The sequence below is a fragment of the Vibrio sp. 2-Bac 85 genome (assembly GCF_037546705.1).
Taxonomy (GTDB): Bacteria; Pseudomonadota; Gammaproteobacteria; order Enterobacterales; family Psychromonadaceae; genus Psychromonas.
Genome location: NZ_JALAAB010000012.1, coordinates 1 through 57,671, shown reverse-complemented (window position 1 = coordinate 57,671; position 57,671 = coordinate 1). Strand labels below are relative to the sequence as shown.

Sequence of the window (57,671 nt, the reverse complement as noted above, 5' to 3'; positions counted from 1 at the left end):
TCAATCATAATTTCAGCTGCTTTTTCTTCACCATAAGCAGATTGCAAACGTTTTACTAACCAACTTGGATGGCAATACAGTAAAGCAGGTTGTTGATCAGCCTGAGCAATTAAGCTCTCTTGCTCGCGTAAAAAACTACGTAAAACACCATTGATCATGCCCTTTAACGCAGGTTTTTTAAGGGCTTTTGCACCATTAACAGTTTCACCCACCGCCGCATGGCTAGGAATACGTGTGTATAGCAGTTGATAAATACCAACTAGGATTAAAAAATGTAGATCTCTTTGTTTACCCGTTAAAGGTTTTTTCATTAATGAACGACAGAAAAAATCTAAACGAGGCAATGTACGCAGTACGCCATAACAAAGCATTTGTACTAAGGCTTTATCTTTAGGGGAAAGCTCTTGCTGAATAGCAGGCAATGCTTGTGATAGTGATTGCCCCTTTTCTACAACTTGATTTAACACTTTAGCGGCAATCGCACGTACATTCATTATCATTAACCTTGTTCGAGTAAGTTGCTAGAAACTGTAAACAGTTCACGGCGAGAATTTAAAACATCTTGGACTGGCATTGCTTTTTTTCCTGCCAGTTGAATCACTTCAAGGTTGATCACACCTTGTCCTGTAGCAACTTGAATACCCTTTTTATCAACCTCTAGAATAGTGCCTGCTGTCGCTGTGCTAACGGCATCTACTAACGAGGCTTTATGTACTTTAATGACTTGTCCCGCCCATTCAAAATAGCTAATAGGCCAGGGGTTAAAGGCACGAATGCATCGGTCAATAAACTCGGCTTGATCATTCCAGTTAATTAAGGCTTCGGCTTTACTCAGTTTTTTAGCATAAGTTGCCGCATTTTCATCTTGTTTTTGTGCCGTTATTTGCCCTGTTTGTAATTGCTTGATTGTTTCAATTAATACCGCTGGAGCTTGTTTGGCAACTTTTGCATATAAAGACGCACTGGTTTCATCTGTATCAATCGGACAGCTTACTTTTTTAAGCATATCCCCAGTATCTAAGCCTTCATCCATTTGCATGATGGTAACGCCGGTTTCTTTGTCTCCGGCCCAAATAGCACGTTGGAAAGGTGCAGCACCACGCCATCTAGGTAACAAAGACCCGTGTACATTCAAGCACCCTAAACGCGGTGTAGTTAATACGCTATTTGGCAAAATCAGACCATAAGCGACCACAATCATTAAATCTGCATTTAATGCAGCAAGTTGCTCTACACTTTCGGCTTGTTTAAAGTTCTCTGGTTGATACACGGCGATATCATTTGCTAACGCCACCTCTTTTACTGCACTTGCTGTCAGTTTTTTGCCTCGCCCTGCTGGACGATCTGGCTGGCTATAAACGGCGACAACATTAAAGTCCGCAGTAATTAACGCTTGTAAATGATTAGCAGCAAAATCAGGCGTACCTGCAAAAATGATATTAAGTTTTTCCACGAAACAACCTTATAAATATGAAAATAATTATGAAAACTTTTTATTTTGACGCTGTAATTTTTCTAGCTTGGCTCTAATTCGCTTTTGTTTGAATGGTGAAAGATAATCAATAAATAATTTACCTTTTAAATGATCCAATTCATGTTGAATACAAACAGCAAATAAACCATCAGCCTTCACCACTTGTGTTTCACCCTCTAAATCTTGATACTGCAAAGTAACGAACTCTGCACGCTCAACATCAGCATTAGTATCTGGAACAGATAAACAACCTTCTTCCGATACTTCTACGCCAGAACTCTCTAGAATAGTAGGATTAATAAGAGCAATAGGTTGGTTGCGATCTTCAGACACATCAATAACAACGATGCGTTGGTGGATGTTGACCTGTGTTGCAGCTAAACCAACACCATTTTCGTCATACATAGTTTCTATCATATCCGCTGCAATTTTTTTAATTTCAGGGGTGATCTTGTCGACAGGTTGGGCTACAGTTCTTAGACGTTCATCTGGAAAATGTAATACTTCAAGTAAAGGCATGGTATTATCGCACTCATAGTTAATGTTCAAAATGTTAATTCTAGTCATTTCCCTTTGCAAAAAACAGTTTTATTAATCACAGGACAAGGATTGTTATGAAATTAAAACTCATTGCTTCACTGATATTCGGTGTCGCTCTGTCAATGACCGCTTTTGCAGACAAGATTAAACTCAAAGGAGATCACCCAGAAACCTACATCGTACAAAAAGGCGATACACTATGGGGCATCTCATCTCATTTTTTAAACAGCCCATGGTTATGGCCGCGTTTATGGGAAACAAATACACAAATAAACAACCCGCATTTAATTTATCCTGGTGATGTTTTAAATCTGATCTGGATAGATGGTGAACCGAGATTAACACGTAAGCAGTTAAAAAAATTATCGCCGACACCACGCTTACAAGAAAAAGCGCAAGCAATTCCAACGATCCCTTTACAAGCGATTTCAGCTTTTTTATCAAAAGACCATATTATTGACCCCGATTTATTACGCAATGCACCGCGTTTATTAGGTGATGCACTCGGCTCTCCACGTTTTTTTGAAGGTGATATTTTCTACGCTCAAGGACACTACGATAAAGATAAACTGTACGGTATCTATCGTTTAGGTGAAACCTATAAAGATGAAGCGGAAAATAGCTTAGGTACAAAATTAATCTTTATTGGTTATTCACAGGTATCAAAAAGTACCAATGTTGATACAACCGATCAGGTCACACCACATGACTTTATTAAAAGCTCCCGAGAAGCGCGACAAGGAGATTTAATTTTATCTATTCCTGAATTTGACTCTTTACCTGCTTACTTTATTCCTCAGCCAGTACCTAAAAGTAAAAAAGGGCATATTTTAGCTGCTTTAAATAATGCAACGGCTATTGGCAAGTGGGATGTAGTGGTAATTAATAAAGGTAAAATAGACAGTATTAAGATCGGCTCTATGTTTTCTATCTTACGCTCAGGACCTGCATTATTAATTAGAGATGCTAATATCATTTATAAAGAAGATGGGGACGCATTCGATAAACTAAAAGAATCAAGTTTAATCCTTCCCCCAGAACGAATAGGCGAACTAATGGTGTTCAAAGTCTACGATCAAGTGAGTATTGCTATTATTATGCGCGGCAAAGATGTGATGGGAGCTAAGTCTGAGATTGAAGGTTTACCATTTTAATAGGGCATCGATAACTCCGGAACACTACATAATATTTAAGCACTAACCAAAATCTCAACGTTTTAGGCTTACTCCTGTGACGAGTAAAAAGTAATGTTTGGCACTAATTAATTGGGAAACATATAAAATGCACTATCAGAATAGACCCAGAGAAAGCTTCAATAAGTTTGCATTTTTAATTTGCCCTAAAATGCCTAAGCACTTTCGCTTATGGACGTTAAGCAACCCTAAATGGTTGCTTTTGCTAACGATGCTCGTTGTAAACTTATTTAACGGTTCGATTATTTCTAGCGCTAATGCGTCAGACATGAAAAACTCATTACAAATCAAAGCAGCTGACGAGATTGAAGCAAAGCGAGAGTATCTAAAACACATTATTGGCCAACAGGAGAGGTTACTTACTTCATTGGTTGATACGCCTTTCATGAATGCGTATATAGCTAAAAACCAAGATTCAGACCGAGATAGCTTGAGTCAACTGTTCCTCACTGCAGCGGCTATCAATAGGCATTACATGCAGGTGCGCTTTATAGATGCTCAAGGTCAAGAAAAAATTCGAATTGAGCAATCCAATAATAATTTAGCACCAGTGATAATAAAAGAGGCAGCACTCCAGGATAAAAGTAGTCGTGAGTATTTCACCGCTACTCAAAAAACACCTGCAGGAGAACTTTGGCACTCACCCTTTGATTTGAATATAGAACAAGGGGCGATTGAGCAATTAATTAAACCTACCTACCGAATCGCTCATCCCGTTTATTTTGATGGTGCCTTTTCCGGCATGGTCATTATCAATTTAGATATGACTTATGTGCTCAATTATTTAACTGAATCTAATAATTTTTTGGTCTACCTTGTTGATTCTGATAACGAATTATTAATACATCCAGATCCTAAAAAATCTTGGAGCAAATATCTACCAGGCCGAAGTAAATACTTACAAACAACTGCATTAACATCAGAAAATATGACTCATTCTTTAGAGGATATATTTAAAAATGGTGAAGGAATACGCATTATATTGCGAGAAAAAAATGAGTAATGAATCAAGTACTAAAGATTAAGTTGAAGGGTTAGCATTTTAAAGGGCAGACTCTTTAATTAAGAGAGGTTGTTATTCAAAAAAATCTATTTGAACAAGATAGCGAACTTGATCCTCTATATTGCTGGATAGCACTTGATGCTGTTCCAGGCTTACAAAAGCGCAAAATTTTTACATTATTATCGCATTACTCTATTCAACAGTTATTTCAACTTAATGCAAAGCAACTAAGTCAACATAACCTTAACCCTGAACAAATAAATGCTTTTTTATCCCCTAATCAATTACATATACAGGCTTGTCTCGATTGGCAGGATAGTGCATCAGACCAAACGATTATCAGCTATGCAGACCCACGCTATCCAAGTTTATTAAAACAGATCAGCAGTCCACCTCTTTTATTGTTCACTCAGGGAAACTTAGCGTTGCTCAACTCGCCACAAATTGCCGTTGTTGGTAGTCGCAGTTGTACTCCCTATGGGCAAGAAAAGGCGATGTTATTAGCTCAACAACTTACTCAAGCAGGTTTAACCATCACTAGTGGGTTAGCAATAGGCATCGATGGTGTCGCTCATCAAGGTGCGTTAAAAGAAACCGGAGCGACTATTGCAGTATTAGGTACCGGCCTTAATAATATTTATCCGAAACGTCATTTATCATTAGCCCATAAAATTCGTGAAAAAGGGTTATTAATCTCTGAATTTTGGCCTGATACTCCAGCTTACCCAAGTAACTTCCCTAGACGTAACCGAATAATTTCAGGCTTAAGCTTAGGCACCTTAGTGATTGAAGCTTCAGTAAAAAGTGGATCCTTGATCACTGCGCGTTATGCCGCAGAGCACAACAGAGAAATTTTTGCGCTACCGGGTTCAATAGATAATCCACAGGCCTGCGGTTGTTTAAAACTGATCCAGCAAGGTGCCAAATTAGTCTTAACCAGTTCAGATATATTAGAAGAATTTCCGCTATTAAACGTTTCTCCACCACCCTCGGAAAAAGAAAATAAAACACCTAAAAATCAACATGTTTTACTCGACATGATCGATTACCATCTGACCAGTTTTGAGACTATTTTAGCCCGTAGTGGTTGGGATGTGGTGAGCTTACAAAATGAGTTAATAGAATTAGAGATAAATGGTATAATTAACGTCCAACCGCAAGGTTACATTAAGTTATAAGGTCCGTTATGTTCGAAATTATCATGTATCTCTTTGAAAGTTATATCCAAGTTGATCAAACTATGGAGCTTGATACGCAAGAGGTGACCGATGAATTGATGCAAGAAGGCTTTCAGAAGTCAGAAATTAACAAAGCGTTAGCTTGGTTAGACAACCTTGCTAATATGCATAACCAAGAACCCCAAAGCAGAACCATTGCTGAAAAAGCAACCTCTCATCGAATCTATAACAAAATAGAACAACGCCAAATTTCATTAGAGTCGCGTAATTACATTAGCTATTTAGAAGAAGCTAAAATACTAACAACACATACGCGAGAAATGGTCATTGATTGCATTATGTCATTAGAGAGTGGCGGTGAACTTATTTTAGAAGATGTAAAATGGCTGATCCTAATGGTTTTATTCAACGATCCCGTCAGCGATGATGCATTCTTACAATTAGAGTCAATGTTAATGGATTTCGAAGAAGGACTGATCCACTAAAATGGCCAATTTAGATACGCACCATAAAAAGATTTCAGAAGCTTGTCCTAAGTGTGCGTCACCATTACATATTAGAAATGGTAAACAAGGACCATTTTTAGGTTGCAGTGCTTATCCTACCTGTGATTATTTACGCCCATTACATGAAAAGAGCGACATCAAAAAGGTATTGACTGGAAGTAGTTGCCCTCTTTGCCAACATGAATTGGTGTTAAAACAAGGCCGTTTTGGATTATTTATAGGTTGCAGTGACTACCCTAACTGTGAACATACCGCGCAATTATCCGAACAAAATAAGACAACAGAAAACATTGAAAAAGAAAACTTAGTCCCCTGCCCAAGCTGTAAAAAAGGCCATTTAGTGGCCCGCCAATCTCGTTTTGGTAAAACGTTTTATGCCTGTGACAATTACCCTGATTGTAAATATGCAGTGAATGATAAACCCGTGAATGAGTTCTGCCCTGAATGTAAGTGGCCTATATTAGTTGAACGAAAAACGGCTACCGCTACACGTATAATCTGTCCTAAAAAAGGATGTGGTTATCGAAGTAAGCCTATATAATTATCGGCTGTTTGATATTAAAACAGCTTAAACTTTATAATTAGTGGGACTCTTAATGACTATCAACGAAGATGCGCTTTCTGAAGCACTATTAGCGTTAACAACACAGGGTGTTATTGCTTACCCTACTGAATCTGTTTTTGGCTTAGGTTGTGATCCTGATAGTGAAGTAGCGATTCAAAAAATTCTCGATTTAAAACAACGCCCCGCCCATAAAGGGTTAATTCTAATTGCCGCAAATATCGAGCAATTACAAAATTATGCAGACTTTTCATCATTAACTCCAGAGCAACTGAATAATATTAAAGCAACTTGGCCCGGACCTTTTACTTGGGTTGTACCGGTGCAAAGCTCATTATCAAAATTGGTCAGCGGCGACTTTGATAGTATTGCTGTACGAGTGACCAAGCACCCCGTGGTGCAAGCCTTATGCACCGCATTTGGCAAGCCAATCATTTCCACCAGCGCAAATTTATCGGGTGAACAAGCCTGCACCACCACGTTACAAGTTAAGCAAATGTTTGTTAATCACCCACTACTTGATCATGTGATTGATCAACCTGTAACTGGGTTAGAAAACCCTTCACAAATCCATGATGCATTAACCGGTAAACGCTTACGCTGATTGCTTAATATGCTATTAATCATAGCTTCAGTTGACACCTTTATGATTAAAATGAAGGTGTACAAAATTCCTACATTTTTAGCCTCATCTCAATTCCCTAATTGATAGACCTAACTTTGCATCTTGTAGGGTAACGGGTATATAATCGCGCGCATCATTGAACGATATTTAAATAATCCCCTATACAGGAGTATGCATGAAAGTTGGTATTATTATGGGCTCAAAATCTGACTGGCCGACCATGGAACACGCGGCAAATATGCTAGATTCTTTTGGTATTGAGTATGAAACACGTGTTGTTTCTGCACACCGTACTCCACAACTATTAGCTGATTACGCTTCTAGCGCTGCTGAACGTGGTATTAAGGTGATTATTGCTGGTGCTGGTGGTGCTGCGCACTTACCTGGCATGGCAGCCGCTTTTACCAGCTTACCTGTATTAGGTGTTCCAGTTCAATCTAAGGCACTTAAGGGCATCGACTCTTTATTATCAATTTGCCAAATGCCTAAAGGCGTTGCAGTAGGCACACTTGCTATCGGCGAAGCGGGTGCTGCGAATGCGGGTTTATTAGCAACGCAAATTTTAGCTTGTCAGCAACCAGAACTACTCGCGAAAGTTGACGCATTCCGTCAAAAACAAACAGATACTGTCTTAGCTAACCCAGATCCTGCGATTTAATATGAACATTCTAGTATTAGGTGCAGGACAGCTTGCACGTATGATGAGCTTAGAGGCTGCGCCCTTAGATTTGAACGTGCGTGCTTATGACGTGGGCTCAAAACAGGTTATTCACCCACTAACGTTGCAATCCTTTGAGCAAACACTTGAAGAAGCGATCGCTTTAGTCGATGTGATCACCTGTGAATTTGAGCATATTCCCGATGACGTGCTCACGCTTTGCTGCGCAAGTGGTAAGTTCTTTCCAGGTAAGGCCGCAATCAAAGCTGGTGGCGACCGCAGCATTGAAAAAGCCTTACTTGATAAAACTGGCGTTCCTTCTGCTCCTTATAAACTGATCACTGAAAAACAACATCTGGTTGATTCAGTTTCATTACTCGGTTTACCGTTAGTCATTAAAACCTGCCAAGCCGGTTATGACGGAAAAGGCCAATGGCGTTTAAAATCAGTCGACCAACTGGATTTAATTTGGTCTGAAATGGCTGAGTTTATTGCTGCTGGTACAGAAAGTTTTCCACATAGTATTATTGCAGAAAAGATGATCCCTTTTAATCGTGAAGTATCAGTGATTGGTGCGCGTGATAAAGCGGGAAATATTGCAATCTACCCTGTCACTGAAAATCAGCATACGGATGGTGTATTAACCTTATCCTTGGCTATTGAAATGGATCTTAGCATTCAACAACAAGCGATTGATGCATTTAATAAATTATCAACAGAAATGGATTATATTGGTGTATTAGCCATTGAATTCTTTGATGTAGATGGACAATTGATGGTCAATGAGATTGCTCCGCGTGTACATAACTCTGGTCACTGGACGCAACAAGGTACGGTTTGTAGTCAGTTTGAAAACCACATGCGCGCTGTTGCCGGTTTACCATTAGGTGATACTAAGCAGCAAAAAGTCAGTGCGATGATCAATGTATTAGGTCAAGCGAGTATAAGTAAGCAAGTGCTTACTATCAGTGATGTTAAGAGCCATTGGTATGGAAAAGCACAACGTGCAGGTCGTAAGATGGGACATATTAACGTCTCAGCAGAAAACAACGCTGCTTTAGCAGATAAATTGTTACAACTAGCTGATATTTTACCTGAACAAGATTATCCAGGTATAAAAAGTACTGCGCAACGTTTGTTAGAAAGTTAATACGCTCTAATGTTTGAGCAAAAAGCCGAGTTTACTCGGCTTTTTTGTACCTGCAGGTAAGGGTTATCAGTATAGTTATTATAAGGTTAACGCTACTATTTTTAATGGGTGGTTATCATCAAATGATGGAAAGTCTTGATGGCAATCTAACCATTCAACATGGCTTACTTCTCTGCCCTGTTTTTCAACACAACGCACTAAACTTTTAAACCATGCTTCTTTATCAACTTTCGCCACATTGTTACAACACACAATGGTGCCGCCCGGTTTAGTGGTTAGTACTGCCGGTTTAAATAAACTTTGGTAATCATTAACCAGATCAACGGTACCAAATGCACTTTTAGCAAAACGAGGTGGATCTAAAAAGACCAAATCAAACTGAGAAGCAGACATTTTAGGGTAACTAGGCAGTTTTTTATTATTTCGGCTCGCGACTTTAAGCCCTGCTAACTGGCGCAATGCCGGAAAAGCATCACTTTGAATAAACTGGCAAACTGACTCAACGCCATTTAACTGCGCATTTTTTTCGCCTGCCGCTAATGCAAAAGAGGAAAAATCAACATTAAGTACTCGTTTAGCGCCACCAACTGCAGCTGCAGTACCAATACCACAGGTATATGAAAATAGATTGAGTACCGTTTTTTTATGGCTGTTTGCTTTAACAAACTCACGCCCAACACGCATATCTAAAAATAATAGCGGGTCCTGTCCTTCATGGCGCAGCTTGCTAGTAAACAATATGCCATTTTCAGCGATCACTTGCTGAGAATGTGCATAAGCATCAATGTCTACATCAAGTTCATTGATAATACGAGAGTTTTTATTAGACCGATCGTTATACACAATAGGTAAATCAGCAACACTTAACAATACGTTACGGATCGATTGTAGCTCTTCCTCGTTAAGTGTTTGATGAAAAGTCTGAATTAACCACGCATCGCCATAACGATCAATATTAAGCCCGTTAATACCTTCAACTGTGCCATGAAAAACACGAAAACAATCTGTTTTTGGGAAGTCTGTTTTCGGTAAATCAGCAATCGATAAATTATTAATAAGGGTCTCGCGTTTTGCTAACGCAGTGGTTAATAAAGCAGTTATTGGCATAATCAAAAAACTCAGTAAGGGAAAGTAGCTATTTAGCAGAAAAATATGCCAGATAATGGACCACTATATTAACAAACTGCAAAGCTTAACAACACTAACTTACTAGAAAATAAGCATGCTTTAGTTACCAACCTTCAATGATTGAGAAACGCTTAATTTATTTAACCTCAACTCGGGGTAATGAAAACTAAATTTAATTAACAATCAACTAGTTATAATTTTTCACTGTACAGTGTTGATAATTTTTTATAGTTCAAGGCAAATCAGAACAGAAATACACAGAAGTAGTCGTGTTGTATCGCTTTGCTTATCCAGCACTGAGGTTATTTATAATAAAGCGTTGAAAAGTACCTCATAAAATACCCTGAATAACACATACATGATAAATTAACCCTTACTAAATTTATTGAAATCGGAGCTCACATGGATCAGTACGCTGTATTTGGCAATCCAATCAAACATAGTAAATCGCCTTTTATCCACACTTTATTTGCTAATCAAACACAGCAACAGATGTCTTACGGTATTGTTGAAGCACCGGTTGATGGATTCACTGCGGCAGTTCAAGCCTTTTTTAACAGTAATGCAAAAGGCTGCAATATTACTGCCCCTTTTAAAGAAGAAGCTTTTCAATTTGCACAATCATTAACGGATCGTGCACGTTTAGCCGGTGCAGTAAATACACTAAAGAAAACTGATGACGGTTTAATTATTGGTGATAACACTGACGGTGCAGGATTAGTTTTAGACTTAAAAAATAACCACGTAAACCTAACCGGCGCACGCATTTTATTATTAGGTGCTGGTGGCGCTGCACGTGGAGTATGTAGTTCACTTTTAGCAGAAAATCCTGCACAGTTAACGATTGCAAACCGTACTTTTGAAAAGGCTGAAACCTTGGTCTCTATTTTCAAAGCATTAGGAAATATTAATGCCTCTGAATTTAGTGATTTATCAGGTCAATTTGATCTCATTATCAACTCTACCTCAGCAGGTTTACACGGAAGTTTACCAAATATATCCACGGCATTGATCACCCCAGAAACAGCCATATATGACATGACTTATAATGCTCAAGTAACGGCATTTAATGCATGGGCAAAAGAGAACGGTGCTCGCTTAACGATTGATGGTTTAGGTATGTTAGTTGGCCAAGCTGCAGAAAGCTTTGCTATTTGGCGTGGTGTCAAACCTGGCGCTAAACAAGTGTTAAATGAATTACGTCATAATTTAGCCGGTTAATTTAATATGAATCAAAGCATTATTTTTTCAGATAACGAATACTATAACGATCAGTTGCAACAGGTAGAATTTCAAGCTCAATGCCAAGGGCACTTAATTAGATGTATTATCTCTTGGGAAGCATTAAAAAAATTAAGTGAGCAATCTAATGCGCTAATAAAGGCAAATCAACAATTAGCGTTAATGTTATTTGATAGCGCTCGTTTTGATATTGAAGATCTCGCTGAAGCGTTGATTAATCAACAAGCTTTTAATGAGCATGGAGAAATCCTGATCACACCTTAATTAAGTTATGTATGCGACATTACAAGGAGTCTAATATATGCAAACCCATCGTATCAATGAAATTTTAGAGTTAATAAAGCCTTATTGGTTAAAAAATCAAGAATTGAGCTTATTAGAAATATTACAGCTAATAGCGACTGAATCAGGGTTTGATAAATCGGTTGCAGAGTTAACAGATGAAGTTATTATTTATCACTTAAAAATGGATCAAACTGCAAAAGGTGACATGATCCCTGGCATCGCAAAAGATTGTGAAGATGACTTTGAAACAGCATTATTAAAAGCACGCGGTTTATTATAAAACGGACATAGACTTAATCAATTAAAAGGGTAAAGACAATGTTAGAAAATTATAAAAAAATGGATGTTAATATGCTGCTTAGCATCGTTAATATGAAATTAAGAAATGAAAGTGAAACACTTGAAGATCTCTGTGCGACCTATGAAATTGAAAAGTCACTATTACTAGAAAGGCTGGCAAAACATGACTTTGTTTATGATCAAGAGCACCATCAGTTTAAACAGCATTCTCCACAATAAAAATCATCAAAAAAGTAACCCTACTAAGTCAGTAATAGGATATTGTATCAATAACGTCCTATTACTTATTGATTGTTTTAATGTAAAAAAATACACTTCTATCTCTTTAAACCATAAGTGAACTAAAAAATGAAAAAAATTGCTTTAATTCTATTAGGCGGCGCCCTATTAGCTGGTTGTCAAACTACTAGCTCAGACCTTACTTCAACGGCTAACGCAGCAGCAACTTCAGCCACGAACAGTGCAACTAGCTCTGTTAGTAGCTTAACAAGCAACTTACTTAATACAAACTTCCCTAGCCTAAGTTGTTCTGCAATTAAGCAAACTTTTGTTACTTACGAAGCACAAGCAGCAAACCTAGAGTCAGGTTCAAGCATGCTTACAGCAGCAGGCATCAGCCCTGAGAGTACAAAAGCAACACTAGACAGTGCTTACAACACAGCAAAAGCAACTGCAATACCAGTAATGAGTGCTAAAGGCTGTAGCGAAACACTATAAGCATTAGTATTAAATAAAGCTTCGTTTATTACGAAGCTTTATTATTTCAGCTCTAAATAAAGCAAACCATGCAATACCACGATTCTCTTCGTTAAATTATTTATCCCTAATATTTAAATTTAATCATGTCTTTATTTACTGTTAAACACTGCTAACTAACCTTTCAAATCTAACTCATTCAACGTAAAAAACAAGTTAAGTAATAATCATTACCATTTGCGGCTAAGTATCTATTATAAAGCAGTAATTTGATCATAGATTTTGTTTTATCTGTTGCATTTATTCGCTCATAATTCCTTTATAATCGCGATATTATTTATAGCAGGTGTTTACAAATGACGCAGAAAATTAAAATTAAAGAGATCAAGACAACTCATAAAGAAAGTGCCGATCGTTTTAATCCAAGCAATCGTATTTATGTGCGTGCAGCTTACGGCCTTTTTCAGAAAATTCGTAAATTAACAGGTTGGGGTTTAATTTTATTATTCCTCACCATTCCCATGATCCGTTGGGATGGGCATCAAGCCGTTTTATTTGATGTTGATAAGCAACAATTTCATCTTTTTAACATGCTGCTGTTCCCTCAAGACCTAACCTTGCTGGCATGGGTATTTATAATAGCCGCCTTTGCCCTGTTCTTCTTCACTACTTATTTAGGGCGAGTATGGTGTGGTTACACTTGCCCACAAACAGTCTGGACCTTTATTTTCATCTGGTTTGAAGAACGCTTTGAAGGCACAGCTAATAAACGTAAGCGACTTGATCAAATGCCGTGGAGTTTTAATAAGATATGGAGAAAAACAGCAAAGCACACCGGTTGGTTAATCGTTTCATTATTTACAGCGCTTGCTTTTTGCTCTTATTTTGTTCCTGTTGAAACGCTTTATCGTGACTTTTTCACCGGCCAAAGTAGCATGCTTGTATTGTTAATGGTGTTTATATTTACTTTCTCAACCTATGCAAATGCGGGTTGGATGCGTTCTATTTTCTGTATTCATATGTGTCCATATTCGCGCTTTCAATCTGCCATGTTTGATAAAAACACTTATAGTGTTGGCTATGATGCAACACGTGGTGAAAAGCGCGGCCCTCGTTCACGTAAAATAGACCGTTCAGAAACTGAGTTAGGTGACTGTGTCGATTGTGATTTATGTGTGCAAGTATGTCCTTCAGGCATAGATATTCGTGACGGCTTACAATATGAATGTATTAACTGTGGCGCTTGTGTTGATGCCTGTGATGAAACCATGGACAAAATGGGTTATCCAAGAGGTTTGATTTCATATACGTCGGAACAAATATTGGAAGGTAAAAAAACCAAGTTAATGCGTCCGAAAATCATCGGATATGGGTTGATGTTAGTTGTCATGCTTGGCTTGTTTTTTATTAATATCGCCACATTAACTAAAGTAGAAATGGAAATTTTACGTGATAGAACTTCTTTATATCGTGAAAACGTTGATGGTTTAATTGAAAATACTTATACCTTGAAAGTACTCAATAAAACGATTCAACCACAGACCTACAATATTACTTTTTCAGGGTTAAAAGACGCGACCATGATAGGACCGAAGCAAGTTACTATTAGCTCTGGTGAAATTTTTACTCAACCTATTTCAATTGCTGTCGACCCTTATGATATTAAAGAGAAGAAAAGAACTATCACTATCAAGCTAACTAACTTAGATGATAGTGACGAAATAATCCAACAAGATGCTTCATTCTTTCTTGGCTTATAAGCAAATACTATTAAATTAACTTTATTAAGGCGCGCTAATTGTTAGTTGCGCCTTTTTTTGTGGGAAAAAATAATGCAAAACGAACCTTTAAGCTATCAAAAGTTGACACCCGAATGTCAGTTGGATGCCTTGGCAAGCATTGGAATTTATCCTGAAACAGGTTTATTGGCGTTAAATTCTTATGAGAACCGCGTTTACTCATTTAGTGATGAAAATAAACAGCGTTATGTAGTTAAATTTTATCGCCCTAGACGCTGGAGCGAGCAACAGTTATTAGAAGACCATGCATTTAGTCAACGCTTATTAGCGTCGGGCTTAAATCTATCTACGCCACTTATGTTTGATGGTAAAACCTTACACTCGTTTGCAGGCTATCATTTTGCTTTATTCAATAACCTCTCAGCTCGCACTCTAGCAGTTGATAACATTGATAGTTTATATGATGTAGGTATCGCCTTAGGGAAATTGCATAAAATCGGCGCTCAGCATCAATTTACCACTAGACCAAATTTCGATATGGTCACCACCATTGAACAAGCTTTAAATAATTTAAAAGGCTGTGAATATATACCGAATACTGTTAAATCCCCTCTTTTCACTGTCATTGAACAAATTCAACAAAAAATAAAAGCGACTCATCCTGTTAAATTAAAATTGATTGCCATTCATGGTGATGCACATGCGAGTAATATACTGCTAAAAGAAGATCAGCCCTATTGGGTCGACTTTGATGATTGTAAAATGGGCCCTGCGATACAAGATATTTGGATGTTATTGAATGGAGACCGTAGTGAACAACAATTACAGTTATCAATGATTTTAGAAGGATACCAAGAAGAATTTGACTTCGATACCAAACAATTACCGTATATTGAGGCGTTACGCACAATGCGCATCATCAATTATGTGAACTGGATCAACAATAGATGGACAGATCCGGCATTTTCTCGAAACTTTCCATGGTTTATAACTGACCAATACTGGAAAGACTTGCTACAATCCTTGCAACAACAGTTATTATTATTGGATGAAGCACCTTTAGCACTTCAACCACAGTATTAATTAAAAATAATAAATATCCATTACGACTCTCAATACAATAAAGGAACAAATATGAAAAAGGTTTTTGCTCTATTAATCGGCTTATTCTTATTACCGTTAAGTGTAAACGCGGCTGATTTCAAAGAAGGCACGCATTATGATGTTATTAAACAAACTGCCACAGAAAAGCCTGAGGTTTTAGAGTTTTTCTCTTTTTATTGCCCACATTGTTTTAAATTTGAACCCCTAATGAAAACATTACAAAGCGAATTACCAGCTGATGTAACGGTTAAGAAAAATCACGTTAATTTCTTAGGTGGTAACATGGGTCCAGAAGTCACTAAAGCCTTCGCTGCAGCTGATTTATTAAATGTTAAAGAAGAAGTGACTAGCATTATCTTTGATCACATACATACACAACGTAAACCTATTAATGGCGAAAAAGATATCCTAGCTATTTTTGAGAAAGCCGGTGTATCTGAAGAGGAAGCAAAGGGCGCTTTAGCTAGCTTCCCTGTAAACGGCCTTGCTTCACAAATGAAACGTAATACTGAAAACTTTAAGGTTCGCGGTGTACCAACACTGATTGTTAATGGTAAATATAAAGTAAATACAGGGTCAGTGAGAAGCACTGCTGAGTTTGTTGAATTAGTGACATTTTTAACTAAAAAAACTGATTAAATCTGGCACTAAAGTATCCTTATCTAAAATTAAAAGCCACTTTAGTGGCTTTTTTCATTTTTGTGGCATAATAGCGCCGTCTAGATAGGGAGATGATCGTTGAAAACCATGTTTAATAATGCGGCACAAATGAAAAGTGCTATTAAAGAACTACACAACCATAAAGAATCCACCAAAGCACAAGTTGTTGCTATTAGTGGTATTGAAGGCAGTGGCAAACGTGCATTAACCGAAAAAATAGCCGCAGCCCTAAGATTAGATGGTTTAAATGTAGCGGTTATTCATACCGATGATTGGGAAGCGAGTAAAAGCATTCGCTTTAACATCATGAACAGCCCCGAAGAATATTATTTAAATGCTTATCGCTTTGACGAGATGTTTGAAGAATTAATACTACCCTTGAAATTATTTGGTAGCATTAAAACATCAGTCAACTTAGACGATGCAGAATGCCCGCGTAAAGTAGATTATAACTTTGAGAGTATAGATATCATCCTGATCGAAGGTGTTTATCTATTACAAGAGGCGTATTTAGATCTCTATGATTATAGTTGTTGGGTAAAAAGTAATTTTGATACAGCCCTTAAGCGCCTTCATGAACAGGCTAATATTGAAGAGTCTCAAGAGGCACTGGTTAATCTATTTGAGTTACTGATTAAACCTGCAGGGCAATACCACCTCTATGCCGATGACCCAATTGGTAACAGCAAATCCATTTATTTAGAAGAAACAAGCGCAGTGCCTAATGAGTAATCATTCTGCATTCAAGCAACAAGGCTTACATAGCGCTTATATGCATTTTGAGCGCAATGAATGGGCGCATTTACGCGACAATGTAAAATTAACGCTGTCTGAAGAGGATATCACCCAATTACAAGGTATCAATGAGTCTTTATCAATGCAGGAAGTGGTGGATATCTATTTACCGCTTTCTCGTTTATTAAACTTATATGTGGGTGCGCGCCAATATCGACATACTGTACGTGACAAATTCCTTGATGCGCATAATGAAAAAGTGCCTTACATTATCGGTATTGCTGGTAGTGTTGCAGTTGGGAAAAGTACTTCGGCACGTATTTTACAAGCTTTATTATCACGTTGGCCAGAGCACCCGAAAGTTGCGCTCGTAACAACTGATGGATTTTTACGTCCTAATAAAGACCTAGTCGCTCGTAACTTAATGCATCGTAAAGGTTTTCCTGAAAGCTTTGATATTAAAGCGTTAATCGAATTTGTCTCAGCAATTAAATCAGGTAAAAAGAAAATAACTGCACCGATTTATTCACACTTAACCTACGATATTATTCCAGATCAGTCGTTGCAATTTGAACAGCCTGATATTGTTATTTTAGAAGGTTTGAATGTATTACAAACTGCTGCGTTAAACGATCCAGAACAGTCTCATCGAGTATTTGTATCTGATTTTGTTGATTTTTCTATCTTCGTTGATGCGGATACAGAACTCTTAAAAACTTGGTATATTCAACGTTTTCTGAAATTTAGAGAAGGCGCATTTACTGACCCTAATGCTTATTTTCATAGCTATTCAAAGATGACTGAGCGTGAAGCAATCACAATAGCAGCCAAAATTTGGGATGAAATTAATGGTATTAATTTAGAAGAAAATATTCGTCCCACACGTGACCGAGCGAATTTAATTCTAAAAAAATCGATTAACCATCAAGTAAGCCAAGTGAAATTAAGAAAATAATCTTAAAAGTAACTAAAAGTAACTATAAAAAAAGGCGCTAGTAGCGCCTTTTTTTATTTTATTTTACTAATTTAAAGAATAATATCTTTTAAATTAGGATCTTTACGGTCTAAGTAATGCGTTGAATGAATACGGCGCACTGTGCGTGATTTACCACGAACCAATAATGTTTCAGTAGTCGCTAAACGTCCATTAACAGAAACACCTTCTACTAAATCGCCTTTAGTAATACCCGTTGCTGAGAAAATAACGTTATCGTTTTTCACTAGGTCTTCAAGTTTTAAGACTTTATTAACTTCAATGCCAACAGCTTCACAACGAGCAACTTCTTCTTTACCAATGCGAATATTCTCTTCTGTTGGCTCTTTAACCATTGGACGAGGAATAAGGCGTGCTTGCATATTTCCATCCAGAGCACGTACTACAGCGGCTGAAATAACGCCTTCTGGGGCTCCACCAATACAATACAATACATCAACTTGGTTATCTGGCATACAAGCCAATACAGAGATAGCTACATCACCATCAGGAATAGCGAATACGCGTACACCCATGCCCTGCATATCTTTGATGATACGATCATGACGTGGTTTTGCTAATGTAGCGACGGTCAATTCAGATAAAGATTTACCTAGGGCAAATGCAATCGCTTTTAAGTTTTGTTCTAGTGAGCGCTCTAAATCAATCGCATCTTTAGCATTAGGGCCAACAATAAGCTTTTCCATATACATGTCTGGTGCACGTAAGAAGCTACCCTTTTCACCAACAGCGAGTACTGCCAATGCGTTTGATTGTCCCATTGCAGTCATTCGTGTACCTTCAATCGGATCTACAGCAATATCAACCGCATCACCTACACCAGTACCCACATGTTCACCAATATATAACATTGGCGCTTCATCGATTTCGCCTTCACCAATAACAATTTCACCGTCAATATCTATTTGATTAAATATAAGACGCATTGCCTCTACAGCAGCACCATCGGCGGTGTTTTTATCACCTCGGCCTAACCATTTGTATCCTGCTAATGCAGCCGCTTCCGTTACTCGAGAAAATTCTATTGCTAATTCGCGTCTCATCTTATGAGCTCCCAGTTTTTAAATCTAATTGAAGCAAAATATCATTCATTTTCAGAATGACGACTTTGCTCTTAAGTATCTTTATTGACGATATTTTTTACTGCTTGTTTTAATTTCAGCATAGCTTGCTCGATTAAGTCATCTGAAATATTTAAAGCTGGTACAAAACGCAGTACATTTGCCCCCGCCACTAAAATAAGTAGACCTTGCTTAGCAGCCTCTAAAAAGAAAACTTTAGCTTGATCTTGATATTGTTCATTTAATACTGCACCTAACAATAAACCTGCACCACGAACTTCTTTAAAGATAGAAAATTCATCATTAATGGCTTGTAAATGTTGACGTATTAGTTGTTCTTTGTGTTTTACACCAGTTAACATTGTTTCTGTGTTGATAAGGTCGAATGCTTTACCAGCGACGGCACAAGCAAGGGGATTGCCACCAAATGTTGTACCATGAGTGCCTGCGGTTAAGTGTTCTGCAAAACAGGTTTTAGTTAGCATTGCTGCAATAGGGAAGCCAGAGCCCAGTGCTTTAGCTGACGTCAATACATCAGGAGTAACACCTAACCCCATATAAGCAAACAAATGACCCGTTCTACCCATACCTGTTTGCACTTCATCAAAAATCATTAATGCATTATGCTTATCACACAATGCTCTTACACCTTGTGCAAATTCAGGCGTGATCGGTAGAACGCCACCTTCACCTTGTAGAGGCTCTAAAATAACCGCGCAGGTTTTGTCTGAAATAACTTTTTCAAGTGCGTTTAAGTCATTATATTCAAGGTGCGTAATAGCAGCAGGTTTAGGACCAAAACCATCGGAATAAGAGGCTTGTCCACCAGCGGTAACGGTAAAAAATGTACGACCATGAAAACCTTGATAAAAAGCGATAATTTCAGTTTTATCTAGACCATATTTATCAAATGCAACTCGACGCGCCAATTTTAGTGCAGCTTCATTCGCTTCGGCACCGGAGTTTGCAAAAAAGATTTTTTCAGCAAAAGTATTCTCGACTAACTTTTGTGCCAAGCTTAATGCTGGCTCGTTAGTATAAATATTACTAACATGCCATAACTTTTGGGCTTGTTCGGTTAAAGCTTTTATTAGTTCAGGGTGTGCATGGCCTAATGCATTTACCGCAATACCACCAGTTAAATCAATATATTCATTATCTTGTTGATCCCACACTCGTGAACCTTCACCGCGCACAGGGATCATCTCCAACGGAGCATAATTTGGCACCATAACTTGATCAAATAGCGAACGGGTAATGTGAGTGTTTGACATAAATAGTTCCTTTAACGGGTTGAAAGATGAAGAATATAGGGTTTATCGAAGCTTAATATACGCACTTATTCCGACAATCCAAGATCTTGCTTAATAAAATTATTAAGCAGTGTTAAACCTTGCTCAGAGCGAATACTTTCAGGGTGAAATTGTACACCTTCTAAAATAAACTCCTTATGACGAATAGCCATAATTTCTTGGCTTTGAATAACTCTTGCAGAAACATCAAAACAGGTAGGCAAACTTTCTTCTTGTACAATTAAACTATGGTAGCGAGTAACATTTAAGGGATTATTCAAACCTGTAAATACACCTTTATTATCATGACTAATCAATGAATTTTTACCATGCATTACTTTATTAGCACGGATCACATTAGCCCCAAAAACCTGTGCAATACTTTGATGCCCTAAACACACGCCTAAGATCGGAATTTGTCCCGCAAAACGCTCAATAGCAGCTAACGACACTCCGGCTTCATTAGGTGTACAAGGCCCTGGAGAAATAACGATATGCTCAGGGTTTAGGTCAGCAATTTCCTGTAAACTAATTTGGTCATTGCGTTTAATGATCACTTTCTGCTGTAGCTCACCAAAATACTGAACTAAGTTATAAGTAAAGGAGTCATAATTATCGATCATTAACAGCATAATTCTGGTTCATCTAAAAAATAAAGATCCATTTTATCATTACTAACGTATGTAGTCCTAATAGATTAAGGAGTCACTATGAGTAAAGTAACTGAAAATAAAATAAATGTACTGATCACTGGCTCATCAGGTTTAATCGGTAGTTCATTGGTACCTCTTTTAAATACTCATGGTTACAATGTTTATACTTTAAGTCGTACTCCTAATGCCTCTTCACCTTATTGGAATATTCAAGCTAAAGAAATACAGCTAAACGGACACCCTAATCCAGACATAATCATTCATTTAGCTGGAGAAAATATAGCGAAGTCACGATGGACAGATCAAGTAAAAGAAAAAATAAGCAAAAGCCGCTTACAATCAACACAACTAATAGTCGATTACATCAATAACTCTGACACACCACCCAACTTGTTCATTTGTGCTTCTGCAATTGGATTTTATGGCAATAGTGGCCAACAACCCGTCGATGAAGAATCAGTTAAAGGCACCGACTTTGTCAGCCAATTAGCATCACAATGGGAATATGTTAGTCAACAAGTAGATCAAACTAAGACTCGCGTTGTTAATATACGCACCGGTATCGTTTTGAGTAAAAAAGATGGCGCATTAGCTAAAATGCTAACGCCTTTTAAAATGGGAGTAGGAGGAAGAATAGGTAGTGGTAAACAAATGATGAGCTGGATAGACTTGCAAGATGAGTTGAATGCCATTTTATTTATTATGCAACATCACTCTTTGTCAGGACCTATTAATCTAGTTGCTCCGAACCCCGTTGATAACAAAACTTTTTCAGTCATATTGGCTAACACTTTAAAACGACCTTGTATATTTCCATTGCCAGCATTGATGATTAAGATTTTATTTGCACAAATGGGAGAAGAGTTATTGTTATCCAGCACTAATGTACGACCAACAAAATTGATAAAAGCAGGATTTAAGTTTAAGTATGAATTATTAGAAGGTAGCTTGAAAAGCCAGTTGGCGTGAATTAAAAACCAGAAAAAGGAAAGGGCAGCCGAAGCTGCCCTTAATTTAGTCTCTCTATCGAATCCGTGATAGTTGATGCTCCATGCGTTACATCCCTTTGACCATGCCATACTAGGCGTCCACTTCCCAACTCCTTTGGGCTCGTCCTTGTAACATCCGTATTAGATAACATCCTGTTTATCCATCATCTCCCTTTCCTTAGGAGGTGTCCTTCTTTGTCATCCTGACTTAATATCCACAATCCTAGTAGATACTAAAAACTCTATCCTAGAGTGTCCTTTCTTCCGTGACTATAAAACATCCTGTTTTATAAACTCTCATCCTGAGAGGTCCAATTGTCATCCTGACAATGCGTTGGTTCAATGTTTACATCCTGTAAATCAATTCCCCGTTTGCGAGATGAATATTACGTCTTTGTTAATTAATAATTGCAGTTTTATTTGCATTAATTCTTGACTTACACGTACAAAAAACAAACGAATACATTTAAATCAATAAGTTAAGGTATATATTATTTGTATGACTAGCTAAATAAACCTAACAAATAGTGCAATTTCCCCTGCTTGCAATGGTCAATGTCTCACAAAAAAATAATAGGAAAAAAAGTATTGATGGTTAAGATTTTATCTGCACAAATCGGAGAAGAGTTATTGTTATCCAGCACCAATGTAAGACCAGCAAAATTGATAAAAGCAGGATTTAAGTTTAAGTATGAATTATTAGAAGGTAGCTTGAAAAGCCAGTTGGCGTGAATTAAAAACCAGAAAAAGGAAAGGGCAGCCGAAGCTGCCCTTAATTTAGTCTCTCTATCGAATCCGTGATAGTTGATGCTCCATGCGCTACATCCCTTTGACCATGCCATACTAGGCGTCCACTTCCCAACTCCTTTGGGCTCGTCCTTGTAACATCCGTATTAGATAACATCCTGTTTATCCATCATCTCCCTTTCCTTAGGAGGTGTCCTTCTTTGTCATCCTGACTTAATATCCACAATCCTAGTAGATACTAAAAACTCTATCCTAGAGTGTCCTTTCTTCCGTGACTATAAAACATCCTGTTTTATAAACTCTCATCCTGAGAGGTCCAATTGTCATCCTGACAATGCGTTGGTTCAATGTTTACATCCTGTAAATCAATTCCCCGTTTGCGAGATGAATATTACGTCTTTGTTAATTAATAATTGCAGTTTTATTTGCATTAATCCTTGACTTACACGTACAAAAAACAAACGAACACATTTAAATCAATAGGTTAAGCGTTATATTATTTGTATGACTAGCTGAATAAACCTAACAAATAGTGCAATTTCCCCTGCTTGCAATGGTCAATGTCTCACAAAGAAATAATAGGAAAAAAGAGTAAAGCTAAGTGATGTTGAATATTTGATTAGGAAAATCATTATTAATGAGCGAATAGGATCAATTTTTGTTTCTTTATCATGCGGTTAAATCGAAAAATAAGGAGTGATTATGCCAGTTATACCTCTTCATTGATCGCTTAGATTAGTTAATGAATGAGATTAAAGGGGTAGTAATATCTTTTATTCTGCCAATCTAAGAAGACTGTGAAAATTGAGAAATCGTGAAATAATGTAAACAGAGGGGCTAACGAGTTTAAAAAAATAAAATAATAAAGTCATAAAATATGATTTTTAAGTATTTCGTTAGGCGTTGGATTTATTACTTGAATTCAAAAATGAAAAGTGATCACGAAGAGAAAAAAGTAGCACTAGGGGCACGATAGGCAGATTGGAATCAGCCTTAAAATAAACAACCTCGCCACTGTCGAGATTGTTTATTAAAGTATTTTTCGTTGTACTTAAAAGTTGTAACGAATACCTGCGATTAATGAATCGTCACTGTCATCAAGGTTGTTGAGTGCGTAGGAAACATAAGTGCGGATGGATTTATTAAAGCGGTATTGTGCTTCTATTGCGTAAAAGTCTTCTGTATCTACATCCGCTTCTTCTGCTTGCCCAATAATACCTATCATGCGAAATTCTTTGGTAAACTTATATTGAACAGCAGCCTCTATAGATCTGAAGTCATTATCAGCATCAATATCACCCAGCGCGTAGGTGACAGCAACATATAAATTATCTAGTGTATATGCAGCACCCAAGGTTGCTTGGTTTTGGTCTGCTTCTGTATCAGTATAAGAAGCAGCAAGTACTAAACCAAAATCAAACTCATACAGCCCAGAGACAGCATATGAATCACTATCATCAACGTCACTAGCAGTATAGTTAGCTTGTAACGTTAATTGATCCGTTAACTTGTTCGAGTAAAGAAAAGTATTGTCCTCTTTATCCGATGAAGCATCAAATACTTGCTGAATACCAGAATGATAAGAAGCAATATCAGTCATATCAGATACCTGTACATTAGCAGTATCTTGACGACCGTAAGAAAACTTACCAAATTCAGTTGCGAAACCTGCAAATAAATAACGGTTTTTAGCTTCTTCACCTGGTTTAATCTCATATTCCATAAAACCAAAACCTGTTAATGATTCTGAAATTTTAGTTTCACCACCAAAGTTAATGCGAGCGCGACTTTCATCAGTAATCGAGCCTTCATCATTATCAATAAACTCAGCACGTACTTCAGCACGACCACCTACTTTTAGCGTTGTACCGTCTTTGTCGTATACTGTTGCAGAATTTGCCGTTGCTGACACTACGCTTGCTAGAATTGCTGTTGCTAATAATGTTTTTTTCATGATTCATCCGTGTTTTATTTAAAATAATATCTAAGGAATATAATTTTTTGTTTAACGGCTAAGTGCCGTTTACGGAGAAGCAGTCTAGGGATTTTGTATGACAAAAATATTACTAATTTTAACGATTTTAAAAAAAGTTCAATTTTCTTTTAAATATTATTTAGGCCTTTTGGAATCATGTAGCGAGTATTTACCTTACTCAAGAAGTTGAGAGTTGAAGATAAAAAACCGCCAGATAGGCGGCTTAATAAAATAGATTCTAAACCTTTATTTACCAATACAGAAACTGGAAAAAATACGCCCTAATAAATCATCAGAAGTAAATTCACCAGTGATCTCGCTTAAATGTTGTTGTGTTAAACGTAACTCTTCCGCTAATAATTCACCTGCTCGGTATTCTTCAAGCTGTACTTTACCTTCTAATAAATGTTGCTCAGCTCGGTCGATGGCTTCTAAATGGCGTCGTCTTGCCATAAAGCCACCTTCAGTATTACCTTGATAGCCCATAATATCTTTAAGGTGTTGTTTTAAATCATCGACACCTAAGCCTGTTTTAGCCGAAATACGGTAAACAGGGTGGTTATCATGCTCTGTTGTGACTAGCGTTTCACCTGTTAGGTCGGCTTTATTACGTACCACGGTCAAGCCTACATTATCCGGTAAACGATCAATAAAGTCAGGCCATATTTCACGCGGATCCTCTGCGTCTGTAGTGGTGGCATCTAGCATAAACAAAATACGATCGGCATTATTAATTTCAGTCCATGCTCGTTCAATACCGATACGTTCCACCTCATCAGCACCTTCACGTAAACCAGCAGTATCAATTATATGCAATGGCATGCCATCGATATGAATGTGCTCTCGCATCACGTCTCGTGTTGTTCCCGCAATATCCGTTACAATTGCACTTTCTTTACCCACTAAGGTATTTAATAAGCTTGATTTACCAGCATTAGGTCGCCCAGCAATCACCACCTTCATTCCATCGCGTAAAATAGCACCTTGCTTAGCTTGTTCTTTGACGGCGCTTAGGTTGTCTATAATTTTGTATAAATCACTAGCAATTTTTCCATCACTTAAAAAATCAACTTCCTCTTCAGGAAAATCAATGGAAGCTTCCACATAAATGCGTAAATAGATCAGACTTTCAACCAGTTCATTTACTTTATTGGAAAACTCACCTTGCAGTGAATGTAGCGCGCTTTTAGCAGCTTGCTCTGAGCTAGCTTCAATTAAATCAGAAATAGCCTCAGCTTGCGCTAAATCTAGCTTATCATTCATAAATGCACGTTCAGAGAACTCACCAGGATTCGCGCTACGAAGGTTTTTAATGGTTAAAATAGCTTTGATCAACATATCCATCACTATCGGGCCACCATGACCTTGAAGCTCTAGCACATCCTCACCAGTGAATGAATTCGGTCCTTTAAATAATAATGCAATACCTTGGTCTAGGACTTCATTATTTTGATCGTGAAAAGGCAGGTATTCCGCGTAACGTACTTTAGGTAGTTTACCTAAAACAATCTGTGCAACCGCTTCTGCATCAGGCCCAGAAACACGCACAATGCCAACGCCGCCACGGCCAGGTGCAGTTGCTTGTGCAACAATAGTATCAGTCGCTCTTATCATGTTCTGTTCCTAAAAATAAAGGCAATAAAAAAGGCGACTATTATAGTCGCCTTTTCTCAATGATTAAATAATATAATTATTTATGATGCTTTATGTAAAAGCTAAATAGTTAAATTACTTTTTATGTCCTAAACCTTGCTTTTCAAACTGACGGTAAATAATAGTTTGCTGTACTAATGTCACGATGTTACTCATTAGCCAGTAAAGTACTAGACCTGCAGGGAACCACAAGAAGAAGAAAGTAAAGACAACAGGCATAAACTTCATAATTTTCTGCTGCATTGGGTCTTGAACCGTAGCAGGGGACATTTTTTGAATGAAGAACATACTTACACCCATTAGAATTGGCAGTATGTAGAATGGGTCTTGTACTGACAAATCTTGGATCCAGAACATAAATGGTGCATGACGTAATTCAACCGCTTCCATTAATGACCAGTATAAAGCGATGAATATTGGCATTTGTAATAAGATAGGGAAACAACCGCCTAATGGGTTCACTTTCTCTTCTTTATACATTTCCATCATTGCTTTTGATACTTTTTGACGGTCTTCACCGTAACGATCACGCAATGCTTGGATTTTAGGTTGTAGTAAACGCATTTTAGCCATTGACGTGTATTGTGCTTTAGTCAGTGGGTATAACACGCCTTTAACTGTAAAGGTGATCAAAATAATTGCCACACCCCAGTTACCAACAATACCTTGGAAGAATAACAACAATTTGAATAACGGTTGTGCAAGCCACCATAACCAACCGTAATCTACGGTTAAGTCTAAGTTCTCACCAACTTGTGCCATTTCTTCTTGTAATTTAGGACCTATCCAAAGGTTAGTAGCAAATGTTTCAGTGCTGTTAGGTGCGATAGTTTTGATTGGAGATTTGAAACCAATAGCCGCATCTTTATTTTGGATAATATTACTGTACAACAAATTATTGTCTGTTGGAGACGGGATCCAAGCAGAAACAAAATAGTGTTGTAACATCGCAACCCAACCACCTTCAGTTGATTTGTTCAGGTTACGTTCGACCATTTCATCATATTTGTATTTACTGTATTTAGTATCAGTTGTGGAGTAAGCACCACCACGATAAACCGGCATCATTAGATTCGTAGAATGCTCTTCTAACGATTCTTTTAACTGCCCGTATAACTGAACATTGATCTCACTATCTGATTTATTTTCAATAGTATAGTCAACGTGTACATTGAATTCGCCACGGTTTAATGTGAACGTTTTAATAAATACGTTACCAGCTTGATCTACATAACGTAGTGCAGTAGAAACCGAGTCTTTACCTTCAGAGATAACATTTTCAGTCTTATCAACACTATAGAAAGGGCGTCCTTTAGGATTTGCATCCGGACCTTGCTTTCCAATTAGACCGCTTTGTGCGATGTAGGTAAAGCCATTATCATTTTCTAATAAACGAAATGGAACACCTGAATCTAATTCATCATCATGACCGATTAAATCAGCAACAATGACATCACCACCTACTAAAGTAATTTCTAAACGTAATTGATCGTTAGCTAAAACAGCAATTGCGTTAGTTGATGCTTGTGTTGGTACTTCTACAGAAGCAGTATCATCTGATGAAGTTGGTATATCAGCACTATGATTACTAGTCGATGGAACTGATGATTGTGTTGTAGTGCTTTGTTCAGTCGTTTGCGCAGCAGCATCTGGCTGAGGGTTTTGCTCAACAACCCATGCTTGATATAGCAAGAAGCTAACAAACAAGAGTGCGAGGAAAAGTAAATTGCGTTGTGATTCCATAACGTATTTTATCTCTAAGGTTTAGGTTTATTTTTAGTAGCGCAACAAGGAGGTACAGGATCATATCCTCCTTCATGAAAAGGATGGCATTTTACAAGACGACAAGCCGCTAGCCAACATCCTTTTATCATACCATGACTCTTAATTGCTTCTATCGCATAATGTGAACAAGTTGGCGTAAATCGACAACGAGGTCCAATCATGGGACTAATAACTAACTGATAACCACGAATACATTTAATTGCTATCCATTGCAACGCTGCACTAATTTTCGCCATAACTTATCCAATACTTTATGAAGTTCTTGATTTGATAAATCAGCAATACCAGCTTTGGCAACGACGACGATATCGATGTTTGGAAGCTCATGTTGTTGAAGGCGGAAATGATCTCTTACAATACGACGGATACGATTACGTCCTACAGCATGTTTAATGTGCTTTTTAGGAATAGCCATACCAATACGGGGATGTTCTAGGGTATTTTTTCTAGCAAGAAGAGTTAAGTGTGGAGATACTGCCGGAATAGCATTTTTAAATACAGGTTGAAAATCTTCGGGAGTTAACAAACGTAACTCCCGAGAAAACGAATAATTCACCACGTCTGGTAAATTATGCGCTTAAGCTAGCGCGGCCTTTAGCACGACGACGAGCTAATACGGCACGACCGTTCTTAGTCGCCATACGAGTTCTAAAACCGTGTGAACGCTTACGCTTGATGTTGCTTGGTTGAAAAGTACGTTTCATGCTCTTTTCCACTTATTGTTAAGTACTGTACAGTAGCTAGTTTTTTTAACATATTTAAGCTTAATTACTTCGAAAAGTAACCAGGCAAGAATAATCAAAAGCATTAGCCGATTAAAAAGAGAGCGAATTCTATTGATTGATCGACTAAAAGTCAATCAGAGATGCTTCTTTCTGGCAGATTAAATTCATACTCCTTAGAAATTAATACTAAGAAGATAAATTATCACTACGAGCCAAACTCAAAAGTTAGGGTGGCAAGATTATATATAAGCAGCGCTAATTAGCAAGGATCTTCCGTGATCTTGTCAAGCTTTATTTCTGAATAGCTAAATTATCTTGTTGTGGATAAAGTACGCGATGCCATATGCTACCTAGTTATAGGCTTGTGGATGCTTTAAACATTGAATGCAGCAAAATACAAGGATCTTTTTTTTCTTTTTGTTAACAGATCTTATGGCGTAATGCCGCTCTTGTCGGTAGAATTATCCGCCCTAATGTATCTACTGGAGTTCGACGATGTCCCTCGCTATTTGGCAAGAATGTTTAGCACAATTAAAAGATGAGCTATCAGCAGGAGACTTTAGTACTTGGTTACGTCCTCTACAGGCAGAATATGATAATAATGTACTGTCATTATACTCACCAAATAAATATACCAGTGAGTGGGTACGTGAAAAGTATATGGATATCATTGAGACTAAATTGCAAACATTGATCCATGCTATAGATGCCAATCAAACTATAAAGATACGTTTATTAGTAGGTACAGCAAATGCTGCAGCTAATAAACCAGCGGCACAAAAAGCAGCCCCCGTTTTAAATACCAATCAACCTTGGGAAGGTGAATCAAAGTCACCAACTGTTGCGCATAAAAGTAATTTAATTAAAAAATATACATTTGATAACTTCGTTGAAGGTAAATCAAATAATTTTGCAATCGCGACCACACAACAAATTGCAGAAAATCCAGGTGATGTTTATAACCCATTATTTTTATATGCACATCCAGGTCTAGGTAAAACACATTTATTACACGCCGTAGGTAATGCCATTGTTGCAGAAAATCCTGACAGCAAAGTTGTGTATATTCGTTCTGAACGTTTTGTTCAAGACATGATCAATTCAATTCGTAACAATACTATTGAGCAATTTAAAGAATATTATGCCTCTCTTGATGCTCTATTAATCGATGATATTCACTTCTTCGCTGGTAAAGACCGATCTCAAGAAGTGTTGTTTCAAACATTTAACTCAATGTTAGATGCGCATCAGCAAGTAATTTTAACCAGTGACCGTTTCCCTAAAGAAATTGAAGGAATTGATGAGCGACTGCGTACACGTTTTGGTTGGGGATTATCAATTCCAATTGATCCACCAGAATTAGAAACGCGTGTTGCTATCTTAATAACTAAAGCGGAAGAGCGTGGTTTACATTTACCCGACGATGTCGCCTTCTTTATCGCAAAACGATTAACTATTACTGATGTACGTGTTTTAGAAGGGGCGATTGCGAATATTTCAGCAAAAGCACAATTTACAGGACAGGATATCACTATTCCGTTAGTACAAGATGCATTGCGTGATATGTTAGCCGTTCATACCAAACAAACTACAGTTGATAACATTCAAAAAGTAGTAGCTGAACACTATCGTATAAAAATTTCTGATATGTCCTCAAAACGTCGTACTCGTACTGTCGCTCGTCCACGTCAAATAGCGATGGCATTAGCAAAAGAGTTAACTCAGCATAGTTTGCCGGAAATTGGTGAAGCGTTTGGTGGTCGAGACCATACCACGGTATTACATGCTTGCCGCAAAGTAGAAGAATTGCGTCGTGAAAATAATGATATTCAAGAAGACTACAAAATACTTATCCGCACATTGTCCATGTAAGAAAAGGTTAACTGATGAAATTTACTATCTCTCGTGAAGTTTTATTACGCCCACTACAATTAGTAGTAGGCTCAGTTGCGGGCGGGCGTCCAGCTTTACCGATTATGGGTAACATACTGATTGAAGTAAAAGATAACTTTTTAAACCTAACGGGTACAGACTTAGAAGTAGAATTAATGGCACAAATACCATTAGATCTAGCATCTGAGAATGGTGCAATCACTGTACCTGCGCGTAAATTATTAGATATTTGTCGCGGATTAGCCGATCCCTGTGAAGTTACTTTTGAAGTTAAAAATGAGCGAGTAACAGTACGCTCAGGCCGCAGCCGTTATTTACTATCAACCTTACCTTCAATTGACTTTCCGAATATTGAAACATGGCAAAGTTTGATCGAAATAACTGTGCCTCAAAATGAATTTAAAAAACTCATTGAATTCACACAGTTTGCTATGGCTAGCCAAGATGTCCGTTATTACTTGAATGGTATGTTTTTTGAAGTCTCTGGCAATACCTTACGCAGTGTCTCTACCGACGGCCATCGTTTAGCATCATGTTCTATTAATATTGACCAATCAATTGAAGAGCAATCCGTTATTGTGCCTCGAAAAGGGGTCTTAGAACTGGTTAAGCTATTAGATAAAGATCAAGCTAACGTTACCATTCAATTAGGTAAAAATAACTTACGTGCTGTCATTGATGGATTTGTCTTCACCACCAAATTAGTCGATGGACGTTTTCCTGATTACAGACGTGTTATTCCACGAAATGGTGATAAGGAATTAATCTCTAGTCGTGAAACGTTAAAACAAGCTTTCACTCGCGCAGCCATTTTATCCAATGAAAAGTTTCGCGGCGTACGCTTAACGCTATCTGAAAATTTATTAAAAATTACCGCCAATAACCCAGAAAGAGAAGAAGCAGAAGAGTACATCGATGTAGATTATCACTCTGCAGAATTAGAAATTGGCTTTAATGTAAGTTATGTATTGGATGTATTAAACACCTTGAAAAGCGAACAAGTAAAAATCACATTCAGCACATCAGATCACAGTGCACTAATAGAGTCTCTTGATAGTGATGATTCACTATACGTATTAATGCCAATGCGTCTTTAACGATTAACAATTGCACCCATCACGTTTTATTCAAGGAATTGATTAATGTCATTACAGAAATTAATCATTAACCAATTCCGTAATATCGACTCCGCTACACTTACCTTTGACTGCAAAATTAATTTAATTGTTGGTGAAAATGGTAGTGGAAAATCGTCATTACTGGAAGCTATCTATCTACTTGGGTTAGGGCGTTCTTTTCGAACTCATTTAACTAATAGAGTTATTCAACACGACCAAGCTCATTTTACGCTTTATAGTGAAATCAATTTCCAACAGCGCGTTTTTCCTATCGGTTTACAAAAGTCGAGAGGCGGTGAAACTACCCTTAAAATAGATGGTCAGATAGTTAAGAAGTTAGCATCATTAACACAATACATTCCGATGCAATTAATCACGCCAGAAAGCTATTCTTTATTATCGGGAAGTCCTAAAAATCGCCGTGCTTATTTAGATTGGGGCGTTTTTTATCATGATCCTTTGTTTTATAGTAACTGGTCTCGCATAAAGCGACTTTTAAAACAAAGGAATGCCGCTTTAAAGCAATGTAACGCTTACAAAGAGCTTCAAGTATGGGATAATGAACTTTGTGTCTTGAGTGAGCAAATAAGCGCACAGAGAGCCGATTACTTTGCGAAATTAGAGCCTTTAATAGTACAAACTATTGCAGATTTTCTGCCCGAGTTTACTATCAAAAGTCAATTTTTTTGTGGTTGGGACAAAAACAACAAGCCATTAGCACAATATTTATCCGATAATTTTCATCGAGATAAACAATTAGGTTATACAAGTGTTGGTCCACAAAAGGCGGATTTAAAATTAAAAATCAACAACTTACCTGTTTCTGATGTGTTATCAAGAGGGCAGTTAAAGCTACTTGTTTATGCATTACGTTTAGCACAAGGGTTATTTTTAAATTCCATCGACAATAAGCAGTGTGTTTTTTTAATTGATGACTTCAGTTCTGAACTCGACAGCAACAAGCAAACACTATTAGCAAAACATATTATAGAGTCCGATGCTCAAGTATTTATTAGCGCGATTTCAGCGCAGAGTATTGGGGATTTATTTACGCAAGAACGCACTCTGTTTCACGTGAAACAGGGTAAAATTACAGTAGAAAGGTGAAAGTTTTATGGCTGAGAATAGTTATGATTCGTCAAGTATTAAAGTACTAAAAGGGTTAGATGCGGTTCGTAAACGCCCTGGGATGTATATCGGTGATACCGATGACGGTACGGGTCTACACCACATGGTTTTTGAGGTATTAGATAACTCAATCGATGAAGCTCTAGCAGGCCACTGTAGCGATATTATTTGTACTATCCATACCGACGGCAGCGTATCAGTGCGCGATGATGGTCGTGGTATCCCGGTTGATATGCACGAAGAAGAAGGTGTTTCAGCCGCTGAAGTAATTATGACGGTATTGCACGCCGGTGGTAAATTCGATGATAACTCTTATAAAGTATCGGGCGGATTACACGGCGTGGGTGTATCGGTAGTAAATGCATTATCTGACAAACTACGTTTAACCGTTAAACGTAGTGGCAATATTCATCAACAAACATACGCCAAAGGTGAGCCTGAAGCCCCTATTGGAATCATTGGCGATACCGATCAAACCGGTACAGAGATCCGTTTTTGGCCTAGCCCATCGACCTTCTCTAATGTGAAATTCCAATATGATATTTTAGCTAAACGTTTACGTGAATTATCATTCTTAAATTCTGGTGTATCTATCAAATTAATAGATAAACGTGAAGAAGATAAGGCAGATCATTTCCATTACGAAGGTGGCATACAAGCTTTTGTTGAATATTTAAATAAAAACAAAACGCCAGTACATAATAAAATATTCCACTTTAATACAGAACATGAAGATGGCACTGCGGTTGAAGTTGCAATGCAATGGAATGATGGTTTCCAAGAAAACATTTACTGTTTCACCAACAATATTCCACAACGCGATGGTGGTTCTCACTTAACGGGTTTCCGTGGTGCTTTAACACGTACCTTAAACTCATACATTGAGAAAGAATTAGCAAAAGTTAAAAACAATAAAAATAAAACATCGACTGAAGGTGGCGATTCACGTGAAGGCTTAACAGCGGTTATTTCTGTTAAAGTGCCAGATCCTAAATTCTCATCACAAACAAAAGACCGATTAGTCTCTTCTGAAGTACGACCAATTGTTGAAGGAGCAATGAATGAACGCTTACAAGAGTTCTTATTAGAGAACCCTGCGGAAGCAAAAATCATCGTTGGTAAAATTGTTGATGCCGCACGCGCACGTGAAGCAGCTCGTAAAGCACGAGATATGACTCGTCGTAAAGGCGCATTAGATCTAGCAGGTTTACCGGGTAAATTGGCAGACTGTCAAGAAAAAGACCCTGCTCTTTCAGAACTATACATAGTGGAAGGGGACTCGGCTGGCGGAAGTGCGAAACAAGGCCGATCTCGTAAAAACCAAGCTATTTTACCGCTTAAGGGTAAAATTCTTAACGTTGAAAAAGCACGTTTTGATAAGATGTTATCTTCACAAGAAGTAGCAACGCTAATCACTGCATTAGGTTGTGGTATTGGGCGTGATGAATATAACCCAGAGAAAACCCGTTATCATCGTATCATCATCATGACCGATGCCGACGTCGATGGTTCTCACATTCGTACGCTATTATTGACGTTCTTCTATCGTCAAATGCCTGAGTTAATCGAAAATGGATACATTTATATTGCTCAACCACCGCTTTATAAAGTGAAGAAAGGCAAGCAAGAGCAATACCTAAAAGATGATCCAGCGTTACAAGCTTACTTAACTGCTCTCGCAATGGAAGGCGCATCTTTACATGTAAGTGCTGATGCACCTGGTATCACCGGCTTATTTTTACAAGGTATGATTGAACGTTACCGTACTGCACAAGAAACGATTGTTCGCTTAACACGTCGTTACCCAAATGTTGTATTGGATAAACTGATCTATCAGCCTGAATTAAAAGCTGAAGATCTAGTGAATGCAGATAAAGTAACAACATGGATGGAAACTATTATTGAGGTGTTAAACCGCCAAGATTTAGAAGGGACCATCTATAAAGCTAAGGTCGTTAAGTCAGAAGACGAATTGACCAACAAAATTTTGTTTACTGTACGTAAACATGGTGTTGATACTGTTTATACTTTTGATGAAGAGTTCTTTGGCTCAATTGAATACAAATCATTAGTTGCTTTAGGTGTAGAAATACAGAACCTATTAGAAGAAGGTGCTTATATTCAACGTGGTGAACGTACTAAACCAGTTGAAAACTTTATTGAAGCAGTAAACTGGTTAATGCATGAATCAAAACGTGGTTTATATATTCAACGATATAAAGGTCTGGGTGAGATGAACCCAAGTCAACTATGGGAAACAACGATGGACCCTAATACGCGTCACATGCTTCAAGTGACGGTTGATGATGCTGTTGGTGCGGACCAATTATTTACAACCTTAATGGGTGACCATGTTGAACCTCGTCGTGCATTTATCGAGAAAAATGCACTACGTGTAGGAAATATTGATATCTAAGCTTCATATAATTAGCAACTTATAAAGGTTGTTAAAATTGAAAAATATAAAATCCAGCCTAGCTGCTGGATTTTTTATGCCATTGATAAATATATCTAAATAAACTTTAAACTTTAAACTTTCTAGATAACTTATTTACACCTCTAAATGGTTATTTTTTGCAATATAACTGCAATATTCAAGTTGTATGCTCTGCTTTTAACTTTTTTATAAGCATCGCATAATGTCAATTAACTTACTTACAAAATTTATTTCTTGTTGTATTGCCTTATTACTTATTCTCATCAGTGCTTTTATAATATGGGCATGGCATGAGATGGATAAGCCATATCAAATCAATCAGTCTTACCATGCTATAAAATCGGAATTAGCCTCTGATGTAACACTTTCTTTACAACATTACCTTGCTTCAGGTGATGCTAATAAATTACTTGATGCAAGTAATAAACTAGAAAAACTACGTGATACACCTATAAACTGGCTTGAAAACAGGCAATCAGACTCAGTCATTATACTAATTACAAAATTACAGAAAGCGATTCAACAGGCAAGAGCAGCAGGGAAATTGGCTGCAAATCCAGAAATTTTATTAATAAATAACGAAGTAGAACGACATGATCTAATATCTGATTTAATTGCTTTAACTAAAAAATCCGACGTTAGCATGATTATTAAAACACGATACCTACAAAAATTATTAACTTTAAGTCAACAGTTACAAAAAATAGGGTTGTTAAGGCAACGCTACATACAAAAAAATAATCTACAAATAAAAGAGCAGCTACTAACAGAAAACAAAATGATTCAAAATAATATTGATCAGCTCGATACTTTACCAAGTTTACTTTTATATATAACAGAAGAAGTTGATGAGTTTAGTTTTGATCAACCAGAGACTGTTGATATAACAAAGCAAAGCATTAACGAATTAAATAGTTTAACTACACGTTATCCCAAAGAACTAACCAATACGACGAAAATGTTAACAGCCATCGTTATTAGCCGAGAACAAATCACACAGGAGTTAAATAATTTAGTCCGAAGTTTTACCTTATATTCAGAGGTGGTTGATCAACAAAAACAGGAAATAACGAAAAAAGTAAAATTAATTGGTATATTTACGTTACTAATATTTATTTTGATGCTAACAATATCTGCATGGCTACAGTTCAAAAGCTTACATTTTATTAGCCAACTTTTACCATTTTTTGATGCATTAACAACGGGTAATTTCAGTAAAAATTTCACTATCAAAAGTCAACTATCAGAATTCACTTCAGTGACTCACCGTTGCGAGCAATTACAAAGATATTTGATGGACCTTACAAGTGCTTTAAAGACACAATCAGAACAATCCTTAATAGAGAGTAACTTATTACAAGAACGTACTCTACAAGCCGCAGAGAGCGGTCAACAGCAACAAAAGCAAACAGAGTTAGTAACGTACTCCATTTTAGCTCTATCAAATTCATTTACTGATGTTACCGAGAATGCAGCAGAAACTTGTGAACAAACAAATAAAGCCGTTAAATTAGTTGATCTAGCAAGTACAACATTAGCTTTACAAGTAAATAGAACTCAAAAATTATCCGATAATATTTTATCGTTAAGTAAAGTAGTAACAAAATTAACTGCCGACACTGCCTCTATTAATAATGTATTAGAAGTGATTAATAATGTATCTAAACAAACTAACTTATTAGCTTTAAATGCAGCTATCGAAGCGGCTAGGGCAGGAGAGCAAGGCCGAGGCTTTGCTGTAGTAGCTGATGAAGTACGTGCTTTAGCAATTAGAACATCACATTCCACAAAAGAAATACAAACCATCATTGATCATTTAATAGCAACAACGACTGAAGCAAACGAGATGGTGTTATTACAAAGTAATGCAGCAATTGATTGTGCGAACCATAGTTTATCAGTACAAGAAGAACTAAATTTAGTTTCCAATATTATTGATAGAATATATGAACATAACAATACTATAGCAACCGCAACAGAGCATCAGTCAATCACTATTAATGAGGTTGCAATAAATACCAAAACGATTGAAAAGCACACTCATCAAGTCAGCACACATCTACAAAAAATTAATCAATCAAGTGCCAGCATTAAAACAATCAGCGAAGTATTAAACTCATTGATAGTAAAATTAAAACACTAAGAATAAGAAATAAAGGGAAAGTAGAAGAGAGTATTTATAAAGAAAAGGTAAGTGAATTGGTCTTCACCTTGATTTGAGTTTATTGATTTGAGTTTATATTTTAATTCTTTCCTTTAAAAATACTCTTTGCTTTAAAAGTCGCTATAGGTTGTTTCACGTGAAACAACCTATCCAAAGTTTATTATCATTTCTGTTGATATAACTCATTCACAACCGACGCTAAAATATCAACACCACGTTCAACAACATCACTTTCTTGTGCATAATTGAGTCGAATACATTCATGTGTATGCTTCCAATCCTGATCAAGTCCAGGGAAAAAATAATGCCCAGAAACAACAATCAAACCTTTCTCTTTTAATCTCTTATAGAGCTCGTTTGAGCTAATAGGTAGATCTTTAAACCAAAGCCAAAGAAATAATGCACCTTCAGCTTTATGAATTCTGAAATTTTTATTGGTTATTTTTTTTAATAATAATGAAATCGCTATTTGTGATTTTTGTTGATAAAAAGGTTTAATCACATCATCACTCAAAGTAATAATTTCTTTGGTTTTGACTAACGGCAATACAATTTCAGGACCAATTCCACCAGGCGATAGTGCCATAATACCCGATAAATTGGACATGGCCTTTATAATACTTGGGTTGGCAATTACAATACCGCAGCGTGCACCAGGTAAACCGAATTTAGATAAACTCATACATAAAATAGTATTGTCATTAAAATGAGGTTTCACATTCTCGAAAATAATATTAGGAAAAGGTGTGCCGTAAGCATTATCAATAATAAGCGGAATATTATGCTGTTTAGCCAGCTTATCTAACTTATCTATTTCATCATCAGTTAAAACATTACCAGTTGGATTAGTAGGGCGAGACACACAAATAGCACCAATATCATCAGATATTTCTAGCGCATCAAAATCAACATGGTATTTAAATTGTTGATTTTCTAATTCCGTAATTTTAGGTCGAACCGCAACAAATGATGCTTCCGAAACACTAGCATCAGCATAACCAATATATTCAGGTGCTAATGGGAATAATATTTTACGTTTTTTTCCATTACTAAAATCACCAGCTAATAAATTGAATAAGTAGAAAAATGCATTTTGACTACCATTAGTTAACATTATATTTTCAGAAGATAAATTCCAATCATATAAGTCATTAAACAGTTCTGCCAGTGCAGTAATAAAACTATCTTTTCCTTGAGGTCCATCATAATTAGCGAGTGTATCAACTAACTTCCCTTCATTTAATAAGTCTTGCATTAGGTCAGTGAATCGTTTTTGGATAGCCGGAATAGCGGCTGGATTACCACCACCTAGCATTAAAATATCATCACCGCCTTTTACGCCTTTATTTAGATCATCCATTAACTCTGTTATGCCTGAGTGCTGCGTAAATTTATTTCCAAATGTTGAATAGGGCATGCAAAAATCCTGAATATAAAATGAGAATTAAAATAAAATATTAATTTAAAAAACAATTGTTTCATGTGAAACAATTACAGACAACAACGATTAAATTTAAAATGTAATAAAGATGCATTATAAATTTAATAATTATTCAACCAAGCAGTTTATTAAATTTGAGTAATGTTTTAAGCAATCTGTCTTGTTTACGATCTAACATATTAAATGATAGGACCAATAATGATAGGTAATATGCTTTAGCCTTAAAAAAATTTAGCTATTTCAAGCTTATATTAACAAGTAAAATAGCTTCTAAAATTGTAAATATTGCGAGTATTGTTTCACGTGAAACAAAAAAGCTCAGTATAAACTGAGCTTTTTATAACAACGATTAACCATTTTAGTATTAATCGATAATATTATTTATAGCACCGACACATCGGCAACTTGTAAAAATAAGTTACGTAAACGGTTTAATAACGCTAAACGGTTATTTTTTACAGCTAAATCATCTGCCATTACCATTACATTATCGAAGAAAACGTCTACAGGCGTCTGTAGGCTAGCTAACTCAAATAAGGCTGACTCGTAGTCTCCGACTGAAAATAAAGGGCTTAGCTTGCTTTCTAGAGAGCCTAAAATTTCGACAAGTGCTTTTTCAGCGTCTTCTTGGAGCAATTCTTGACTAACTTCAAGGTTAATATCTTCGGTTACCTTAGCAAGAATGTTACTAATACGTTTATTTGCAGCAGCTATTGGAGCAGCTTCAGGTAACGTTTGGAACTTCGCAACCGCTTTGATGCGCTTTTCAAAATCTACAGGTTTGGTTGGACGACGTTCTAATACAGATTGAATTAACTCAACTGAATATCCATTTGCTTGATAAGTCGCACGGAAACGAGCAAATAAGAAATCAACAACATCATTAACGACGTTATCATTTGTTAATTTATCTGCGTACTCTGTTTTAGCTATTTCAACTAAATCGACAATATCTAAGTCCAAGTTTTTATCTGTAATGATACGCAATAGACCGATAGCAGCACGACGAAGTGCAAATGGGTCTTTATCACCCTTAGGCGCTTGACCAATACCAAATATACCCACCAGCGTATCTAATTTATCTGCTAGTGAAACGGCACAAGCAACTAAAGAAGTAGGCAGTTTATCACCAGCAAAACGAGGTAAGTATTGCTCATTTAACGCAACGGCAACATCTTCATGCTCACCATCAAAACGAGCGTAGTACATGCCCATCACACCTTGAACGTCAGGAAATTCCATTACCATCTCAGACATTAAATCTGCTTTTGATAATAAACCAGCTCGCTGTGCATGTTCTGGGTTTGCTTGAATACTAGTTGCTATTTTTTCAGCAACAGCACTGATTCGTTCAGATTTTTCTTTTAACGTGCCTAATTGCTTTTGGAATAATACAGTTGATAGCGATGCTAAACGGCTTTCTAATGTTTTCTTTTTATCTGTTTCAAAGAAAAATTCAGCATCCGCTAAACGAGGGCGTACTACTTTTTCATTACCAGAAACAACTTGCTTAGGATCTCGACTTACAATATTTGAGACAAAGATAAAGCGTGGTAATAAATTACCTTCTTTATCTAATACTGGGAAGTATTTTTGATTATCTTTCATAGTGTAAATAAGCGCTTCAGAAGGAACTGCTAAGAACTTTTCTTCAAACGATCCAACTAATGTAACGGGCCATTCGACCAAAGAAGTAACTTCTTCTAATAGCTCATCATCAATTGCAGCAACACCATTTTCATGGGCAGCAAGCGCTTCTACTTGTTCACGAATGATCGCTTTACGACGCTCATAATCAACAATAACTTTACCCGAATCATCTAATAACGATTCATATTGATCCGCATGTGATAGCGTTAACTCAGCTTCACCCATGAAACGATGTCCGCGAATAGTGCGATCTGAGGCAACACCTAATAATTCACCTTGAATTAATTCACTACCAAATAACATAGTTACGGTATGTACAGGGCGAATAAATTGCGTGCTTGCACTTCCCCAACGCATTGGTTTTGCAATCGGTAATTTAGCTAATGCTGATTCCGCAATAGCAGGGATCAGGCTGTTAATATGTTGCCCTTTTACCGCAGACTTAAATAATAGCCATTCACCTTTATCAGTGACTAAACGTTCAGCCTCTTCAACGGTAATACCATTAGAACGTGCCCAACCTTGGGCCGCTTTAGTCGCAACACCATTATCATCAAAAGCTACATTTACTGCTGGGCCACGTTTTTCAACGATTTTATCAGCTTGAGTCGCGACTAAATTAGTGACTACTACAGCTAAACGTCTTGGTGATGCTAACCAATTAACTTTTTCAAATGTTAATTCAGCTTTATTTAGTTCCGCTTCGATATTGCTAGCAAATGACTCAGCAAGTTTGCGAAGTGATTTTGGTGGTAACTCTTCGGTTCCCAACTCAATCAATAAATTTTCTTGTGACATTAAACTTGCCTCTATTAATTTAAATTTTTACAAAGTGGGAAACCAAGTGCTTCACGCTTAGCGTAATAAGCCTCTGCAACGGCTTTTGATAATGAACGCACACGTAATATATAACGTTGGCGCTCAGTAACAGAGATTGCATGACGAGCATCTAACAAGTTAAAAACATGCGATGCTTTCATTACTTGCTCATAAGCAGGTAACGGCAAGCTAGCTTCAATTAATTTTTGGCTATCTTTTTCACATTGATCAAATTGTGTAAATAATGCATCAACATCGGCATATTCAAAATTGTAGGTCGATTGTTCTACTTCATTTTGATGAAAAATATCACCGTAAGTCACTTTACCCATTGGGCCATCTGTCCATACGAGATCGTAGATACTATCCACACCTTGAACATACATAGCAAGACGCTCTAAACCATAGGTAATTTCACCGGTAACAGGAGAGCACTCAAGTCCACCCACTTGTTGGAAATAAGTAAACTGTGTCACTTCCATCCCGTTTAACCAGATTTCCCAACCTAGTCCCCAAGCACCTAACGTTGGTGATTCCCAGTTATCTTCTACAAAACGGATATCATGGATAGAGGTATCGATACCAATTTCTTCAAGCGATTGTAAATACAACTCTTGAATATTTTTAGGAGATGGTTTTAATACTACTTGGAATTGGTAGTAGTGTTGTAAGCGATTTGGGTTTTCACCATAACGACCATCAGTAGGACGGCGACAAGGTTGTACATAAGCGCTGCTCATTGGCTCAGGACCAATCGAACGTAAAAAGGTTTGTGGGTGGAATGTTCCAGCTCCAACTTCCATATCAAGCGGTTGAACTATTGCACAACCTTGGCGAGCCCAGAAGTCTTGCAATGCAAGAATCAGCCCTTGGAATGTTTTTGTATCGAATTTTTGCATGATTTAGGCTTCGAGTTGATTAAAAAAAATGAAATCTATTATACCTATTGGCGTCAATTATACCAATGGCAATAGCGCTATAACTCACTTTACAGGTTAATCTCAGAGAAGTAGATCAAACAAAATAGAATAATTTTAATACGGATCAGAAAGAACTTAACAATAACAAACAAAACAATTGAAAAGTTGACGATTCAAACGAGATAAAAGAAACCAATAATATAAAAAATATCATTATCAATAAATAAAACGAGTATAAAAACCAAATAATATGTAAGCGCTCACTTTTACCAATAAACCTATATAGACTGTGATGTTAATTTTATTTTAGCTGTTTTCATCAACTTTCCTAATAATACAATCACAACCGCACCGATCAAAACAGGGGTGACTAAAAGTATGGGATTTGCTCCTGCAGGAGGATGGGTGGTTTTTGTTAACAGCATAGCACTTACACCTAATCCGGTTGCCATTGCTAAATAGAGTGGACTTACACCAATAAATTGGACAAAAAATATACCAATAAAAGCAGTGATTAAATGTCCAAAAATAACATTTTTAGCTTGTGCTAAAGGACTATCAGGTAGACCAAAAACAATCACGACAGTAGCACCAAAAGGAGCCATTAATAATGCAACATCAGATAAGTTTTGATCCATATACGATAACAAGCCAATCGCCAATGAAGCTCCGATTCCGGCTAAAAGTGGTAAAAATAATTTATTCATGTAAACTCCAAAAAGGACAGACTTGTCCTATTAAGGATAACCAAAGAGAATATAAGTTGTCAATTTATATAACGGATGATCTTAAATGAATAAAAAACGACAATTATTAATCGATACCGCCTTATCTCTTTTTTATAAGAAGGGCATTAATACGATTGGTATTAACGAAATATTACAAGTATCAGGTGTTGCTAAAAACACTTTATACAATCACTTTTCAAGCAAAGAAGAACTAATCCTTGCAGCACTTGAGCAACGACATCAACTTTTCATGGAATGGTTAACAACTAAAATAAGGGCTGTAAATTCTAATAAAGAGCTTATTAAATGTTTATTTGATGCATTACAAAGCTGGTTTAATAATACTGACCCCGTACTAGGTAACTTTCGAGGTTGCTTTTTTATCAATAGCTCTGCTGAATTTAGTGATAAAAATGGTAAAATTTCACTCTTTTGCCTGCAACATAAAGAACAAATCCGTCACCTAATCGAACAACACTTAATTGAGGAAAATCCTCTCTTACTCGATGCAATATGTATCATGAAAGAGGGCGCAATCTCTGCTGCCTATGTTAGCAATGACCTGACTGTTACTAATAAAAGCATTACAATTCTTAATCAATTATCGACAAATTAAAGATATTGATTAGTTGTAAATAAAAAGCAGTGAGCTGTGGTAAACATAAGCGACCTATTAGATACTCATAACATTAAATATTTAAAGCGATCAAACTTTTACAATGCCTAATAAAATAAAAGAAAGTGATTTATATCAGCCAATTAAGAACTATCTACAATGTTTAGACTATGAAGTTAAGGGTGAGATAAAAAACTGCGATATCGTCGCTAAAAAGAATGAACAGATTATTATTGTAGAATTAAAATTAAATTTAAATATCACCTTGTTATTACAAGCGGTAGATAGGTTTAGTTTGTCTGATATCGTTTATATTGCAGTGCCCAAACAATGCTCGGTTTACAAGAAACAAAGTAAACAAGTTAAGAAGCTGATCAAGCGTTTAGCAATAGGTTTAATAGTGGTTGATATCCAACAAGATCAGCAATATGTGGAGGTTATATTTGACCCACAAGATTACATGCCACGCAAAAATAAACGTAAGCAAGACGCATTGTTAAAAGAGTTTAATCAACGTGTAGGTGATACACAAAAAGGTGGCTCTACACGCTCCAAAGCAGGTTTAACAGCATATAGACAACGTTGTATTCGTGTTGCAGAGTTTTTTCTATCACAACCAATAGCAAAAGGCCTACAGATCAATAAAGCAATTTCAGAGCCACAGGCAACACGATTTTTAAGTGACGATTATTATGGTTGGTTTGAAAAAGTAGAAAGAGGTACTTATCAATTATCTAAAAAAGGAAAAACAGAGTTAGTAGAGTGGCAAGTTAAGTCTGCACATTTGATATTAAATGATTAATTAATATACAAATTAATTATTTAATCTTTAATCATTCATTTTTGTAGAATGTTTTGTAGCAAATTCAAATTCCATAAGGTATATTTACAATTGACAATTGTTTGATTGTTTAATAAAAATAAGGATATAAATATGAAACATATCGCAAAATTTGCTGTTGCAGCTGTAGCTGTTATTCTTCTTGCTGGTTGTACTGGTACTGTAACTAACCAATCTGGCACTTGTTCTGAAGATTACTTATTGGTTCCAGCACTGTCTATTCCAGGTGCAATCGGTGCTTGTGATAATCATTAATAATAAATTTTTATATCAAAAACGTATTCATCATTGAATACGTTTTTTTTTAAAATTAAATATCAGTCTGTTTATTAATAGATATATATAAATAAATAAAACCAATACCCTTTCTTTTAAATTACTTCAAAAAATAAAATTAACAGCCTATCTGTGATTATTTTGATCATCTTATATAACAACCTACCTTAATAATAAAGCCATATACGTGACCAATTAATACAGATTTCTTGATTTGCTAACTCAGACATTAATTTAAATAATATCAGCCAGTTATTTGTGGGTTATGAAATCAAATTAGATATGGAGTAGATAGGATTTGATAATGGATAATAGTATCTTAGAGTATGATAAATAAACTATTGATATAAAATACAATTGAATATTAAATATCAGTTACCAATCTCAAAATTAACAGCAATAAAAAAGGCGACCATACGGTCGCCTTTTTTTAACGAAAGTTTAAATATCTACTTACGTGTTAACTTAATCGCACGTAACTGTGCAACTGCTTGCGCAAGTTGTGCAGTAACCAGTGCAAAATCAATATCCTTAGAAGGATTTGACATTTGTGCTTCTGCTGCACGTTTAGCTTCTTCTGCTTTCGCTTTGTCAAGATCTTGACCACGAATTGCAGTATCGGCTAATACCGTAACACCACCTGGCTGTACTTCAAGAAAACCGCCTGAGATATAAATGACTTCTTCGCCACCATTTTGCTTAACTAATTGAACCATTCCTGGTTTAATTGGTGTCAGAAGTGGTGTGTGACCATGCATAATGCCTAGTTCACCTTCTTGACCAGATACTGATAAATGTGAAACTAATCCTTTAAATAAAGATTTTTCAGCACTTACAACATCTAAATGTGTGGTCATTGCTTTAGCCATAGTAACCTCCAGCTGTTACATTTTTTTAGCGTTTTCGACAGCTTCTTCAATTGCACCTACGTATAGGAACGCTTGCTCAGGAATGTCGTCGTATTCACCAGCAATTAAACCTTTAAAGCCAGCTAATGTGTCTTTAAGTGGTACGTAAATACCTGGGTCGCCTGTAAATACTTCAGCTACGTGGTAAGGCTGAGTAAGGAATTTCTCAACTTTACGTGCACGAGATACAATTTGCTTATCTTCTTCAGAAAGCTCATCCATACCTAGGATAGCAATGATATCTTTTAGCTCTTTATAACGCTGTAAGATACCTTGCACGCCACGTGCGATATCGTAATGCTCTTGACCAACAACAAGTGGATCAAGTTGACGAGATGTTGAATCTAACGGGTCAATCGCAGGGTATAGACCCATAGATGCGATATTACGGTTAAGTACAACTGTTGCGTCTAAGTGAGCAAAGGTTGTTGCCGGAGATGGATCCGTTAAATCATCCGCAGGTACGTATACCGCTTGGATAGAAGTGATAGAACCCGTTTTAGTAGAGGTAATACGCTCTTGTAAAACCCCCATCTCTTCAGCAAGTGTTGGTTGGTAACCAACGGCTGATGGCATACGACCTAGTAGAGCTGATACTTCTGTTCCCGCTAGTGTGTAACGGTAGATGTTATCAATGAATAGAAGTACGTCTTTACCTTCATCACGGAAGCGCTCAGCCATTGTAAGGCCAGTCAGGGCAACACGTAAACGGTTTCCTGGTGGCTCATTCATTTGACCGTAAACCATTGCCACTTTTGATAATTCAGGTTTTTCAACGTTTACAACGCCAGCTTCCTGCATTTCAAAGTAGAAATCGTTACCTTCTCGAGTACGCTCACCAACACCAGCAAAAACAGACAAACCTGAATGTTTCAGTGCGATGTTATTGATAAGCTCCATCATGTTAACTGTTTTACCAACACCAGCACCACCGAACAGGCCGATTTTACCACCTCTTGCGAATGGGCAGATTAGGTCGATAACTTTAATACCTACTTCCAGTGTTTCATTTGATGCTGACTGCTCTTCATAAGAAGGAGCTGCACGGTGAATCTCGTATTGTTCATCAGAAACAACAGGACCACATTCATCAATCGGCTCACCCAATACATTCATAATACGGCCTAATGTAGCCGTACCAACAGGTACTGTGATTGCATGTTTAGTATCAGTAACTTCTAAACCACGACTCAAACCTTCAGAAGCACCCATAGCGATACAACGTACAACGCCACCGCCAATTTGTTGCTGCACTTCCATTGTTAGGTTTTTCTCAGTCACGATCAGTGCACTGTATATATTCGGAACGCTTTCTTGTGGGAATTCAACATCCACAACAGCACCGATAATCTGTACGATTTTACCTGAACTCATTTCTGATCCTCTAAAATCTTTATTTTAAAATTATACCGCAGCCGCACCACCACAAATCTCAGATAGTTCCTGAGTAATTGCAGCTTGACGTGCTTTGTTGGCAACAAGTTGTAAATCTTCAATTAAGTCACTTGCGTTATCGGTTGCTGCTTTCATTGCAACCATACGTGAAACTTGCTCACACGCTAAGTTTTCCACTACTGCTTGATACACTTGAGATTCAACATAACGAACTAATAATGAATCTAAAATATCTTTAGCATCACCTTCGTAGATGTAATCCCAGTGATGGGCAGCAACTTCGTTATCACTTTCTGCTTTTGGCAGAGGTAATAACTGACTGATTGTAGGTACTTGTACCATGGTACTAACGAATTTATTGTTCACTATATACAAACGATCAAGGTCACCTGCATCATAAGCATCTAACATTACTTTTACCGAACCGATTAAATCATCGATTTGGGGTGCATCACCCAAAGCCGTAGCTTGAGCAACAATGTTAGCGCCTAAATTACCAAAGAAACTTTTTGCTTTAGAACCGACAATGGCTAAATCAACTTCAACGCCAGCTTCGCTGTGTTTTTTCATTTCTTGGATAACCGGTTTAAACAAATTAATGTTTAAACCGCCACATAAACCACGATCACTTGAAATGACAATATAACCAACACGCTTAATATCTCTTTCTTCAAGATAAGGGTGGTGGTATTCCAAGTTACCTAGTGCGATATGACCAATCACTTTGCGCATAGTAGTTGCATAAGAAAGACTGCTTTGCATGCGTTGTTGCGCACGACGCATCTTTGATGCTGCAACCATTTCCATGGCACCAGTGATTTTTTGAGTGTTTTTCACACTCGCGATCTTATTTCTAATTTCTTTATCGCCGGCCATTTCTTACTCCTAATTAATGCTAACTAACGACTTTCGCCGTTAATTAATTACCAGGTTTGCGTCGCAACAAAAGATTCTAAAAGAGACTTAAATTGCCCTTCGATTTCTTTGTTGTAATCACCAGATGCATTAATTTGAGCATAAAACTCAGCATGCTCATTTTTAGCGTAAGAGATTAAAGATGCTTCAAAGTCTAATACTTTTTCAACATCGACATCATTTAAGAAGCCTTTCTCTGCAGCAAATAGTGATAACGCTTGTTCAACAACTGACATAGGAGCATATTGTTTCTGCTTCATTAATTCAGTTACTTTTTTACCATGCTCAAGCTGTTTACGCGTAGCTTCATCTAAATCAGATGCAAACTGTGCAAACGCTGCTAATTCACGGTATTGCGCTAAAGCAGTACGAATACCACCAGAAAGCTTTTTAATCACCTTACACTGAGCAGCACCACCAACACGTGATACAGAGATACCTGGATCAACCGCTGGACGTACACCACTATTAAAGAGTTCAGTTGTTAAGAAGATCTGACCATCGGTAATAGAGATTACGTTAGTCGGTACGAATGCAGATACATCGCCCGCTTGTGTTTCAATGATTGGTAATGCTGTTAATGAACCAGTTTTACCTTTCACTGCACCTTTAGTAAAGGTTTCAACGTAATGCTCGCTTACACGAGATGCACGCTCTAGAAGACGAGAGTGAAGGTAGAAAACATCACCAGGGTATGCTTCACGGCCCGGTGGACGTTTAAGCAATAGTGAAATCTGACGGTAAGCAACAGCTTGCTTAGAAAGATCATCATATACAATCAGTGCATCTTCACCGCGGTCACGGAAGTATTCTCCCATTGAACAACCTGCATACGGTGCAAGGTATTGTAATGCAGCAGCTTCAGAAGCAGATGCTACAACAACGATAGTATTTTCTAACGCGCCATGCTGTTCAAGTTTACGTACTACGTTTGCAATAGTTGACGCTTTTTGGCCAATCGCAACATAGATAGAGTATAAACCTGTAGATTTTTGGTTAATGATTGCATCGATTGCAATAGCAGTTTTACCTACTTGACGGTCACCGATGATAAGTTCACGTTGACCACGACCGATTGGAATCATTGAATCGATTGATTTCCAACCAGTTTGTACTGGTTGGTCAACTGATTTACGATCGATTACACCAGGTGCGATCACTTCAATTGGAGAGAAACCATCGTTTTCGATAGGTCCTTTTCCATCAATCGGCTCACCCATTGTGTTAACAACTCGACCAAGAAGACCTTTACCTACTGGTACTTCAAGAATACGACCAGTTGATTTTACCTTTTCACCTTCTTTAAGGTCACGGTAAGGTCCCATTACAACAGCACCTACCGAGTCACGCTCAAGGTTAAGTGCCATAGCAAAGCTACCATTTGGTAGTTCGATCATCTCACCTTGCATACATTCAGCAAGGCCGTTGATGCGAATAATACCATCGCTTACAGAAACGATTGTACCTTCATTTCGCGCTTCGCTTACCGCTTCGAATTTTCCAATTCGTTGCTTGATAAGATCGCTAATTTCAGTGGAATTCAGTTGCATGCTAACTTCCCATTAAGATTGTAAAGTATGTGATAAACGAGATAGTTGACCGCTAGCGGTGCTATCAATCACTAAATCACCGGCGGTAATAACCATCCCAGCAATTAACGATTTATCAATACTACAATTTAGGTTTACTTTTCGTGCGAGGCGTTTTTCCAACGATATACTCAACTCTTTTAATTGAACTTTAGACAGTGCATAAGCAGAGACAACATCAGCGTCGATCTCTTTTTTATACTCAGTTTCTAAATCAGAAAAAAGTTGTGTAATGCGAGGCAAAACACTCAAACGTCCATTTTCAGCTAATACTTTAATAAAGTTTTGACCATTCTCATCGAGTTGGTCTCCACAAACATTAAGAAACAGATCAGCTAACTCTTTTGGTGCTTTATCGCGTGTTAGTATCTTTGCCATGGTTGCATCTTGTGCAACTTCAGCGGCAAAAAACAGCATCGTAGACCAAGCTTCGATTTTGTTATTACTAACTGCAAATTCAAAAGCGGCTCTTGCATAAGGACGAGCTACAGTAGTCAATTCAGACATAACTTCGCTCCTTATAGTTCAGCAACTAATTTATCAATAATGTCGCTATTCGCTTCTTTATCAATAGTACGCTTAATGATTTTTTCAGCACCCGCAATAGCTAGAACAGCAACTTGTTGACGTAACTCTTCACGAACACGATTACGTTCTGCTTCAACTTCCGCTTCACCTTGAGCAATAATTTTACTGCGCTCAGTTTCAGCTTCATTTTTAGCTTCTTCAACAATTTGTGTACGACGCTTATTAGCTTGATCGATAATTTCTGCCGCTTGTGCTTTAGCTTGTTTCAGCTTGTCAGCTGCTTTAGCTTGCGCAAGTTCAAGATCTTTTCCTGCACGTTCAGCTTGTGTTAGACCATCCGCAATTTTCTTTTGACGCGCTTCTATTGCGTCTAAAAGTGGTGGCCACACATACTTCATGCAGAACCAAACAAATATCGCAAATGCGATAGCTTGGCCAATTAGGGTTGCATTAATATTCATAACAGCTCCTTAGTAATTAAGTAAATTAGGATCCGTTATTAGCCCGCTAGTTGAGCTACAAATGGGTTTGCAAATGTGAAGAATAATGCAATACCAACACCGATCATTGCGATTGCATCGATAAGACCAGCAACGATGAACATTTTAACTTGTAACATAGGTGCCATTTCTGGTTGACGAGCAGCACCTTCTAGGAATTTACCACCTAAGATACCAAAACCGATAGCTGTGCCAGCTGCGCCTAAACCAATTAGAAGTGCTACAGCGATTGCAGTAAAACCTAATACTGTTTCCATGAAAAATTCTCCAAATAAAATTAAATTGTTTTATGTTTAAAAGTAATTACTTAAAAAGTAAAAGTTAACGTCATACCTAAATAATTAATGATCTTCATGCGCCATACTCATATATACGATAGTTAACATCATAAATATGAAAGCTTGTAGAACAATAATTAAAATATGGAATACGGCCCACGGAAAGTACAGTGGTAATTGCCAGTAACCCAGTAGTGCTATTAAAATAAAGATTAATTCACCAGCATATAGATTTCCGAATAAACGCAGTCCTAATGAAACAGGTTTCGCTAATAGCGTCACAGATTCAAGCAGGAAGTTTACAGGGATAAATGCCCAGTGGTTAAATGGTTGCATAGTCAGTTCTTTAACGAACCCACCGAAACCTTTTACTTTAACAGTGTAGTAAATGATTAAAGCGAATACACTCAATGACATACCAAGTGTTACGTTTAAATCAGTTGTAGGTACAACTTTAAGATAAGGTACTCCGATAGTTTGCGCAGCGATAGGTAGCAAATCAACAGGAACTAAATCCATTAGGTTCATTAAGAAAACCCAAACAAAAATAGTTAATGCTAAAGGTGCTATCAAGGCATTTTTGCCATGAAATGTATCTTTTACATTCTCATCTACAAAATCAATTACCATTTCGATGAAACACTGTAATTTACCAGGTACACCAACAGTAGAATGTTTTGCAACACTACGAAACAACCAAAGAAATAATACACCGAGGCCTACTGCTACCAGTAGAGAATCGACGTGAAAAGTCCAAAATCCAGCATCATGCGCATTCCAACCACCATCAACACTCCATGTAAGGTTTGTTAGATGATGTTGAATATAACTTGATGATGTTAGAGCTTCACCTTGACCTGACATGTTTTATCCCATCGTTGTTATAAAAAAAGAAAGGCGCTAACCACTGTGAGGCAACCAGAAATGAGAATGAAATATAGAAAGCAGTTAGTGATAACAACACATATTTCAAAAACACAACAAACAGCAGCACAGTTAAAAAGAGTTTAATAGCCTCCCCTGCGTAAAACCCCCTAAGTACTTTTTTAGTTTGTCTAGCACCTGCGTGTGCAAATGCCATCAAAACAAAAATAAGGTTAGGAAGCAAAAAAGTGACTCCTCCAGCTAAGGCTGAATAACCAGACTTAATCGAAAAAAACACTGTTGAAACCAATGCAATAATTAGCATTAATAATAATTGAAAAGCCACCAATTTCAGCCCTGAAACCTGACCTTTTTTTGCTAGTTTATCAACCACTCTGATTTCCTTTTACTAGCTAATTCAAAGCATGAATAAATGATAAAAAATAATCAATTATTCGCCCAAATTAAAACCTGAGCAAATTATACCGACAAAAAATGTCAATGCAATATGGAGCGATGCGTTGAGGTAGTAGAATCGGAAAACTTTCATGATTATTTAATATAAAGCAGAGGAAACTGCATATGATCTAAAACAATAAAGTAACGAAAACCTTCGCTTTCCGTTATTTATTTTCTATTAATGTGATCAATGCATCTAAGTCTGCTATAGAACTGTAGTCTATGACTAATTTACCAGATCCATTTTTACTATTTTTAGCTGTTACTTTTAGACCAAATTTATTTTCTAAAGTTGTAACAAATAACTCAGTTTTTTCACAAAAAAGAGGAGGAGTTTTAACTTTCTCTGGTGCTTGCGATTTTTTAACTAATTTTTCAGTTTCACGTACACTTAATGCTTTGCTTACAACTATTTTAGCAAGATCAGATTGTAGCGTTCCCTCACAAACTAATAAAGCGCGTGCATGGCCCATCTCTAGATCGCCATGTTCTAATAATGTTTGAACATCTTCGTTAAGATTATTTAAACGGAGTAGGTTACTAACGGCAGTACGTGATTTTCCAACTGCTTGAGCAACTTCTTGGTGAGTTAATTCAAATTCATCAACAATGCGCTTTAAAGCAATCGCTTCTTCCATTGCATTAAGATTTTCACGTTGAATATTTTCAATCAAGGCAATCGCTATAGCTGCGTCATCTTCTACATTTTTTATTAAACAAGGAATAGATTCAAGCCCAACTATTTTTGCAGCTCGCCAACGACGTTCGCCTGCAATAATTTCAAATTTTTGATGACCGGTCTCACGAACTACAAGGGGTTGAATAATACCTTGAGCATGAATAGAGTTAGCTAATTCTTGTAATGCATCCGATGACATATCTCGACGAGGTTGGTATTTACCAACTTGCAACTTATTAATATCAATGTCTTGTAAGGCACCTTGATCTTGATTAATACGCTGCTGCGTCTGTTCTGCATTCGCATCATGTGAGACTTGCTTATTACGCGTGACGGTACTGCTGCTTAATAATGAATCCAGTCCCTTACCTAAGCCTCTTTTTTTGCCTAACATATTAAATAACTTCCTGTTCTGTACTAATAGATTGCTCTTCACGCCTTAAAATTTCACCTGCTAAAGATAAATATGCTCTTGCTCCGGTAGAATTTTTATCATAATACATTACCGGCTTACTAAAGCTAGGCGCTTCAGCTAAGCGAATATTACGTGGAATAATAGTACGGTAAACTTTATCACCAAAATGCTTCTTTAATTGATCAGATACATCTGTAGATAATCGATTACGAGGATCGTACATAGTGCGTAAAATGCCTTCGATTTTTAGATCAGCATTAACCACAGCTGCCAGTTTACTAATCGTATCAACTAATGCCGTTAAACCTTCTAACGCATAGTATTCACATTGCATAGGCACCAACACTGAATCAGCAGCCGTCATCGCATTAACAGTTAACATATTTAGCGAAGGAGGGCAGTCTATAAATATATAATCATAAATATCCCTAGCGCCTTCTAGAGCTGTTCTTAAACGTGTTTCGCGCGAGAAAAAAGTCATTAATTTAACTTCAGCTGCAGTAACATCACTATTAGCTGCGACTAAATCAAAGCCTCCCGTCGTTTCAGACTCAATCACTTGAGCAAGGGGAAGCTCATCAATTAAAAGATCATATGCGGTATGAGCAACTTCATATTTATCAATCCCGCTGCCCATGGTTGCATTACCCTGGGGATCAAGATCAATAATCAAAACTTTACGTTTAGTGGCAGCCATTGAAGCCGCTAAGTTAACACAAGTAGTCGTTTTACCAACGCCACCTTTTTGATTTGCAATCGCTATTATTTTACCCACAAAAACCTACTTAATATGTATTTGAGTGATTACGATACACGCTTAACTTTGACTAAACAGCGTTCACCATCTAATTGTGGGACTTGTAATGTAACCGACTCAATAAATTTAAATTTTGAATCTAAATTATTAACTTCAGATTCAGGATATTGCCCTTTAAGCGCTAAAAAGTGACCACCTGTATTAGGTAAGTGGTAACACCAAGATAACATATCTTCTAATGATGCAAAGGCACGGCTTAAGACACAGTCAAAACCAGTTTCAGGTCGATATTCTTCAACTCGGCTTTGTACTATCTCTACATTTTTTAACCCTAAACTGAGGATCGCTTGTCGAATAAAACGTAAACGTTTTCCTAAGCTGTCTAATAAAACAAAGTTTTTATCAGGATTTAATATCGCTAACGGTAGACCTGGTAAACCCGGTCCAGTTCCAACATCAATAAAGCTATCTCCCTGCAAATGAGGTGATACGACTATACTGTCCATAATATGTTTGACAAGCATTTGTGATGGATCGCGTACAGAAGTGAGATTGTACGCTTTATTCCACTTTGCTAACAACTCAACTAACTGTACTAATTGAGATACTTGTTGATCCGTAATGACAAGATCTGTTTGCGCAATAAGCGCATCTAACTGAAGTCGTAAACTCATTAACCGGCCTTACGACGAACGCCGCTTTTCTTTAAATGTATCAATAAAATAGAAATAGCAGCTGGGGTGATTCCAGATACGCGCGATGCTTGACCAATACTTTCAGGTTTTAAATCATTTAGCTTCGCAGTTACCTCATTAGATAATCCCTTGATCTCTGAATAATCTAGATCTTTTGGTAAGAGTGTATCTTCATGGCGTTTTAGTTTTGCTATCTCATCAAGCTGACGATCAATATAACCTTGGTATTTGATATTAATTTCAACTTGCTCTGCTGCAATAGGATCGCTAATAGCAGGTCCTAACCCATCAACTTTCATCAATGTTTCATAAGTAACTTCTGGTCGACGGATCATCGCTTCCAATGTACTTTCACGTTGCATTGGTTTTTTTAATAATTCGTTAATTTTATCTGCATTGATAGAGTTAGGATTAACCCATTGATTTTTTAGTCGAGCTAATTCTGTTACAACTAATTCCTGTTTTTTACTAAAGGCTTCCCATCGAACGTCATCAACTAAACCTAACTCTCTGCCTTTTTCTGTTAAACGTGTATCAGCATTGTCTTCACGCAATAACAATCGATATTCAGCACGGCTGGTAAACATACGATAAGGTTCTTTGGTACCTAATGTCGACAAGTCATCAACTAATACGCCGATATAAGCTTGATCTCGTCGAGGAGCCCAGCCTTCTTTGTCTTGTACCTGTAAACCTGCATTCATTCCGGCTAATAAACCTTGTGCAGCAGCTTCTTCATAACCCGTTGTACCGTTGATTTGGCCAGCAAAGAATAAACCATCGATATATTTGCTTTCTAGTGTTGATTTAAGATCTCGTGGATCAAAGTAATCATACTCAATGGCATAACCAGGACGAGTGACAAAGGCATTTTCAAAACCTTTCATCGATTGAATAAAAGCGAGTTGTACATCAAAAGGTAAACTTGTAGAAATACCATTAGGATAAACTTCATGTGTTGTTAAACCTTCAGGTTCTACAAATATTTGATGCGAATTTTTATCAGCAAAACGCATTATTTTATCTTCGATAGAAGGGCAGTAACGAGGACCAACACCTTCAATAACACCTGAATACATTGGACTTCTGTCTAAATTAGCTCGAATGATGTCATGCGTTTTTTCATTCGTATGAGTGATATAACAAGGGATTTGACGAGGATGCTCTGTGCGATTACCTAAAAATGAAAATACAGGTGTTGGATTATCACCGTGTTGAACTTCTAAACCTGAAAAATCAATACTACGAGCATCAATACGAGCGGGTGTTCCTGTTTTTAAACGACCCATGCGTAATGGCATCTCTTTTAAGCGATCCGATAACGTGATCGAAGCAGGATCACCTGCGCGTCCACCGCTATAATTTTTTAAACCAATATGGATCAAACCATTTAAGAATGTACCAACAGTCAACACAACTGACTTAGCTGAAAAGCGTACACCCATCTTGGTGATCACACCCGTTACGCGATCATTTTCGATTATTAGATCTTCCACTTCTTGTTGGAATATCTGTAAGTTTTCTTGATTTTCTAACTTTTCACGAATAGCTGCTTTGTACAAAAGACGATCTGCTTGCGCACGTGTTGCTCGTACAGCTGGACCTTTACTTGAGTTAAGCGTTCTGAACTGAATACCACCTTTGTCGATAGCTGATGCCATTAAACCACCTAAAGCATCAATTTCTTTAACTAAGTGTCCTTTACCAATCCCACCAATAGCCGGATTACATGACATTTGACCTAATGTTTCAATATTGTGAGTCAGTAACAGGGTCTTTAATCCCATTCGAGCAGGCGCAGCAGCAGCTTCAGTTCCCGCATGGCCACCGCCAATAACGATAACGTCAAATTGTTCATGGTAAATCATAATATTCCAAATACAGCTATATAAAATTAAAGTTAGATTTTACCCGTTTAAAAAATAAAGGAAAGCAACAAGGTTGTTTTAACAGAAAACAATAGTATTAGTATTATATATAGATCTTTAAAGATCTTTTATTACTATACTTATTAAGCAATTGAATTTCTGTGTAAAACAACTTTAAATGATTAAAGATCAGGATCTTAAAAGAGATCCGATCGTGTGCATAATAGGGGATCTTAATGCGATCAACCTGAGTATAGAAAGACACCTTATCAACAGGCCTATTTATGCACATTTTTATAAAGTGATTACGCAAAACTAATTCAGCAGTTATAAATGAATTATGCACAGAAACTTGTGGGTAACTTATCAATTAAATAGCTAAAGAATTAAGATCTTTTATCCATAAAGGGATCCAATCTTCAATTTGGTCCTCTGGGATCGGTGATTCAATAACGTCAATATTGAAGATATTACCTAATCGAAGCGCACCTTTTTCACGTAACAGAAGATCGAAGTGTTTTGCAGCATAACAATAAGTATCGTAATTCGAGTCACCAACACCGATTAAGCCAAAATGAATGTTAGACAAATCATCCGAAATGTTATTAATCTGTTCTACTATCTGTTTAAAGTTATCAGGGTAGTCACCTGCGCCATGTGTTGCTAAACAAACTAACCATATGCTTTCTTCTTCTATATTCAATATGGTCAAATCTGGAGAGAAGTGAACTTGGGTGCTAAAACCAGCTTCTTCTAAAAAAGGTTGGGTAGCCTCTGCAACATACTCTGTCCCACCCAATGTACTACCTACTAATATGTCTATATTAATCACAATATTTTCTCTCTCTATATAAGAACAAAACAACAAACAATGAATTTATGAAATAGCATCTCATTATAACGGGTATATATGTTCAATATAGTGCGTTATTAGTATGAAAATAAAGCAAATTGTTCGCTAAGTAATCATTCAATATAATAATCACAAAAAACACTAATTAATACTTGCTAATGTGATCTGAGTCCCTATAATGCGACCCCACAGACACGGGGTGTAGCGCAAGTTACCCAGCGAGTTTGAGAATAGTTATTAACGTATTAACGCTTCGTAGTTCGCTTCGAAATTAAGTTAAATTAA

59 protein-coding genes (1 of these 59 running past the window's edge) are annotated in these 57,671 nt (G+C 37.1%); 28 read left to right on the top strand and 31 right to left on the bottom strand.

Going from position 1 to position 57,671, the window contains the following annotated elements; genetic code table 11:
- The 3 genes in view from rsmB to def are tightly spaced (at most 27 nt apart) and all read right to left on the bottom strand, a layout consistent with a single transcriptional unit that may run on beyond the window.
- Nucleotides 1–494 carry the start of a 16S rRNA (cytosine(967)-C(5))-methyltransferase RsmB gene (gene rsmB, locus MT390_RS13095; protein ID WP_499441557.1) on the bottom strand. It extends 805 nt beyond the left edge of the window, so the window shows 494 of its 1,299 coding nt (coding positions 1–494); it begins with the start codon at nt 492–494; the stop codon falls past the left edge of the window.
- Between the two features lie 5 nt (nt 495–499).
- Complete coding sequence (gene fmt / locus MT390_RS13090; RefSeq protein WP_499441555.1) at nt 500–1,453, bottom strand: methionyl-tRNA formyltransferase; 954 nt, start codon at nt 1,451–1,453, stop codon at nt 500–502.
- A 27-nt stretch (nt 1,454–1,480) separates the two neighbouring features.
- Nucleotides 1,481–1,993 (bottom strand): peptide deformylase, encoded by a 513-nt coding sequence (gene def / locus MT390_RS13085; RefSeq protein ID WP_166372641.1) that lies wholly within the window; start codon nt 1,991–1,993, stop codon nt 1,481–1,483.
- A 95-nt stretch (nt 1,994–2,088) separates the two neighbouring features.
- Here def and MT390_RS13080 point away from each other — a divergent pair, with 95 nt between their 5' ends.
- The 8 genes from MT390_RS13080 to MT390_RS13045 all read left to right on the top strand — a co-directional run bounded on the left by MT390_RS13080 (nt 2,089) and on the right by MT390_RS13045 (nt 8,889).
- Nucleotides 2,089–3,168 (top strand): LysM peptidoglycan-binding domain-containing protein, encoded by a 1,080-nt coding sequence (locus MT390_RS13080; RefSeq protein WP_166372599.1) that lies wholly within the window; start codon nt 2,089–2,091, stop codon nt 3,166–3,168.
- Nucleotides 3,169–3,475: 307 nt separating this feature from the next.
- Nucleotides 3,476–4,210: a cache domain-containing protein gene (locus tag MT390_RS13075; protein WP_499441553.1), complete on the top strand. Its 735-nt coding sequence runs from the start codon at nt 3,476–3,478 to the stop codon at nt 4,208–4,210.
- Between the two features lie 74 nt (nt 4,211–4,284).
- Entirely contained in the window at nt 4,285–5,388 is a 1,104-nt protein-coding gene (gene dprA, locus MT390_RS13070; RefSeq protein ID WP_499441631.1) for a DNA-processing protein DprA, read from the top strand.
- Between the two features lie 8 nt (nt 5,389–5,396).
- On the top strand, nt 5,397–5,873 hold the full coding sequence (locus tag MT390_RS13065) for a Smg family protein (RefSeq protein WP_166372597.1): 477 nt from the start codon (nt 5,397–5,399) through the stop codon (nt 5,871–5,873).
- 1 nt (nt 5,874) lies between these two features.
- Complete coding sequence (locus MT390_RS13060; RefSeq protein ID WP_166372596.1) at nt 5,875–6,435, top strand: DNA topoisomerase family protein; 561 nt, start codon at nt 5,875–5,877, stop codon at nt 6,433–6,435.
- Between the two features lie 55 nt (nt 6,436–6,490).
- Nucleotides 6,491–7,060: an L-threonylcarbamoyladenylate synthase type 1 TsaC gene (gene tsaC, locus MT390_RS13055; RefSeq protein ID WP_499441550.1), complete on the top strand. Its 570-nt coding sequence runs from the start codon at nt 6,491–6,493 to the stop codon at nt 7,058–7,060.
- Nucleotides 7,061–7,256: 196 nt separating this feature from the next.
- Nucleotides 7,257–7,739, top strand: a complete 483-nt coding sequence (gene purE, locus MT390_RS13050; protein ID WP_166372594.1) for a 5-(carboxyamino)imidazole ribonucleotide mutase — start codon at nt 7,257–7,259, stop codon at nt 7,737–7,739.
- Between the two features lies 1 nt (nt 7,740).
- Entirely contained in the window at nt 7,741–8,889 is a 1,149-nt protein-coding gene (locus tag MT390_RS13045) for a 5-(carboxyamino)imidazole ribonucleotide synthase (RefSeq protein ID WP_499441547.1), read from the top strand.
- Nucleotides 8,890–8,967: 78 nt separating this feature from the next.
- Here the strand turns inward: MT390_RS13045 and MT390_RS13040 are convergent, their stop codons facing one another.
- Nucleotides 8,968–9,996 (bottom strand): class I SAM-dependent rRNA methyltransferase, encoded by a 1,029-nt coding sequence (locus MT390_RS13040; RefSeq protein ID WP_499441545.1) that lies wholly within the window; start codon nt 9,994–9,996, stop codon nt 8,968–8,970.
- A 423-nt stretch (nt 9,997–10,419) separates the two neighbouring features.
- Between MT390_RS13040 and aroE the strand changes: the two genes are divergently transcribed.
- The 10 genes from aroE to coaA all read left to right on the top strand — a co-directional run bounded on the left by aroE (nt 10,420) and on the right by coaA (nt 17,733).
- Nucleotides 10,420–11,238 carry a shikimate dehydrogenase gene (gene aroE, locus MT390_RS13035; protein WP_499441543.1) on the top strand — a complete coding sequence of 273 codons (819 nt, stop codon included), beginning with the start codon at nt 10,420–10,422 and terminating at the stop codon, nt 11,236–11,238.
- A 6-nt stretch (nt 11,239–11,244) separates the two neighbouring features.
- Nucleotides 11,245–11,523 (top strand): DUF1488 family protein, encoded by a 279-nt coding sequence (locus tag MT390_RS13030; protein WP_166372590.1) that lies wholly within the window; start codon nt 11,245–11,247, stop codon nt 11,521–11,523.
- Between the two features lie 37 nt (nt 11,524–11,560).
- Nucleotides 11,561–11,824 (top strand): YihD family protein, encoded by a 264-nt coding sequence (locus tag MT390_RS13025; RefSeq protein ID WP_499441541.1) that lies wholly within the window; start codon nt 11,561–11,563, stop codon nt 11,822–11,824.
- Nucleotides 11,825–11,862: 38 nt separating this feature from the next.
- On the top strand, nt 11,863–12,063 hold the full coding sequence (locus MT390_RS13020; protein WP_166372588.1) for a DUF4250 domain-containing protein: 201 nt from the start codon (nt 11,863–11,865) through the stop codon (nt 12,061–12,063).
- 129 nt (nt 12,064–12,192) lie between these two features.
- Nucleotides 12,193–12,561: a hypothetical protein gene (locus MT390_RS13015; RefSeq protein ID WP_499441539.1), complete on the top strand. Its 369-nt coding sequence runs from the start codon at nt 12,193–12,195 to the stop codon at nt 12,559–12,561.
- Between the two features lie 335 nt (nt 12,562–12,896).
- A complete protein-coding gene (ccoG, locus tag MT390_RS13010) occupies nt 12,897–14,300 on the top strand; it encodes a cytochrome c oxidase accessory protein CcoG (protein ID WP_499441537.1) in 1,404 nt (467 codons plus the stop codon).
- 72 nt (nt 14,301–14,372) lie between these two features.
- Nucleotides 14,373–15,362 (top strand): serine/threonine protein kinase, encoded by a 990-nt coding sequence (locus tag MT390_RS13005; RefSeq protein WP_499441536.1) that lies wholly within the window; start codon nt 14,373–14,375, stop codon nt 15,360–15,362.
- 51 nt (nt 15,363–15,413) lie between these two features.
- On the top strand, nt 15,414–16,022 hold the full coding sequence (locus MT390_RS13000) for a thiol:disulfide interchange protein DsbA/DsbL (RefSeq protein ID WP_499441534.1): 609 nt from the start codon (nt 15,414–15,416) through the stop codon (nt 16,020–16,022).
- A gap of 108 nt (nt 16,023–16,130) precedes the next feature.
- On the top strand, nt 16,131–16,775 hold the full coding sequence (locus MT390_RS12995; protein ID WP_499441629.1) for a uridine kinase family protein: 645 nt from the start codon (nt 16,131–16,133) through the stop codon (nt 16,773–16,775).
- Entirely contained in the window at nt 16,768–17,733 is a 966-nt protein-coding gene (coaA, locus tag MT390_RS12990) for a type I pantothenate kinase (protein WP_166372582.1), read from the top strand. Before MT390_RS12995 ends, coaA begins: the two co-directional genes overlap by 8 nt.
- A 71-nt stretch (nt 17,734–17,804) precedes the next feature.
- On the opposite strand, the gene glpX is transcribed toward coaA, so the two are convergent.
- The 3 genes from glpX to MT390_RS12975 all read right to left on the bottom strand — a co-directional run bounded on the left by glpX (nt 17,805) and on the right by MT390_RS12975 (nt 20,757).
- Nucleotides 17,805–18,815 carry a class II fructose-bisphosphatase gene (gene glpX, locus MT390_RS12985; RefSeq protein WP_028869398.1) on the bottom strand — a complete coding sequence of 337 codons (1,011 nt, stop codon included), beginning with the start codon at nt 18,813–18,815 and terminating at the stop codon, nt 17,805–17,807.
- A gap of 71 nt (nt 18,816–18,886) precedes the next feature.
- Entirely contained in the window at nt 18,887–20,107 is a 1,221-nt protein-coding gene (locus MT390_RS12980) for an aspartate aminotransferase family protein (RefSeq protein ID WP_166372581.1), read from the bottom strand.
- 65 nt (nt 20,108–20,172) lie between these two features.
- Entirely contained in the window at nt 20,173–20,757 is a 585-nt protein-coding gene (locus MT390_RS12975; RefSeq protein ID WP_166372580.1) for an anthranilate synthase component II, read from the bottom strand.
- 78 nt (nt 20,758–20,835) lie between these two features.
- Here MT390_RS12975 and MT390_RS12970 point away from each other — a divergent pair, with 78 nt between their 5' ends.
- Together MT390_RS12970 and MT390_RS12965 are read left to right on the top strand one after the other, a co-directional pair.
- Nucleotides 20,836–21,747, top strand: coding sequence for a TIGR01777 family oxidoreductase (locus tag MT390_RS12970; protein ID WP_166372579.1), 912 nt, complete (start codon nt 20,836–20,838; stop codon nt 21,745–21,747).
- A 611-nt stretch (nt 21,748–22,358) separates the two neighbouring features.
- Entirely contained in the window at nt 22,359–22,499 is a 141-nt protein-coding gene (locus tag MT390_RS12965; RefSeq protein ID WP_499441533.1) for a DUF1731 domain-containing protein, read from the top strand.
- Between the two features lie 1,066 nt (nt 22,500–23,565).
- On the opposite strand, the gene MT390_RS12960 is transcribed toward MT390_RS12965, so the two are convergent.
- From MT390_RS12960 to rpmH, 6 genes are all read right to left on the bottom strand, one after another.
- Complete coding sequence (locus MT390_RS12960) at nt 23,566–24,468, bottom strand: porin (RefSeq protein WP_166373186.1); 903 nt, start codon at nt 24,466–24,468, stop codon at nt 23,566–23,568.
- Nucleotides 24,469–24,735: 267 nt separating this feature from the next.
- Nucleotides 24,736–26,103, bottom strand: a complete 1,368-nt coding sequence (mnmE, locus tag MT390_RS12955; RefSeq protein ID WP_499441531.1) for a tRNA uridine-5-carboxymethylaminomethyl(34) synthesis GTPase MnmE — start codon at nt 26,101–26,103, stop codon at nt 24,736–24,738.
- A gap of 114 nt (nt 26,104–26,217) precedes the next feature.
- The gene (gene yidC / locus MT390_RS12950; RefSeq protein WP_166373188.1) at nt 26,218–27,885 is read right to left on the bottom strand and encodes a membrane protein insertase YidC; all 1,668 of its coding nucleotides are present in this window, start codon (nt 27,883–27,885) and stop codon (nt 26,218–26,220) included.
- Nucleotides 27,886–27,899: 14 nt separating this feature from the next.
- Nucleotides 27,900–28,163 (bottom strand): membrane protein insertion efficiency factor YidD, encoded by a 264-nt coding sequence (yidD, locus tag MT390_RS12945; protein WP_028869405.1) that lies wholly within the window; start codon nt 28,161–28,163, stop codon nt 27,900–27,902.
- Nucleotides 28,130–28,483, bottom strand: coding sequence for a ribonuclease P protein component (gene rnpA / locus MT390_RS12940; protein WP_499441627.1), 354 nt, complete (start codon nt 28,481–28,483; stop codon nt 28,130–28,132). Before rnpA ends, yidD begins: the two co-directional genes overlap by 34 nt.
- A 13-nt stretch (nt 28,484–28,496) precedes the next feature.
- A complete protein-coding gene (gene rpmH / locus MT390_RS12935; protein ID WP_028869407.1) occupies nt 28,497–28,631 on the bottom strand; it encodes a 50S ribosomal protein L34 in 135 nt (44 codons plus the stop codon).
- Between the two features lie 516 nt (nt 28,632–29,147).
- Here rpmH and dnaA point away from each other — a divergent pair.
- The 5 genes from dnaA to MT390_RS12910 all read left to right on the top strand — a co-directional run bounded on the left by dnaA (nt 29,148) and on the right by MT390_RS12910 (nt 37,371).
- A complete protein-coding gene (gene dnaA, locus MT390_RS12930; protein WP_028869408.1) occupies nt 29,148–30,524 on the top strand; it encodes a chromosomal replication initiator protein DnaA in 1,377 nt (458 codons plus the stop codon).
- Nucleotides 30,525–30,538: 14 nt separating this feature from the next.
- Nucleotides 30,539–31,642, top strand: coding sequence for a DNA polymerase III subunit beta (gene dnaN / locus MT390_RS12925; protein ID WP_166373189.1), 1,104 nt, complete (start codon nt 30,539–30,541; stop codon nt 31,640–31,642).
- A 45-nt stretch (nt 31,643–31,687) separates the two neighbouring features.
- On the top strand, nt 31,688–32,770 hold the full coding sequence (gene recF / locus MT390_RS12920; protein ID WP_166373190.1) for a DNA replication/repair protein RecF: 1,083 nt from the start codon (nt 31,688–31,690) through the stop codon (nt 32,768–32,770).
- Between the two features lie 7 nt (nt 32,771–32,777).
- Nucleotides 32,778–35,207 carry a DNA topoisomerase (ATP-hydrolyzing) subunit B gene (gyrB, locus tag MT390_RS12915; protein WP_166373191.1) on the top strand — a complete coding sequence of 810 codons (2,430 nt, stop codon included), beginning with the start codon at nt 32,778–32,780 and terminating at the stop codon, nt 35,205–35,207.
- A gap of 316 nt (nt 35,208–35,523) precedes the next feature.
- Nucleotides 35,524–37,371, top strand: a complete 1,848-nt coding sequence (locus MT390_RS12910; RefSeq protein ID WP_499441526.1) for a methyl-accepting chemotaxis protein — start codon at nt 35,524–35,526, stop codon at nt 37,369–37,371.
- A gap of 184 nt (nt 37,372–37,555) precedes the next feature.
- Here the strand turns inward: MT390_RS12910 and MT390_RS12905 are convergent, their stop codons facing one another.
- From MT390_RS12905 to MT390_RS12890, 4 genes are all read right to left on the bottom strand, one after another.
- Nucleotides 37,556–38,809 (bottom strand): valine--pyruvate transaminase, encoded by a 1,254-nt coding sequence (locus MT390_RS12905; RefSeq protein WP_166373193.1) that lies wholly within the window; start codon nt 38,807–38,809, stop codon nt 37,556–37,558.
- 405 nt (nt 38,810–39,214) lie between these two features.
- A complete protein-coding gene (gene glyS, locus MT390_RS12900) occupies nt 39,215–41,281 on the bottom strand; it encodes a glycine--tRNA ligase subunit beta (protein ID WP_166373194.1) in 2,067 nt (688 codons plus the stop codon).
- 14 nt (nt 41,282–41,295) lie between these two features.
- Nucleotides 41,296–42,201 carry a glycine--tRNA ligase subunit alpha gene (gene glyQ, locus MT390_RS12895; RefSeq protein WP_028869415.1) on the bottom strand — a complete coding sequence of 302 codons (906 nt, stop codon included), beginning with the start codon at nt 42,199–42,201 and terminating at the stop codon, nt 41,296–41,298.
- A gap of 299 nt (nt 42,202–42,500) precedes the next feature.
- Nucleotides 42,501–42,929, bottom strand: coding sequence for an HPP family protein (locus MT390_RS12890; protein WP_499441524.1), 429 nt, complete (start codon nt 42,927–42,929; stop codon nt 42,501–42,503).
- Between the two features lie 85 nt (nt 42,930–43,014).
- Here MT390_RS12890 and MT390_RS12885 point away from each other — a divergent pair, with 85 nt between their 5' ends.
- The 3 genes from MT390_RS12885 to MT390_RS12875 all read left to right on the top strand — a co-directional run bounded on the left by MT390_RS12885 (nt 43,015) and on the right by MT390_RS12875 (nt 44,662).
- Nucleotides 43,015–43,566, top strand: coding sequence for a TetR/AcrR family transcriptional regulator (locus MT390_RS12885; RefSeq protein WP_166373196.1), 552 nt, complete (start codon nt 43,015–43,017; stop codon nt 43,564–43,566).
- Between the two features lie 103 nt (nt 43,567–43,669).
- Nucleotides 43,670–44,368, top strand: coding sequence for a DUF2161 domain-containing phosphodiesterase (locus MT390_RS12880; protein ID WP_499441522.1), 699 nt, complete (start codon nt 43,670–43,672; stop codon nt 44,366–44,368).
- A 132-nt stretch (nt 44,369–44,500) separates the two neighbouring features.
- On the top strand, nt 44,501–44,662 hold the full coding sequence (locus MT390_RS12875; protein ID WP_166373198.1) for a DUF4223 family protein: 162 nt from the start codon (nt 44,501–44,503) through the stop codon (nt 44,660–44,662).
- 470 nt (nt 44,663–45,132) lie between these two features.
- On the opposite strand, the gene MT390_RS12870 is transcribed toward MT390_RS12875, so the two are convergent.
- The 14 genes from MT390_RS12870 to mioC all read right to left on the bottom strand — a co-directional run bounded on the left by MT390_RS12870 (nt 45,133) and on the right by mioC (nt 57,365).
- Nucleotides 45,133–45,552, bottom strand: a complete 420-nt coding sequence (locus MT390_RS12870) for a F0F1 ATP synthase subunit epsilon (protein ID WP_028869419.1) — start codon at nt 45,550–45,552, stop codon at nt 45,133–45,135.
- Nucleotides 45,553–45,567: 15 nt separating this feature from the next.
- Entirely contained in the window at nt 45,568–46,965 is a 1,398-nt protein-coding gene (gene atpD, locus MT390_RS12865) for a F0F1 ATP synthase subunit beta (protein ID WP_025565305.1), read from the bottom strand.
- A gap of 30 nt (nt 46,966–46,995) precedes the next feature.
- Nucleotides 46,996–47,862, bottom strand: a complete 867-nt coding sequence (atpG, locus tag MT390_RS12860) for a F0F1 ATP synthase subunit gamma (RefSeq protein ID WP_166373199.1) — start codon at nt 47,860–47,862, stop codon at nt 46,996–46,998.
- Nucleotides 47,863–47,909: 47 nt separating this feature from the next.
- A complete protein-coding gene (gene atpA, locus MT390_RS12855; RefSeq protein ID WP_028869421.1) occupies nt 47,910–49,451 on the bottom strand; it encodes a F0F1 ATP synthase subunit alpha in 1,542 nt (513 codons plus the stop codon).
- 12 nt (nt 49,452–49,463) lie between these two features.
- Nucleotides 49,464–49,997, bottom strand: coding sequence for a F0F1 ATP synthase subunit delta (gene atpH, locus MT390_RS12850; protein ID WP_166373200.1), 534 nt, complete (start codon nt 49,995–49,997; stop codon nt 49,464–49,466).
- 11 nt (nt 49,998–50,008) lie between these two features.
- Nucleotides 50,009–50,479 carry a F0F1 ATP synthase subunit B gene (atpF, locus tag MT390_RS12845; RefSeq protein WP_499441519.1) on the bottom strand — a complete coding sequence of 157 codons (471 nt, stop codon included), beginning with the start codon at nt 50,477–50,479 and terminating at the stop codon, nt 50,009–50,011.
- Between the two features lie 38 nt (nt 50,480–50,517).
- Nucleotides 50,518–50,775: a F0F1 ATP synthase subunit C gene (gene atpE, locus MT390_RS12840; RefSeq protein ID WP_025565310.1), complete on the bottom strand. Its 258-nt coding sequence runs from the start codon at nt 50,773–50,775 to the stop codon at nt 50,518–50,520.
- Nucleotides 50,776–50,859: 84 nt separating this feature from the next.
- Nucleotides 50,860–51,660, bottom strand: coding sequence for a F0F1 ATP synthase subunit A (gene atpB, locus MT390_RS12835; protein ID WP_499441516.1), 801 nt, complete (start codon nt 51,658–51,660; stop codon nt 50,860–50,862).
- Nucleotides 51,644–52,054: an ATP synthase subunit I gene (locus tag MT390_RS12830; RefSeq protein WP_166373203.1), complete on the bottom strand. Its 411-nt coding sequence runs from the start codon at nt 52,052–52,054 to the stop codon at nt 51,644–51,646. The genes atpB and MT390_RS12830 overlap by 17 nt, the downstream gene beginning before the upstream one ends.
- Before the next feature lie 229 nt (nt 52,055–52,283).
- Nucleotides 52,284–53,192, bottom strand: coding sequence for a ParB/RepB/Spo0J family partition protein (locus tag MT390_RS12825; protein WP_499441514.1), 909 nt, complete (start codon nt 53,190–53,192; stop codon nt 52,284–52,286).
- Nucleotide 53,193: 1 nt separating this feature from the next.
- Nucleotides 53,194–53,988 (bottom strand): ParA family protein, encoded by a 795-nt coding sequence (locus MT390_RS12820; RefSeq protein WP_166373205.1) that lies wholly within the window; start codon nt 53,986–53,988, stop codon nt 53,194–53,196.
- Between the two features lie 29 nt (nt 53,989–54,017).
- On the bottom strand, nt 54,018–54,644 hold the full coding sequence (gene rsmG / locus MT390_RS12815) for a 16S rRNA (guanine(527)-N(7))-methyltransferase RsmG (RefSeq protein ID WP_166373206.1): 627 nt from the start codon (nt 54,642–54,644) through the stop codon (nt 54,018–54,020).
- Entirely contained in the window at nt 54,644–56,533 is a 1,890-nt protein-coding gene (mnmG, locus tag MT390_RS12810; RefSeq protein WP_166373207.1) for a tRNA uridine-5-carboxymethylaminomethyl(34) synthesis enzyme MnmG, read from the bottom strand. Before mnmG ends, rsmG begins: the two co-directional genes overlap by 1 nt.
- Nucleotides 56,534–56,903: 370 nt before the next feature.
- Entirely contained in the window at nt 56,904–57,365 is a 462-nt protein-coding gene (gene mioC, locus MT390_RS12805) for an FMN-binding protein MioC (RefSeq protein WP_499441511.1), read from the bottom strand.
- Nucleotides 57,366–57,671 lie beyond the last annotated feature (306 nt).

Coding starts and splice junctions, on each gene's coding strand:
- MT390_RS13080 (WP_166372599.1), top strand. CDS start 2,089: ATGAAATTAAAACTCATTGCTTCACTGATATTCGGTGTCGCTCTGTCA.
- purE (WP_166372594.1), top strand. CDS start 7,257: ATGAAAGTTGGTATTATTATGGGCTCAAAATCTGACTGGCCGACCATG.
- mnmG (WP_166373207.1), bottom strand. CDS start 56,533: ATGATTTACCATGAACAATTTGACGTTATCGTTATTGGCGGTGGCCAT.
- MT390_RS12980 (WP_166372581.1), bottom strand. CDS start 20,107: ATGTCAAACACTCACATTACCCGTTCGCTATTTGATCAAGTTATGGTG.
- glyQ (WP_028869415.1), bottom strand. CDS start 42,201: ATGCAAAAATTCGATACAAAAACATTCCAAGGGCTGATTCTTGCATTG.
- MT390_RS12905 (WP_166373193.1), bottom strand. CDS start 38,809: ATGCCCTATTCAACATTTGGAAATAAATTTACGCAGCACTCAGGCATA.
- gyrB (WP_166373191.1), top strand. CDS start 32,778: ATGGCTGAGAATAGTTATGATTCGTCAAGTATTAAAGTACTAAAAGGG.
- rpmH (WP_028869407.1), bottom strand. CDS start 28,631: ATGAAACGTACTTTTCAACCAAGCAACATCAAGCGTAAGCGTTCACAC.
- MT390_RS13065 (WP_166372597.1), top strand. CDS start 5,397: ATGTTCGAAATTATCATGTATCTCTTTGAAAGTTATATCCAAGTTGAT.
- def (WP_166372641.1), bottom strand. CDS start 1,993: ATGCCTTTACTTGAAGTATTACATTTTCCAGATGAACGTCTAAGAACT.
- coaA (WP_166372582.1), top strand. CDS start 16,768: ATGAGTAATCATTCTGCATTCAAGCAACAAGGCTTACATAGCGCTTAT.
- yidC (WP_166373188.1), bottom strand. CDS start 27,885: ATGGAATCACAACGCAATTTACTTTTCCTCGCACTCTTGTTTGTTAGC.
- glyS (WP_166373194.1), bottom strand. CDS start 41,281: ATGTCACAAGAAAATTTATTGATTGAGTTGGGAACCGAAGAGTTACCA.
- glpX (WP_028869398.1), bottom strand. CDS start 18,815: ATGAGACGCGAATTAGCAATAGAATTTTCTCGAGTAACGGAAGCGGCT.
- MT390_RS13040 (WP_499441545.1), bottom strand. CDS start 9,996: ATGCCAATAACTGCTTTATTAACCACTGCGTTAGCAAAACGCGAGACC.
- MT390_RS12885 (WP_166373196.1), top strand. CDS start 43,015: ATGAATAAAAAACGACAATTATTAATCGATACCGCCTTATCTCTTTTT.
- MT390_RS12910 (WP_499441526.1), top strand. CDS start 35,524: ATGGATAAGCCATATCAAATCAATCAGTCTTACCATGCTATAAAATCG.
- atpH (WP_166373200.1), bottom strand. CDS start 49,997: ATGTCTGAATTGACTACTGTAGCTCGTCCTTATGCAAGAGCCGCTTTT.
- yidD (WP_028869405.1), bottom strand. CDS start 28,163: ATGGCGAAAATTAGTGCAGCGTTGCAATGGATAGCAATTAAATGTATT.
- MT390_RS13075 (WP_499441553.1), top strand. CDS start 3,476: ATGAAAAACTCATTACAAATCAAAGCAGCTGACGAGATTGAAGCAAAG.
- MT390_RS12870 (WP_028869419.1), bottom strand. CDS start 45,552: ATGGCTAAAGCAATGACCACACATTTAGATGTTGTAAGTGCTGAAAAA.
- aroE (WP_499441543.1), top strand. CDS start 10,420: ATGGATCAGTACGCTGTATTTGGCAATCCAATCAAACATAGTAAATCG.
- atpF (WP_499441519.1), bottom strand. CDS start 50,479: ATGAATATTAATGCAACCCTAATTGGCCAAGCTATCGCATTTGCGATA.
- MT390_RS13020 (WP_166372588.1), top strand. CDS start 11,863: ATGTTAGAAAATTATAAAAAAATGGATGTTAATATGCTGCTTAGCATC.
- MT390_RS13000 (WP_499441534.1), top strand. CDS start 15,414: ATGAAAAAGGTTTTTGCTCTATTAATCGGCTTATTCTTATTACCGTTA.
- MT390_RS13060 (WP_166372596.1), top strand. CDS start 5,875: ATGGCCAATTTAGATACGCACCATAAAAAGATTTCAGAAGCTTGTCCT.
- MT390_RS12960 (WP_166373186.1), bottom strand. CDS start 24,468: ATGAAAAAAACATTATTAGCAACAGCAATTCTAGCAAGCGTAGTGTCA.
- atpA (WP_028869421.1), bottom strand. CDS start 49,451: ATGCAACTGAATTCCACTGAAATTAGCGATCTTATCAAGCAACGAATT.
- MT390_RS12880 (WP_499441522.1), top strand. CDS start 43,670: ATGCCTAATAAAATAAAAGAAAGTGATTTATATCAGCCAATTAAGAAC.
- MT390_RS12995 (WP_499441629.1), top strand. CDS start 16,131: ATGTTTAATAATGCGGCACAAATGAAAAGTGCTATTAAAGAACTACAC.
- ccoG (WP_499441537.1), top strand. CDS start 12,897: ATGACGCAGAAAATTAAAATTAAAGAGATCAAGACAACTCATAAAGAA.
- MT390_RS12965 (WP_499441533.1), top strand. CDS start 22,359: ATGGTTAAGATTTTATCTGCACAAATCGGAGAAGAGTTATTGTTATCC.
- MT390_RS13025 (WP_499441541.1), top strand. CDS start 11,561: ATGCAAACCCATCGTATCAATGAAATTTTAGAGTTAATAAAGCCTTAT.
- dnaN (WP_166373189.1), top strand. CDS start 30,539: ATGAAATTTACTATCTCTCGTGAAGTTTTATTACGCCCACTACAATTA.
- recF (WP_166373190.1), top strand. CDS start 31,688: ATGTCATTACAGAAATTAATCATTAACCAATTCCGTAATATCGACTCC.
- MT390_RS12825 (WP_499441514.1), bottom strand. CDS start 53,192: ATGTTAGGCAAAAAAAGAGGCTTAGGTAAGGGACTGGATTCATTATTA.
- atpB (WP_499441516.1), bottom strand. CDS start 51,660: ATGTCAGGTCAAGGTGAAGCTCTAACATCATCAAGTTATATTCAACAT.
- atpD (WP_025565305.1), bottom strand. CDS start 46,965: ATGAGTTCAGGTAAAATCGTACAGATTATCGGTGCTGTTGTGGATGTT.
- MT390_RS13030 (WP_166372590.1), top strand. CDS start 11,245: ATGAATCAAAGCATTATTTTTTCAGATAACGAATACTATAACGATCAG.
- MT390_RS12875 (WP_166373198.1), top strand. CDS start 44,501: ATGAAACATATCGCAAAATTTGCTGTTGCAGCTGTAGCTGTTATTCTT.
- atpE (WP_025565310.1), bottom strand. CDS start 50,775: ATGGAAACAGTATTAGGTTTTACTGCAATCGCTGTAGCACTTCTAATT.
- MT390_RS12970 (WP_166372579.1), top strand. CDS start 20,836: ATGAGTAAAGTAACTGAAAATAAAATAAATGTACTGATCACTGGCTCA.
- MT390_RS13005 (WP_499441536.1), top strand. CDS start 14,373: ATGCAAAACGAACCTTTAAGCTATCAAAAGTTGACACCCGAATGTCAG.
- MT390_RS13045 (WP_499441547.1), top strand. CDS start 7,741: ATGAACATTCTAGTATTAGGTGCAGGACAGCTTGCACGTATGATGAGC.
- rsmG (WP_166373206.1), bottom strand. CDS start 54,644: ATGAGTTTACGACTTCAGTTAGATGCGCTTATTGCGCAAACAGATCTT.
- MT390_RS12890 (WP_499441524.1), bottom strand. CDS start 42,929: ATGAATAAATTATTTTTACCACTTTTAGCCGGAATCGGAGCTTCATTG.
- dnaA (WP_028869408.1), top strand. CDS start 29,148: ATGTCCCTCGCTATTTGGCAAGAATGTTTAGCACAATTAAAAGATGAG.
- MT390_RS12975 (WP_166372580.1), bottom strand. CDS start 20,757: ATGCTGTTAATGATCGATAATTATGACTCCTTTACTTATAACTTAGTT.
- tsaC (WP_499441550.1), top strand. CDS start 6,491: ATGACTATCAACGAAGATGCGCTTTCTGAAGCACTATTAGCGTTAACA.
- mnmE (WP_499441531.1), bottom strand. CDS start 26,103: ATGATAAGAGCGACTGATACTATTGTTGCACAAGCAACTGCACCTGGC.
- atpG (WP_166373199.1), bottom strand. CDS start 47,862: ATGGCCGGCGATAAAGAAATTAGAAATAAGATCGCGAGTGTGAAAAAC.
- MT390_RS13015 (WP_499441539.1), top strand. CDS start 12,193: ATGAAAAAAATTGCTTTAATTCTATTAGGCGGCGCCCTATTAGCTGGT.